Source organism: Collimonas sp. OK412 (genome assembly GCF_900112135.1).
In the GTDB taxonomy this organism is placed as follows: domain Bacteria; phylum Pseudomonadota; class Gammaproteobacteria; order Burkholderiales; family Burkholderiaceae_D; genus Collimonas; species Collimonas rhizosphaerae.
Map to the genome: position 1 here is coordinate 113962 of NZ_FOLC01000001.1, position 57671 is coordinate 171632.

Sequence of the window (57671 nt, forward strand, 5' to 3'; positions counted from 1 at the left end):
GAGATGTAGTGCGCGGCATGGCGCGCGAGCGATGCGCCGGTTCGATATTTACCGGAAATTTTCAGCAATAAAAAAGCCGACCCAGGGGTCGGCTTTTTTTAAGCAACCAATGATTACTTGGAAGCAGCAGGTGCGGCAGCAGCTTTAGCAGCGTCAGCAGCAGCGTCAACAGCTGTGTGAGCAGCATCAGCAGCAGCGGAACCAGCGGCAGCAGCAGCGGAACCAGCAGCAGTTGCAGCGTCAGCAGCAGCCGAACCAGCGGCAGTTGCAGCAGCAGCAGCGTCGGATGCAGCGGATGCAGCAGCGTCAGCAGCAGGAGCAGCGACGGATGCAGCAGGAGCAGCGTCAGCAGCAGGAGCTTCGTCTTTTTTGCCGCAAGCAGCCAGAGTCAGAGCCAACAGGGATGCGATCAACAGTGTTTTTTTCATGAATGTTCCTTCAGTAGTAATCAAAAATTTTGCGATGAATAATTACCGGTAATTATCGCTCTACAGGATGTTTTCGCAGTGCTTTGCCGGGACTGCGCATCGCGATGCAACAAAAACTTTCCAGCTCAGAATTATAGCTGGAATTTGTTAAATATGACATTAACGGTTTGCTATTTGGTAAGAATTTGTATCAATGCAACAGCGCTGTCGCGTGTCCAGGTAAACGTTGCCAGCTAGTCGGTGACAGGTATCTGCTGTACTTATTCAATTTGTCGCTGAATGCGCATTTGCCGTCGCTGCATGACTAGTCGCGGCAAATGTGAATGGATATCCGCTTTTGGCAGCTTATTTGTTAAATAGTGTGAATTGCAGATAATGTTTATGGCGACCGGATTAAATATTAACTCCGGTATTTGTTTTATTATTAATGGCATTAAAACAAAGTTATATTTATTCTATAACTAAGTTTCAGATGTGGTTTCTCGCAGTTTCTCGCAGTTCCTTATTCGCGGCTGCTTATTTAAAGCAGCCGCGATAACATTCCGCTGCACCGCCATGGCGGGAAAGGCATCCGGCGCGGCCGGCCTGAAGCGCGTCCCCGCAATCAGCCGAGGGTAATCCAGCCATCTTCGTACCAGGTGTAGAGCGCCTCCAGCACATCAGTGGAAACCTTGGCGGCGGCTTCGCTATCGAGCCGGCGCTGGTCTGCCAGCAGCGTCAGCGATGTTTTGTCGGCACGGCCCGCAGCGAATGATTCGCCGTTGATGAATACATGCTTGCCGCGATACAGCATCTGGGTCTTGCGCGACAGCGCGACGCCACGCTTGTTCAACGCAGCGGTAAAGCGCGCCAGGGTCAGCGGCCGCGCCGGCGATTCGAAAAACACATTGGCCTTGGGTTCGGACAAATACTCGCCGACGAAAATTGCAATGTCATCTTCGGTGAAGCGCACCTTGTTGAGTTCGTCCGAGATTTGCGCCAGCATGGCGCTGCCGATTTCCGCCGGATGCTTGCTGGCCTGCAGGTCCGGGTCGGCATAGCGTCCCGGCAGGTCGATCGAGTCCGCCATGAACTGCAGGAAGGCTTCGCCCAGTTCCTGGAACGGCGGGGCGCGGAAACCGATCGAATACGTCATGCACTCGCCGATCGCGGTGCCGTCGTGGGCGTATTGCGGCGGCAGGTACAGCATGTCGCCCGGTTCCAGGATGAATTCCTGCTCGGGCGTGAAGTTCTTGAGTATCTTCAGCGCACTGCCTTCCACCAGGGTCAGGTCCTGGGTGGCGCCGATTTTCCAGCGCCGCTGGCCGTGGGCCTGCAACAAAAACACATCGTAGGAGTCAAAGTGCGGACCGACGCCGCCATTGTCGGTCGCATAGCTGATCATCAGGTCGTCCAGCCGCGCATCGGGAATGAAGCGGAACTGGCGCAGCAGGGTGTCGGCGCCGTCGTCGTGCAGGTTGACGCCTTGCACCAGCAGGGTCCAGTCCTTCTGCGCCGTGTCCGGCAGCTCCAGGGCCGGGCCGTTGCTGACTTGCCATTGCTGCTTGAAGTGGGTCACCAGGCGTGATTCGACGTCGTCCCGCTGCGCCAGTTCAAACAAGGCGTCGGGCGTCAGCAAGGGGATGAAACCAGGCAAGGCCTGGCGGATCAGCAGGGGTTTCTTGTGCCAGTAATCGCGTAAAAATTGCGCGGGCGACAGGCCGCCCAGGAGTGTTGAATTTTTCATGCGGTCATTATATCGGGTTGGATGCCGTAAAATCAGGTCGGGGATCGGGATTCGACGTGCGTTCAAGCCGCCTGGACGGAACCATCGCGTAATTTTTTGCTATCCCGGCGAGGCAGGGCCGTTCCGGCGGGTATAATCCGAACGCATGTTAAATGAAAGGAATGATCATGAAGATTGCCAAAAATACGGTAGTGACTGTACGCTACAAATTGTCAGATGCCCAAGGCAATCTGATCGAAGAAAGCAGCGAACCGATGGTGTACTTGCACGGCGGTTACGAAAACACGCTGCCGAAAATCGAAGAAGCACTGGATGGCAAGGAAGTCGGCTATCAAACCGAGCTGCAGGTTGAGCCGGACGATGCGTTCGGCGAATACGATTCGAACCTGGTCAAGATAGAGCCGCGCAACCGCCTGCCGACGCCGCTGGAAGTCGGCATGCAGTTTGAGGGCACGCCGGACAACGAGGATGAAGAAGAGCAGGCATTGATTTTCACGGTGACCGACATTGCCGACGACAAGGTGGTGCTCGACGGTAATCATCCGCTGGCCGGGATTGCCCTGCGTTTCGACCTGAGCGTGACCGAAGTCCGCGCCGCCTCGGAAGAAGAAATCGCCCATCAGCATGTGCACGGCGCTCACGGCCATGACCATGACGATCATGACGACGATGGCGCAGACGATCATTTCCGCAGCCATCCTATCCACTAAAGCATCGGTGATTCGTGTCGTCGCAGCCGCGACGGCGCATCAGGAAAAAAGCCGCAGACATGTTCTGCGGCTTTTTTTTGTTTCCAGGCGCTTGCCCGCGCTACGGTTAACGGCGCGACAGCACAGGCTGGTCCGCCGGCTTGCCGAGTTCGAACAGTTTCGGGTTGGCCGGGTCGACCATCACTTTCAGCCAGCCGGCGGGAATTTCCAGGTCGCCCAGGTTGCGTTGCCAGACGATGTTCGCCGGATTCTGCGAACTGGTTCCATGCGGCCCGTGGATCACCAGCACCTTGCCCTCGAAATGCGCGGCGTGCGAGCTGATGCGCTGGCGGATTTCGGCAAAGCCGTCGCGCTTGACGTTGAAGTCGAACACGCGATGGCGCTGGGCGGCCAGCGGATCGCCGTCGCAAAACAGGACCACCGCATCCGATTTCTTTTGCGAGGCATTCAGGAAAACGCGCTGCAGCCACTCCCGGTTGGCGATCTGCCTGTCCTCGAATTCGCTGTTGCGGCCGCCTTCCGCCAGGTAGTGGTTGTTGGCGGCGGGCAGGTTGATGGTGGCGAACACCACGTTGCCGATTTCCCAGCGCGCGTTCTCCACATAGCTGCGGAATTTCGGCGAAGTAGATTGCCGGATCAACGGGATCTTGCTGTCGCCAAAAGAAAATTCATCGGAAAAAAACAGGTCGCGGATCCGGCCCAGGCGCTCTATCGCAGCCGAGCGGTCGGCTGCGGTCCTGCATGTCACCCAGTCGCTGGCAGACAGCGACACGATCAAGCCGTTTTTTGCGCTGTTCAGCAAAGCCTTGCGCTGGCCATACAGCTTGTCGGTGCACGGTTCGCTGCTGGCCTTGATGCCGTTGGCCACCACAAACGCCAGGTTGTCGGCGTCGGTTTCGCTGATGGCGCTGCGCAGCGCCGTTTCATCCGCGCTGCTGCGAAACACATGCGCGATCACGCCGAAACTGAAGCTGGTGGTTTCCGCCAGCGCAGCGCTGCAGCTGGCCGTCAGCGCCAGCAGCAGCGCCAGCCGAAGCGGCAACCTGCGGCGTGTGTGCGGGCGGCCGGCGGCGCTCATCAGTTTTTCTGCCCAGCGACGAGATGCTTCAACCGGTACAGCTGTTCCAGCGCTTCGCGCGGGGTCAGGGCGTCGGGGTCGATGCTGTCCAGGGCGATCATCAGTTCGCTGTCCAGCGCTGCGTCGTCCCCGGCTTCATCAGCGTCCATGCTGGCGGCTTGCGCAAACAGGTCGAACTGCGGCGTCGACTGCACCGATTGCGATTCCAGCAAAGCCAGGTGCTTGCGGGCGGCGCGGATCACCGGCGCCGGCACGCCTGCCAGCTGCGCTACCTGCAGGCCGTAGCTCTGGGATGCCGGCCCAGCCTGTACCGCATGCAGGAACACGATGCTGTCCTTGTGCTCCACCGCCGACAAATGCACATTGGCCGCCGACGGATGCAGGTCCGGCAGCTGGGTCAGTTCGAAATAGTGGGTGGCGAACAAGGTGAAGCTGCGGGTGGCTTCGATCAGGTGGCGCGCGATCGCCCATGCCAGCGCCAGGCCGTCGAAGGTCGAGGTGCCGCGGCCCACTTCATCCATCAGCACCAGCGAGTTTTCGCTGGCGCCGTTGAGGATGGCTGCCGATTCAGTCATTTCCACCATGAAGGTGGAGCGGCCGCCGGCCAGGTCGTCGGCGGCGCCGATGCGGGTGAAGATGCGGTCGATCGGGCCCAGCACGGCGCTGTCGGCCGGCACGTAGCTGCCGACATAGGCGAGCAGGGTGATCAGCGCCACCTGGCGCATGAAGGTCGATTTACCGCCCATGTTGGGGCCGGTGATCAGCAGCAGCTTGCGTTCGGTCGACAGCTGGCAGTCGTTGGCAATGAAGCGTTCAATCTGCTTTTCGACCACAGGATGGCGTCCTTGCACGATCTGGATCGCCGGTTCGGCCACCAGCCGCGGCACGCACCAGCCGTTGCGCGCGGCGTGGTCGGCCAGGGCCACCAGGGTATCGAGCTGGGCCAGGGCATGGGCGATGCTTTGCAAGGTGCCGATATGCGGCGCCAGGTCTTGCAGGATCTGTTCGTATAGCGCCTTTTCGCGGATCAGCGCGCGTTCCTGTGCCGACAGAGCCTTGTCTTCAAAGGCTTTCAGTTCCGGCGTGATGTAGCGCTCGGCATTCTTCAGGGTCTGGCGCCGGCGGTAGTCGTCCGGCACCTTGGTGGTCTGGCCGTGGGTGACCTCGATGTAAAACCCGTGCACCTTGTTGTATTCGACGCGCAGGTTAGCGATGCCGGTGCGCGCCCGTTCGCGCGTTTCCAGGTCGACCAGGTACTGGCCTGCGTTTTCCGACAGTCCGCGCAGCTCGTCCAGTTCGGCGTCGAAGCCGGCGGCGATGACGCCGCCGTCGCGCACCATGGTCGATGGTTCGGCCGCGATCGCGGTCTGCAGCAGCTGCAGGCAGTCGACCGGGGTTTCCAGCGCGATTTGCAGTTCCTGCAGCAGCGGCACCTGATTTTCGCTGCCGCACATGGCGATGTCGGCGCGCAGCGCGTCGAGTTGCAGCAAGCCGTCGCGCAAGCCGGCCAGGTCGCGCGGCCGCGCCGACAGCAGGGCGATGCGGGCGGTGATGCGTTCGATGTCCGGCACCGCGCTCAGCGTGCTCGAAATGGCGCTGCCGGCATCGGCGGCAATCAGGGCGCCGATCGCCGCGTGGCGGCCACGGGCCACAGCCTGGTCGCGCTTGGCATGGTGCAACCAGTGGCGCAGCAGGCGCGAACCCATCGCCGTGCGGCAGTGGTCCAGCAGCGAAAACAGGGTGGGCGCGCCGGAGGAGGCATCCTGGCCGCGTATGGTTTCGGTCAGTTCCAGGTTGCGCCGGGTGGCGGCGTCAAGGCCGATGAATTCGTTTTCGGTTTCAACCGTGAGCGTGCGTACATGCTGCAAGCCCTTGCCCTGGGTCGACTGCGCATAACGCAGCAGGGCGCCGGCAGCGCCGATGGCAGCGCTCAAGCCTTCTGCGCCGAAGCCGCCCAGGCTGCTGACGGCGAGCTGGTCGAGCAGGGATTTCTGGCCGTTGGCGATATCGAAATGCCATTCCGGCACGGTGGTGGCTTTGTCGACCACTGCGCCGCCCAACATGGTTTCCACCATGTCGGCAGCCAGGATCTCGGCCGGTGCGATGCGCTCCAGTTCCTGCTTCAGCAGGGTATCCAGCGTCGCCGGTTCGCACGCGAATTCCATCATCTTCAGCGCGCCGCTGGCCATCGACAGCCAGGCCAGGCCGACCTTGACCGCCTTGCGCTGCTGGGTGACATACAGCGCCAGCAAAGGCTGGTCCGATTTTTCCGGCAGCAGGTTGGAGTCGGTCAGGGTGCCGGGGGTGATCACGCGCAGCACTTTGCGGTCGACCGGACCTTTGCTGGTGGCGGGGTCGCCGATCTGTTCGCACAGCGCCACCGATTCGCCCAGCTTGATCAGCTTGGCCAGGTACTGGTCGGCGGAGTGGAACGGTACGCCGCACATCTTGATCGGCGCGTTGTTGTAGGTGCCGCGGGCTGTCAGCGTGATACCTAGCAGGCGCGCCGCTTTTTCCGCATCGTCGAAAAACAGTTCGTAAAAATCCCCCATCCGGTAAAACACGAGCGTGTCCGGATAGTCGGCCTTGATGCCGAGGTACTGCTGCATGCCGGGTGAAACTTTTTGTGCCGCTGCCGTCATCGGGCGGCCCGTTGCTGGAAATTTGATTGCATTAAATGGGTTCTTTCTCAGGCGCTGGAGCGCGCCTGATTGCTAATATTCGGGAATAGGCGATATTGTAAGCCGAACAAGGCCGAGCCGCCATTTCTTTGCAGCCGGCGATGCCTGTTGCACAAGCATCGCCAGGCCCTTTTTATCGCGGCGGCGCGCTGTCCTGGTAAAACATTTCGCGCATCAGGAACTGCTGCAGTTCGGCGGTATCTTTCAGCCTGGCGCTAAGCGTGATGACGCGCCCCAGCCGTTGCGAACGCCACGGAATATCGGTGCTGGTCTTCTTGCGGATCATCTCGATCATTTTATTGACGATCGCCATTTCGATGCTCTCGTCGCTGCCGCGCTCGACCGGGATATTCTGCTGCGCGCTCCGGCTGACATTCGCGTTCCAGCCGCGGAAAATCAGGCTGGCCCGGAACGGGGTCTTGTCGCGCACTTCGAAAATACCGCCCGACTTGTCCTTGTCCATGCCCATCCAGCCCCGTTGCGCCTGGATGTTGGCGCGCGCGATATCGTTCGGCGATTGCGGCGCGTCTTCCGCGGTCTCGCCGGCCTCGGCGCGTTCCTGGGCCAGGGCCGCTTCGCGCCGCTGGCGCGCGGCCTGGATGTGCGTAGAAAAATCTTCCTCCACCGATTGCTGGTACTTGGGCGCATCGGGCGGCGGCGGTATGGCCGGTTCCGGCGCAGTTGCGACAACCGGCTTGCGCACCTGTTCCTGTTTGGGCGCGCTCTTGCGCGGCTTGGGTGCGGATTTCGGCTTGGCCGGAGTGGCCTGCGTTTTCGGCGGCGGCACGCTGCTGGGCGCCGCCGCCTCGCTGATCAGCAGCAATCCCATGTTGCCGGGCGACGGCGACGCCACCGGCATCTCGACCGCCAGCTTGGTCAGCAAAAACCAGATGCCGAGAATGTGGACCAGGACCGAAACCAGCACGCCGACGATCTTGGAAATGCGCCATTGGCCGGCTCGCTGCTGGTCTGCCTGCGACAGTTCGCCTGGATTCACACTCCCTTCCTTCATCGGTTCAGCCTTGTGTCGTCAACGTGATTGCAAATTGAATGGCGGCTCCTCGGGAAGCTGCGCCATTCGCCGGCAGGAGCCCGGAGCCAAAGGTCGTCATGTTACCGTAACCAGCTTAAAACGCCATTGCCGGCAGCACGTCCGGAAGCCAGGCAGGCGCTTAGCAGGTAGCCGCCGGTGGGGGCTTCCCAGTCGAGCATTTCGCCGGCGCAGAATACGCCCGGCAGGGCCTTCAGCATGAGCTGCGGATCCATGCCTTCGAAGGTTACCCCGCCGGCGCTGCTGATGGCTTCATCGATCGGGCGGGCGGCCAGCAGCGTCAGCGGCAGCGCCTTGATCGCTTGCGCCAGCAGCAAGGGCTGGCCGAAATCGGCGGCCGGCACCAGTTCCCGCAGCAGGCTGGTCTTGACGCCTTTCAAGCCCAGGCGGCTTTGCAGGTGGCTGGACCAGGAACGCGCGCCGCGCGGCCGCGCCACCTCATCCGTCACGCGCTGCAAGGACCAGTCCGGCAGCAGGTCGAGGTAGACCAGGGTGCTGCCGCTGGCGGCGATGCGGTCGCGCAGGCCGGCTGACAGCGCATAGATCAGGCTGCCTTCGACGCCGTCGGCGGTGATCACGAATTCCCCTTGCTTGCGCTGCGCCGGCTGGTCGCCGTCGGTCGTGGTTATCGCTACCGATTTCAGGTGGTGGCCGGCAAAGTGCTCGCGGAAATATGCGCTCCAGCTTGCCTCGAAACCGCAGTTCGCCGGCAGCAGCGGGGCGAGCGGAACCTCGCGCTGCGCCAGCAGCGGCACCCATCTGGCGTCGGACCCCAGGCGTGCCCAGCTGCCGCCGCCCAAGGCCAGCACCACGGCGTCGGCCTGCATCGCAAGCGGCCCTTGCGGGGTGTCGAAAGACAATGCGCCGGCCTCGTTCCAGCCCAGCCAGCGATGGCGCATGTGGAAGCCGACGCCGGCCTGGCGCAGGCGGTGCAGCCAGGCGCGCAGCAGCGGCGCGGCCTTCATGTCGGTCGGGAACACGCGGCCGGAGGAACCGATGAAGGTGTCTATGCCAAGCGCGTGCACCCATGCGCGCAGCGCGTCCGGACTGAACTGCTCCAGCAGCGGTGCGATTTGCGGGCGGCGGGCGCCGTAGCGCGTCAGGAAATCGTCGTAGGGCTCGGAATGGGTGAGGTTCATGCCGCCTTTGCCGGCCAGCAGGAATTTGCGGCCTACCGACGGCATGGCGTCGTACACATGGACTTGCAAGCCGCCGGCCGCCAGCACCTCGGCCGCCATCAGGCCGGCGGGGCCGCCGCCGATAACGGCGACTGTTTTTTGCAATCCGGAATTATTCAACGATGTCATCAGTCGGGAGAAGCCAATCCTGCAGTGTGATCCAAGGGAGCGTGGTTCAAGGAATATCTAACGGGAAGAGTTGCAGGAACTGCCATAAAAATCTGCCAGAGGAAGCGGTCTGCAACTTTACCATATTGCAGCAACGGCCACGGGCCGCATGCGGGCTCCGCGGTACTGGTGACATGGAAACAAAAGAGGCTGGTTTGCACCAGCCTCTTTTACAGAGAGTTACATTTTTCTTGCTAGATAAACGCTAGGACACAAATGCGTATACCGCTTAACGTTTCAGCTGGCTGATGTCGCGCACCGCGCCGCGGTCGGCCGAAGTCGCCATGGCGGCGTAGGCTTGCAAGGCCTGCGACACATAACGCTGGCGGTTGACCGGTTTCCAGGCATCCTTGCCTTTGGCTTCCATCGCAGAGCGCCGCTGCGCCAGTTCGCTGTCGCTGATTTTCAAGTGCATGCGGCGTTCCGGGATGTCGATTTCTATGATGTCGCCTTCCTCCACCAGGCCGATGGCGCCGCCTTCCGCCGCTTCCGGCGAGGCATGGCCGATCACCAGGCCGGACGAACCACCGGAGAAGCGGCCGTCGGTGAACAGCGCGCAGGATTTGCCCAGTCCCTTGGACTTGATATACGACGTCGGATACAGCATTTCCTGCATGCCGGGGCCGCCTTTCGGTCCTTCGTAGCGGATGATGACGACGTCGCCGGCATGCACCGTGTCGCCCAGGATCGCTTCCACGGCGTCGTCCTGGCTTTCAAAGACGCGCGCCCGGCCGCTGAACTTGAGGATGCTTTCATCGACGCCGGCGGTTTTCACGATGCAGCCGTTTTCCGCCAGGTTGCCGTACAGGACTGCCAGGCCGCCGTCCTGCGAATAGGCATGGGCCTTGTCGCGGATGCAGCCGTTGCTGCGGTCGGTGTCGAGGCTGGCGAAGCGCTTTTCCTGGGAAAACGCGACCTGGGTCGGCACGCCGCCGGGAGCCGCGCTGAACAGCTTGTGTACCGCGGCGTCCTGGGTCTGGGTGATGTCGTTGCTGGCGATGGCGTCGGCCAGCGTCTTGGCGTGGATGGTCGGACGGCTGGTGTCGAGCAGGCCGGCGCGCGCCAGCTCGCCCAGGATGCTGACGATGCCGCCGGCGCGGTGGACGTCTTCGATATGGTATTTGTCGGTCATCGGCGCCACCTTGCACAGGCAAGGAACGTGGCGCGAGATGCGGTCGATGTCGGCCATCTTGAAATCGACTTCGGCTTCCTGCGCCGCGGCCAGCAAGTGCAGCACGGTGTTGGTCGAACCGCCCATGGCGACATCCAGCGTCATGGCGTTCTCGAACGAAGCCTTGCTGGCGATGGTGCGCGGCAGGACCGAATAATCGTCTTGCTCGTAATGGCGTTTGGCCAGTTCCACTATCAGGCGGCCGGCGCGCAGGAACAGCTCCTTGCGGTCGGCGTGGGTAGCGAGGATGGTGCCGTTGCCGGGCAGCGCCAGGCCCAGCGCTTCGGTCAGGCAGTTCATCGAGTTGGCGGTGAACATGCCGGAACAGGAGCCGCAGGTAGGGCAGGCCGAGCGTTCGATTTCAGCGATGTCGGCATCGCTGACGGAGGCGTCGCCGGCCTTGATCATGGCGTCGACCAGGTCGATCTTGAAGATTTTCTGGTCGATGACGGCTACGCCTGGCAGTTTTTCAACCACTTTGCCGGCTTCCATCGGGCCGCCGGAAACGAACACCACAGGGATATTCAGGCGCATCGCCGCCATCAGCATGCCGGGCGTGATCTTGTCGCAATTGGAGATGCACACCATGGCGTCGGCGCAGTGGGCGTTGACCATGTACTCCACCGAATCGGCGATCAGTTCGCGCGAAGGCAGCGAATACAGCATGCCGCCGTGGCCCATGGCGATGCCGTCGTCGACCGCGATCGTATTGAATTCCTTGGCGACGCCGCCGGCCGCTTCGATTTCGCGCGCGACCATCTGGCCCAGGTCCTTGAGGTGGACGTGGCCGGGCACGAACTGGGTAAACGAGTTGACCACGGCAATGATCGGCTTGTCGAAATCGCCGTCTTTCATGCCTGTGGCGCGCCACAGGGCGCGGGCGCCGGCCATGTTGCGGCCGTGGGTAGTAGTGCGGGAACGGTATTGCGGCATGATTTGCATCTCCAGGATTGATGGCTTAAGGCTGACGTTAGATTGCCTTGCCCATAACGCGATGTCAAATATATGATTTGTGGCTTATTAATATCTATTGCATATATATGGGATTTGGCGTCTTTGAGGATGCCGGGCTGCGTGCTTTCTTGCTGATTTGTATTTAATTTCTTTACATTGTTAAAATTTTAGTAAATTATTCTAATTAATCGTGATTCAAGGATGTTTGTTGCAATAATTTTCCACGCGGGCGACCCTACAATGGCTACAGGTAATCTCGCCGTACAGTCCAGCATGGAGCGCTTCTTATGTCTTCCGATCATTCTTCAGCTTCCCCGGCAACCCATGTCGATACGCAGCTGGTGCATTGCGGCCGCGAGCCGGCGCGTTTTGCCGGCATGGTGAATACGCCGGTGTTCCGCGGTTCGACCATCATCGCCAACAACCTGGAAGACTGGGAAGCCGCACGCCAGATCGACAATCCGATGTCCAACTACGGCCGCTTCGGCACGCCGACCACGCGCTCCTTCGAGCAGGCGATCGTGACGCTGGAAGGCGGCCACAACTGCCTGGTGTTCCCGTCCGGCCTGTCGGCCTGCACCCACAGCATCATGGCTTTCGTCAAAAGCGGCGACCATGTCCTGATGACCGACAGCGTGTATGGTCCGACCCGCACCTTCGCTGACCGCGTCTTGCGCCGCATGGGTGTTGAAGTAGAGTATTTCGATCCGCTGATCGGCGGCGAAATCCGTACGTTGCTGCGGCCGAACACCAGCGTGGTGTTTGTCGAATCGCCCGGGTCGTGGACCTTCGAGGTCCAGGACATCCCCGCCATCGCAGAAGAGGCGCACAAGGTCGGCGCTTACGTCTTGCTCGACAATACCTGGGCCACGCCGCTGTTTTTCAAGCCGTTCGAACATGGCGTCGACGTCTCGATCCACGCCGCCACCAAATACATCGTCGGCCATTCCGACGCCTTGCTGGGCGTCGCCAGCGCCAATGAACGGGCCTGGTGCATCCTCAAGCACGGCGCCCACGATTTCGGCCAGACTGCCGGCCCGGACGATATCTACCTGGCTTTGCGCGGCATGCGCAGCATGTCGGTGCGCCTGCGCCAGCATTCGGAGAGCGGCATCCAGCTGGCGGAATACCTGCAGACCCAGCCGCTGGTGGAGCGCGTATTGCATCCGGCGCTGCCGTCGGATCCCGGCCACAAGCTGTGGCAGCGCGATTTCCTCGGCGCCAGCGGCCTGTTCACGATTGCCTTGAAAGAAGTCGGCCGGCCTGCGCTGTCGAAATTCTTCGATGGCTTGCAATTGTTCGGGATCGGCTTGTCGTGGGGCGGTTTTGAAAGCCTGGCTTTGCCGCTGGACAAACCGCCGACCCGCGTGGCGTCGGCAACCACCTACCCGAATCCGCTGGTGCGGATCCACGTCGGGCTGGAAAACATCGACGACCTGATCGCCGACATGGGCCAGGCGTTCAAGCGCATGGAGCAGGCGCTGTAGGGAGCCGGCCGGATCAGTCTAGCCCGGCATAGTCAAGCGGCAGCGCGGTAGTGTGCTTGATCTGTTCCATGGCGAAGCTGGCGTTGACGTCGAACAGCGCGTTCGACTGCGTCAGCTTCTGGTACACCGCGTCGTAGGCGGCGATATTCGGCACCACCACCCGCAGCAGGTAATCGATGTTGCCGCTCATGCGGTAGAACTCGACCACTTCGGGAATCAGTTTTACGGTATTGCTGAATTGCGCATACCAGCCGGCGTTATGCTGGTTGGTCTTGATCGATACGAATACCGTCACGCCGACATTGAGCTTGTTGGCGTCCAGCAGCGCCACCCGGCGCAACACCACGCCATCCTCTTCCAGTTTCTGTATGCGGCGCCAGCAAGGCGTCGACGACAGGTTGACCTTCTCGGCGATTTCCGCCACCGGCGTGCTGGCGTCTTCTTGCAGGATGGCCAGAATCTGTTTATCTATTTTATCCATGGTCGGTATGGTTCACAATGAGTGCTTGCGCAGTTGGCAGAAGCAGTTTAGCGCCACTTGCGCGGACGCAGTGGATTTCGAGTGTTTTGCCTATGTCCTCGATTGACTTTGCAGCCTGGGAAGCAGATATTAATGGCGCAACATCTATAAATACAAGAGGGAGACACAATTGCGCATTTCATTAGCAAAACCATTCCGCCTGCGCCCCATGGCCCGTGCACTGACATTGGCGACCCATACCGCTGCCGTATTGGGCGCCGGGTTCGTCATCTGCGCGCCGGCCGGCGCCGCGAATTTTTCACAGATGGTGTTTTTCGGCGACTCGCTGACCGACACCGGCTATTTCACCGGAGTGGGCAAGCAGCCGTCGTTCACCACCAACCCGGATCCCGTCTGGGCGCAGCTCCTGGCGCATAAATACGGCACCACCGCCAATCCGGCGGCGGTGCTGACGCCGAGCGGCGTGCAGGCGGCCGGCGGCACCGACTACGCAGTCGGCGGCGCGCGCGTGACCAGCCAGAACGGCTGGCCCGACGCCGCCACGGCGCCTTTGGTGCCGACTGTCGCCAGCCAGGTCCAGGCTTACCTGGCGGCCAATCCGCACCTCGACAGCAAGGGGCTGTACGCAGCCTGGGCCGGCGCCAACGATGTGTTCGGCTACACCCAGACCAATATCGCCGGCCTGCTCAATCCGGCGACGCAGACCGCCACCGCGGTGCAAACCATCCAGCAAGTCACCGGCGAAGCCGGCAACGTGGTCAGCCTGGTCAGGCAATTGCAGCAGGCCGGCGCCGGCACCGTGATCGTGATCAACCTGCCCGATATCGGCCGTACTCCGCAGGGCTCGTCGATTCCGGCGCTGGCCACCTTGTGGACCGCGGCTTCGACCAGCTTCAACGCCAGCCTGAACAGCGGCTTGGGCGGCCTGGGCGGCAACATCGTCGCGCTCAACGCCTTCGGCCTGCTGCGCGAAGCGGTCGCCAATCCTGGCTTGTACGGTTTTACCAACGTCACCACACCGGCCTGCACCACCAGTTCTTCGTCGACCTGCACCACCTCGACCCTGGTTGCGCCGAACGCCGACAAGACCTATCTGTTCGCCGACGGCGTCCATCCGACCGGAGCAGGGCATGCGATCCTGGCGCAGTATGTCGAATCGGTGCTGCAGGCTCCCAGCCAGATCGGCATGCTGGCAGAAGCGCCGCTGGCCGGCGCCCAGGCTTTCACCCGCGTGATCGACGACCGCCAGCGGCTGACGCCGCGCGCGGGACAGGTCGAAGCCTATGCCGCGTATGACAATACCCACCAGAGCCTGGACCACAACGGCAACAATCCTGGCCTGGACGGCTCGTCCAATAGCGTGTCGGTCGGCGTCGATTACGCCGTCAACCAGAACGTTACGGTCGGCGGCGCTTTCGGTTTCGCCCATAACCGGGCGAATTTCGGTAACGATAGCGGCGGCTTCAAGCTGGACCAGGCCATGCTTTCGGCCTACACCCAATACCGCGACGGCGCCTGGGCCGTCAACGCGCTGGGCATGGCCGGCTCGCTGCAGTACAAGGATGTGACCCGCAATATCGCCCTCGGTGCGGCCACCCGCAGCGAGAGCGGCAGCAGCAACGGCCACCAGTTTCTGTTGCGCATCGGCGGCCAGTACGATTTTGATCTTGGCGCGCTGGTCCTGAGCCCGGTCGGCAACCTGACCTGGCAGCAGGTCAATGTCGGCGGCTACACCGAAAACGGCAACGACAGCACCGCCATGAACTTCCAGTCGCAGCGGCGCAATTCGCTGGTGTCCAGCCTCGGCGCGCAGGTCAGCAGCAAGCTGACGCTGGGGCAATATGCGGTGCAGCCGTTCGCCAAGCTGGCATGGGAAAAGGAGTTTAAAGACAGCGAGCGCGATGTGCGCGCCAATGTGGTCGGCATGGCCGGCAGCTTCGGTTTGCCCGCATACCAGGGGCCATCCAACAGCGCACGGCTGGATCTCGGCGCCAGCATTGCGCTGGCTGCGGATTTCAGCGCGTTTGCCAGCTACAGCGGCCAGTTCGCCGGCGGCAACAAGACCAACTCGTTCCAGGTCGGCTTGAAGAAGGCGTTTTAACCAGCTGTTGACATCCAGGTTAGAGCTTGACGGCCGCCAGCGTGTGAAAACACCGGCGGCCTTTTTCCTGGGCGGCGTTATTCCGGCGCTTTCGGCGCAGGCTTGACCGGCAGCGCCGGCTTGTCGCCCAGGCCCACCGCGGGCAAGCCGGTGTCGAGGCCGAGGTAATGTTCGATCAGGCCGAAGAAACGATCATAGAACTGCCCGGCCGGAATCGTTTCGCTGGCGACCTTGACCAGCGAATCGGAAGTGCTGCCGATCGGCATCGACACTGAACCCAGCACGCTCAGGCCGACGCTGGCCGAGTTGTTGGTTTTCTTGAGCGCATAGCGGTCCTGGGTGGCGCTGACAAACAGCGTGCTGTTTTTGCCTTGCTTGTCGTTGGCGGCGCACACCACATGGAATTCGATTTCGACGTGGACGTCGCTCTCCGGCTGGAAGTGCTTGTGGCCGTCGACCAGGTCATCCTTGGCCTGCTTGATGATGTAGCCCTGGCTCAGCAAGGTGCGGCGCGCCGCTTCGCAGGTATCCGCACTGGATTTGGCGAAGTCGTGGGAAAAAGTGCTGGTTTCGCTGAATTCCTCGCCCTGGTAAACCTTGGGCTTGGCGGTGGAGCAGGCGGCGAGGGCGCCGGCCAGCGCGACCAGCAGCGCGGCGCGCGAAAAACTGTACATCCTGGGCATGAACGAAAACTCCTTGAATCGGCTAATTGATAGCGGCGATGGCATTTTAGTCTATCGCACGCTCGATGATCAGCCGATTCGACAGAAGTCAGGGTATTTCGTTGCAATCCCGGTTCAGGCGGCTCTAGGGCCGCGCACCACAGCGTACTTCCCGGAATAATCGGAAAGCCATTGTTCCGCCAGCTCCCGGTTGTCATGCTGCCACGGGTGGAAATCGCGGCGCAGGTAGGCCAGCAGCGGGCCGGTGCTGAGCCAGACCAGGCCGTAGCGGCCAAAGAAGAAGCGGGCGGCGTCCAGCCAGGTGCCGGGCTTGAACAGCACGCGGTCGTGCCAGAGGTTGTTGATCGTTTGCCCGGTCGCCATCAAGGTTAAATGCAGCATGGCAAAAGCGTAACCGCTCATCCGCGCCCGGTAGTCGCCGCCCAGCGTGTGGAACAGGTCGAAAGCGACTGCCTTGTGCTCGGTTTCTTCCACCGAATGCCAGCGCCACAGGGTTTGCAAGGACGGTTCCGCGCCGTCCAGCAGCTGCGGATGGCGTAGCGTCAGGTCGGCCATCGCCGCGGTGTAGTGCTCCAGGGCTACGGTAATCGCCAGCCTGCGCATGGCAGGAACCTTGTGCTGGCGTCCCAGTGCGATCAGGTTGCCGGACCAATGCTGCCAATGGTTGTGCAATCCTTGTTTTTCCAGCTCGGCGTTGTACAAATCGTGCACGCGGCGGTGGGTGGCTTCCTGTCCCACAAAATCCTGGATGGTGGCGCGCAGCGCGCTGTTCTCAGGAGAATCCGGCAGTGCTTGGGCGGCGTCGCGCACGGAATCGATGAATTCCTGCTCGCCGACCGGAAAACTCATCGACAAGGCGTTGAAGTATTGGGTACGGAACGGTTTGCCTGCCAGCCAGTGGCGCGGGAAGCCTTGCGACAAGTCGACCAGCAGTTTTCTTACCATCAGTGGCGTGGAGGTGTTCACGGGCCTGCCTTTGTAGATTTGCGATAGAACCACTATACTGAGCTTTATTCAGTTTTTAAACTCGCAACTTGCTCAGTTTTTGACAGGCACGGACATGGCCAAGCGTAATCCAGGATCTCACTCTGAAATCATGCGGAAATTGCCCACCCAGGAGCGGGCGCAACGCACCATAGAGACCATTTTTGAAACCACTGCTCAGATTCTGGAAAGCGAGGGTCCGGCAGGGCTGACCACCAACAAGGTGGCGGAAAAGGCCGGTTTCTCGATCGGCACCCTATACCAGTATTTCCCCAGCAAGGAAGCGATACTGACAGCCCTGATTGCGCGCGAGCGGCGGCGCGTGATGGATGAGCTGGACGCATTGATGGAAAGCGCCGAGAACCAGGTTGGCCAGCTCGATCCGAAAACTTTCCTGCGCCAGTTCATCCGCATCAATATCGAGGGCCTGGGCAGCGGCCGCAGCGCCAAGCGCGCCATGGTCCGTTTCGCCTGGCAGCACGATCACCACGAAGACATCACACAGGCCTTGCGCGAGACGGCGGAACGGATCGCCATCAGCATGCAGCGGATCCACCATCCCAAGCTGCGGCCGCCGACGCCGGCCATGATGTTCGTGGTGACCCGCGCCGTCATCGGCGCCATCCGCAGCGCTTCGCTGGAAAAGTCGCCGCTGCTCGGCAGCGTCGAATTCGAAGACGAGCTGGTGCGGCTGGCCTGGGGCATGCTGTCGGAGCAAGACGATGCCTGACAATTCGCCAGATTCGAAGAGGGCGGAGCAAATGCTTATAATGCGTGAGTGCTGTCGTTCCGCCAGCCAAAAACCGATCTAGAAAAACGCGCATGAAATACCCGGCATTGCTGTCCTTTCAAGAAGTCCTTCCCCGGCTCAACCAGTTCGACGCTGTCATCGATGTCCGCAGCCAGTCGGAATTTGCCGAAGACCATATTCCCGGCGCCATCAATTGCCCGGTGCTGGACGATGCGCAGCGGGCGCAGGTCGGCACCATGTACAAGCAGGTCAGCAGTTTCGAGGCGAAAAAACTGGGCGCGGTGCTGGTCGCGCGCAATATCGCTTTCCATATCGAAACCCTGTTCCTGGACCAGCCGCGCGAATGGACGCCCTTGGTTTACTGCTGGCGCGGCGGCAATCGCAGCGGCGCCATGGCGCACATCATGGCGAAAATCGGCTGGCCGGTGGCGCAGCTGGACGGCGGCTACCAGTCGTATCGCAGGCATGTCAACGCCAGCCTGGCCGAACTGCCGCTGGGCTTGTGCTTCAGGGTGATCTGCGGCCCTACCGGCAGCGGCAAGAGCCGCCTGCTGCAAGTGCTGGCGCAACAGGGTGCGCAGGTGCTGGACCTGGAACAGATGGCGGCGCATCGCGGCTCGGTGCTGGGTAACCTGCCGAGCGAGCTGCAGCCCTCGCAAAAAACCTTCGAGAGCCGGCTGTGGGACATGCTGCAAGGTTGCGATCCGCAGCGTCCGGTATTCGTCGAATCCGAGAGCAGGAAAGTCGGCAACCTGCGGGTGCCGGAGGTGCTGATGGCATCCATGCGCAATTCGCCATGTTATGCGGTTGCGCTGTCGCGTCCGGACCGGGTGCGGCTGCTGCTGGAAGATTACGTGCATTTCATCGCCGACCCCGCCTTGCTCAATACCCAGCTGGCTTGCCTGGCTTATGTCCATGGCCGCGAGAAGGTCGCTTACTGGCAGCAGCTGAGCTTGTCGGGACGCATCGAGGAGCTGGTCGATGAATTGCTCCTGAAGCACTACGATCCGGCTTACGCGCAGTCGATCAGGAGGAATTTCGACCAGTTTTCCGAGGCGCAGGTGATTGACCTGCCGGATATTTCGGACGCTGCCTTCGTTCGCGTGGCGCAACAGCTGCATCAAGAGAAATAAGCGCCGATGGCGCGTATACTTCATTCCTATCTTTGACTGACTTCATCTCAGGACGCGTATGCCAGATCCCGCTGAATCCAATATCCGACTGACTTCCTTTTCGCATGGCGGCGGCTGCGGCTGCAAGATCGCGCCGGGCGTGCTGGCGGAAATCCTCAAAGGCTCGAGCGGATTCCCGGTGCCGAAAGAATTGATGGTGGGGATTGAAACCGCCGACGACGCCGCTGTCTATAAGCTCAACGACGAGCAGGCGCTGATCGCGACCACCGATTTTTTCATGCCGATCGTCGACGATCCTTACGACTTCGGCCGCATCGCCGCCACCAATGCGATTTCGGACGTGTACGCCATGGGCGGCACGCCGATCATGGCGCTGGCCCTGGTCGGCATGCCTATCGACAAGCTGCCGCTGGAAGTGATCGCCAGCATATTGAAAGGCGGCGAGTCGATTTGCGCCGAAGCAGGCATCCCGATCGCCGGCGGCCATACCATCGATTCGGTCGAGCCGATCTACGGCCTGGTGGTGCTGGGCCTGGTCCATCCGTCCAAGGTCAAGCGCAACGCCGGCGCCAAGGCGGGAGACAAACTCATCCTGGGCAAGCCGATCGGCGTCGGCATCCTGTCGGCAGCCTTGAAAAAGGGCGCGCTGGATGCCGCCGGTTATGCCGCGCTGATCAGCAATACGACCAAGCTGAACAAGCCTGGCCGGCTGCTGTCGGAACTGGCCGGGGTTAACGCCCTGACCGACGTCACAGGCTTCGGCTTGCTGGGTCACATGCTGGAACTGGCGCGCGGCGCCAAGCTGTCCGCGCGGCTGGCAATGGGATTGATTCCTTTGCTGCCGCAGGTGCAGCAGCTGGCGGAGCAGGGATATGTCACCGGCGCTTCCGGCCGCAACTGGAACGGCTACGCCAAGGACGTGACGCTGGCCGACGGCATCACGCCGGTGCAGCGCAGCCTGCTGACAGACCCGCAAACCTCGGGCGGCTTGCTGGTTTCCTGCGATCCCGCGGCGGTGGAGCAAGTGCTGGAGCTGTTCCGGCGCGAAGGGTTTGCCGAGGCTGCGGTCATCGGTGAAATGACCGCGGGCGGCGGCGTCGAAGTTGTGGCCTGACTAGGCCCTGTTCTTGAAAAACAAGGTGTCGCCCAGCCAGACGGCGATCATCGTCGCGCCCATCAACGGGAAGATGATGCCGAGCAGCGCCATATAGCCTTTCCAGCGCCTGATCGAGGGTGGCGGCTGCAGCACGCGCTTCGGCGCCCCGATCGAATGTTGCGGACGGCGCTTCCACCACATGATGAATCCGGTCGCGGCCATTCCCAGCAGCGCCATTGAAATGGCGGCGCAGATCAGCTGGTTGGCCAGGCCGAAATACTCTCCCATATGCAAGGCAACGCCGAGCGAGACCAGCTTGGAGACCGGGTTGTACTCGGAAAAACGCATGTCCTTCATGATCTTTCCGCTGTACTGGTCGATATGCAGCGTACGCTGCTGGTCAAGGTCGGAGCGGACAAATTCGCCAGCGCCAGGTGCATACGATGCGGTGAATACGCCGGAGCTCTTGCCCGGCAAGGCCAGCTGGTAGGTCTGCATGCCGTTGCGTGCCGCGATCGCCACCACCTGGTCGATCGCCAGGCGCTGCCGCGGCTGCTGCTTCGGCATATTCTGCGACGTCGGCACCGTGGTGGCGCCGACCGCCCACGGGACGCTGGCCAGAGGCAGGTCCTGCATTTTCATGCCGGGCATGTCCGGCATCGAAGCATGCGCGTCTGTCGGCATGTCCGCATGATGGACTTGGGTTTGCTTCGCTGCTACCTTTGGCGCCGTCTTTGCCGGCGCAGAATCCGCCCAGGTAACCACCGCCTGGAAATTCTTGCCCCAGAAACTGGACCACGGCAAGCCGCTCATGATGAAGAACACAGCGCCTATCGACACCCAGATGCCGGCTACCAGGTGCAGTTCACGCCAGACCGCACGGCCGCGCAGGCTAAGGCGCGGCAGCAGGGTGCCCCATGCCGAAAACCGTTTGCGCGGCCACCACAGGGCGATGCCGGTGCCGACCATCACCAGGGTCCAGCAGGCCGCCAGTTCCATCAGCCAGCCCCCCCATTTGCCGAGCAGCAGGTCACGATGGATTTGCCGCACCTGTTTCATCAGCCGGTGTTCGACGCTGAGCGTGCCCTGCACCTGGCCCGTGTACGGATTGACATAGACGCTGCTGCTGTCGCCGGATGCAAGGCGGAATACCGCTTCGGTGCTGCGCTCCGGATCCTGGCTGACGGCGATCGAACTCGCCTTGGCGTCAGGCGGCAACGCGCCGGCGGCGATGCCGAGCAGCTTGTCGTAGCCCAGCCTGGCCTGGGTGCCGGCGGGCACGAACAGCTTGTCGCCATAGAGCGCGCTTTCTATCTGCGGCTTGAAGACATAGATGGTGCCGGTGATGGCCAGCACGATCAGGAAGGGCATCACGAACAGGCCGGCATAAAAATGCCAGCGCCACAGGATGCGGTAATTGCGCGACGAGATCGAACTGGTTTCGTCCGGTGCTTGTTGCTGATTTTTCTGCTGGAAAACTGTCTGCATGATTGTTCCTTGCTAAAAGCGTGGGCCGGGTTGCGCCAGGTCAAAGGCTGACCTTGGCTTCCAGGTAGAAAGTCCGGCCTGGATAGGGGTAGTAGACGTAGTAGCGCTTGTCGGTCAGGTTGTCGATGCCGATTCCCAGCTCCGTGTTCCTGGTCGGCTTGAAGGTCAGCTTGGTGTCGAACACCAGGAAAGAACTGGTGCCGCCGAAGGTGGCGGGATTGGTGTCTGTATTGGTCAGCGTGTTGTACTGCCGGCCCGAATAACGTCCTGCCAGCATCACGGTGGCCTGGTCATTGACGCGGTAACTGCCGACCAGGTTGCTGCGCCACAGCGGGATGCGGTAGAAATTCTTGCCGACGGTGGCCGGGTTCTTGCTGTTTTCCAGGATGATCGACCTGGTGTAGCCGACGCTGGCGCTCAGGTCCAGTCCGCGCAGGAACACGTCTTCACCCGAATAGCTGAGCTCGATCCCGCGCGAACGCACGCGGTCGATGTTCTGGATATTGGTGACGTTGGGGAATACCGTGGTGTTGGTCTGGCTGAACAGAGTGTTTTTCACATCGTCTTCAAACAGGGACATGCGCAGCATGCCGTTGAAATGCGACCACTCGGCGCTCAGCTCTTTCGCCAGGTCGTTTTCAGGTTTCAGGTTCGGATCGTTGTTGACCAGCGTCGAGCCGGTCAGGCTGCCCTGGAACAGTTCGCTGACGGTCGGGAAGCGGTAGGCGCGGCCGGTGGAAAAGCGCAGTGTCAGGTCGGACGTAGCCTGGTAAGACAGCGCCGCCTTCGGTGACCAGTAAGACAGGCTGCGACTGTCGTAGCGCTGGGCGGCGGTGCTGGTGGCGCGTGCGCCGTCATAGGCGCGCCAGTCCTCATAACGCAGGCCGTAGGTCAGTTTCCACAACTGGCTCAATTGCCAGGCATCCTGCGCGAACAGGGCCTGGGTTTCGGTCTTGCCGGCGAAGGCGTTGTTGAAGCTGCCGCCGTTGTTGCCGCGCCAGTTGTCCAGGTTGTACGTCGTGTTTTCCAGGAAATAATTATCGTAGTGATAGCCGAAGGTCGGCCAATGGCTGCCGGCGGCGACGCTTGCCGGCTTGTAGTCGGCCGCCAGGTCCAGGGTTTTCCAGCCCGAACCGTCGCCATAGGTGGCGACACCGCCCAGGTTGCTCGCGAGGCCGCTGCCGGCGGAGCGCGAGATGCTCTTCGAGACGTCGAAATACGAAGCGATCGCCGAATAGTTCCAGCCGCTGGCATGGCGGGTTTTCAGCGTCAGGCCGTACAGCTGGTTTTCGCTTTCGCTGGCTGCCGGCGCAAAGAACGAGGCCGGCAGGTTGTACTGGTAGCCGCCGATATTGACCAGTCCCGAATACACCGGTTTGCCGTTAGCGTCGCGCAGGAAGGTCTGGGTGCTGTTGCTCACCTGCTGGCGCCAGTAGCCGAAGGTGAAGCCGGCTTGCAGGGTCGGCGTGATGTCGTAGGCAGCCTTGAACTTGAACTGGTCCTGCACCGCGCGTTCGGCGCCTTCGGCATTGACGCCGAAGATGGTGGCGGGCGCGCCGTTCGGATCGGTATATTGGTAGGCGCCCGTGACCGGCACCGCGGCAGCGGTCGCCGGCTGGCTGGAGCGCGGCTGGCTGGCGTATACGAAGGGCTGGCCGGCGTTGCTGAGATGGTCTATGCCGAGCAGGAAGGACAGGTCGCCGACCTTGTTGCCGATCGCGGCGGTGCTCTTGTTGCCGTCGAAACGGCCGTCGACGCCGAACAGGCTGAACTGCTGGCTGAATACCTGGGCCTTGAACATCGCTTCCAGTTTGGTCGGCATCTTGGTAGTGATGGCGACCGTCGCGCCCATCGAATTGCCGGGATACAGCGCTGAAAAGGGGCCGTAGACCACGTCCACCTGGGCGATGTCTTCCGGGAAAACCATCGACCAGCGCGGCGGGAAGCTGTGGGTATTGCCGAGGAAATTGCTGAGCAGCAGGCCGTCGGCGTACACCAGGCCGCGCGCGGTTTGCGAAGTGCCGTTGCCGCGCACCGAAATGGTGGCGTTCTCGTCGCCGATAAAACGCTTGCGCATTGCCATGTTCGGCATGTATTTCAAGGCGTCTTCGGTATTGACGACGTTCAGGTTTTGCAATTGCGCGGCGGTGATCCGTTCGCTGCTGGCGGGCAGGTTGGGATCGAGCACCCGCTTTTCCCTGGCGCCGGTGACGAATACTTCCGGCACTGCATGGCTATCTTCTTCTGCCGCCCAGGCGCCTGGCGACAGCATGGGCAGGGCAAGCATGAGGACGAACGACTGCGGCAGCAACGCCGCCGACAAGGTGGACAACTGAGTGGACGGCTGGTGTGGCAAGCGCGGCCGCGGACAGTCGCGGCGCGATGAAGCACTCTTGGTTTGCGTGAGCAAAGCGAGCATAAATTCCCCTGGGCTTGAAACGAGATTCGTCCCCGGATTGCGCAGGCAAGCGGGGATAGGCGGTACTGCCGGTGAAATCAGGAAAGGAGCAGGGGCGGGTCGAGCGGGTGAGTCTGGCCGCGGAATGGGCGTGGAGGGATGTAGTCGTAGGGCGGGAAGCTGGCGTGCGCGAAAGGCGCCACGGTCGCTTGCAGCAAATCGAAAGATGCCGGCGGCGGCGGGCTGTCGGCCAGCAGGGTGCAATAACCGCAGGCAGTCCAGTGGCCGGCGCCGGGCGCGGACGGCTTGCCGTCGTCAGCCGGCGGAGCGCTGACCAGTCCGGCCGCGGTGCAGATCTGGTTGTCTATCTGTATCGTCCCGGCCGCCTTGAGAGACTGGGAAACCGTCGGCATGAGGATGCCCAGCCAGATGGCAAACAGGCAGGCCCAGACCACAAGTTTTTGACGGCGGATACGTAACATGGATGACTTACGAGGACGCAAGCATTGCGCAGACAGGATGAAACGGGCCAATTATATATGATGATCGCGGCGCAAACCTGTCACGCCGGACGGCATTCTTTTATCAATTCCTCATGCGGCCGCTTTGTCTTTGCCGGCTGCCAGCTGCGCCTGCTTCATTTCGCTCAGCAGGCAATGCAGCATCTCGCTCGACAGCCCATGCAGCACCAGGCGGTAGCCGGCGCCGAGGGTGGACATCGGCACCAGCGGATGCTTGTTGTTCAACAGCAGCAGGTGCTGGGGAGAGTTGAGTATGGTGGCCGCATACACCGCCATGGTTTCATCCAGCTGCAGCGAATTGGCGGCGCGCCAGAAATCGTTATCGGTCAGGAACAGCTGGTAGACCGGCGTAAAAATCTCGATGGCGGTCTGCAGGTCGATGAAGTTGAGAGCGCGCTGCGGCATGGCTGCCAGCGCCAGCGGCGGCTCGCTGATCATGCTGAAGTCGACCTCTTGCACCGCCGCCAGGGTCTTGCCTTCGGTGCGCAGCTGCTGGTTGAGCCGGATCACGAAATTGAACAGGTTCAGGTCATGTTTCAAGAACAGCTCGTCGCCCAGGTCGTCGATCGTCAACGGCGTCAGCGGCGACAGGGCGACGCTGACCGGCGCGTTGCGCTCGATGAATTCGATGATCTGCGCGCCAAGGTGGAAGTGGCGCAGTATCAGCCAGTTGGCCTCGGGCGAGACGAATCCTTTCAGACCCCACACCAGCAAGCGGTGCAGCGTTTTCGAGGCCGACCAGCGCTTCGGCAGGATCGTCTTCAAGACCTGGATCAGGATGATCATCAGCCGCGCCAGCGGCCGTACGAACGGCAGCAGGTACTGGCGCGACGGCGACGCCAGGTCGTGCAGCCAGGCGCTCTTGACCGGATCCGGCAGCGGCGTGCTGCCATCCAGGTAGAGCGCCAGCCAGGGATTGGGATCGCGCGGATCGTGCGCGCGCTGCAGGAAATCGTCGCTTTGCATGGTTTGGGCCCGGTAATTAATCTTGTATGTGTTCCAGCTGCATCAGGTATAGCTGTGCGGTACGCTTGGCGGTGGCGTAGATGGCCTCGGCCGCCTGCGGATCCAGGGCCAGGGTGATCTCCACCGCGGTCAGCCAGCGCGCCAGGTGGTGTTCGTCGTTGGCGCCGTGGTATTCCAGGAAACGGAATGCCTGCGGCGGCAACGCGACCTGCTGGCGCAGCAAGGGCAGCAGCGCCGGCACGATCCGTTGTCCGGTGCCTTCGATAATGTAGATGGCGCCCAGCAGCCCGACCGGGTTGGAGGTAGAGGCCAACGCGTGCAGGTAGCTGTTGAGCGCTTCGCCGCCGGGATTGCGCTTGAGCGCTGCGAGCGGCAGTTCGCCGCCGGCGGCCTGGTAGTCCTGGTACAGGATCTGGAAATCGTTCTGCTCTTCGCCGGCATGGGTGGTGATCAACTGGCCGAGCGCGGCAAATTCGCCGTTGAGCGAGGCCACGGCTTCGCGCATCCACAAACTGCCTTCCTTCACTTGCGGGGTCCACTGCGCGGTCCAGTTGCGGTAGGCGGCGACGTCGAAACGGCCGCTGACCAGGCGATGGATCACGGGGGTGCGCCAGGCTTGCGAACGGTAGTCTTGCCACAGGCTGGCCAGGCGCGTCAGCAGAGGCTGCAACGGCAGCGGCGCGGCCTCGGGCTGATGCGGGGCGGCGATCGCCGGCATGGCGACGCTGGCGCCGGCATTGCCGCCCGCCGCCGCGGCAGGCTGCGCGGATTCAGGCGCGTTCGCATCTTCCACCTCGAACAGCATGTAGGCGGCCGTGATGCGGCCCGATTCCGGTATGAAGCAGAAAATCTTTTCGCCGGCGCGCAGGGTCTTTTCCTGCAGGAATTCCGCCAGCATGATGAAAATCGACGCCGCGCCGGTATTGCCGCGGGTAGCCAGGTTGCTGTACCAGCGTTCAGGCGGGATGGTGAGTCCTGCCTTGGCCAGCAGCTCTTCAACCACCGGCATGAATTTGGCGGAAGAGTAGTGACACAGGAAATGGTCGACCTCTTCAGACTTGATCCATCCTGCTTCCACCAGCTTGACGTACTCATGGATGCAGACATCGAACAGGTGCGGCAGCAGGCGGATGTCCTGGCGCAGCGACAATGCGCCGGCGGCTTCAGCTTCGCCGGAAGAGGCAAAGTCCAGGAACGATTTGCTGCGGTCTTCCGTCAGGCCGAGCTGCATGCAGACCGGATAATCGCCGGAAAAGCTTTTCTGGTGCACCCACTTGAGCTTGATGCGCAAGCCGTTGCGCGGCTGCGGCTGGCGGCTGAACAGCATCGCGCCGGCGCCGTCGGACAGCATCCAGCGCAAGAAATGGGCGTCGAAATCGCTCTGGTAGCCGCGCGGCGCAAAGCGGCTGCGCTTGAACATGCGCGACGGCATTTCGGCGGCCACCGCCAGCGCCCGCTGGTGCGTGCCGAGTTCTATCGCCTGCGCGGCGAATTCTATGGCGCTGACGCCGGCCGCGCACACGCCCTGGCTGGACAGGGTTTGCATGGGCGGCGCTCCCAGTTCGCCCTGGATCATGTTGGCAAATCCTGGCATCAGGGCATCGCCGCCGGATGATCCCACGCTCAGCAAGGAAACCTGGTCCAGCGCGGTGTCGGTCTGCCGCAGGCAGTCGCGGATGGCGCCGGCCGCCAGCTGGGCGTGGCTCTGCTCCGTATTGCCATCGGCGTCGATGGCGTAGTGCCGCGTCCGTATGCCGTTCTCGGCCAGGATGCGCTGCTTGATGCGGCCCGAGATGCGGTTGATCGGAGCGATATAGCGATCCATGTCGTCGTTGCCGACGGGCGCGCCCGGCAGGTGGAATCCTGCGGCGGCGAGATACACGCGATTGAACTCAGTTGGCATTCTTCTTCCCTGGCTGCATAAGGCTGCGGCTGGCACGGTGCGGCCACAGCAGACTCAAAATGAAAGTACGGAACATGTAAGGCAGTAACGGTCCTGCATTCAGTTGCGGATGCACCAGGTGGCGGTAGCGCTGGTGCAGGGCGGGCAATTGCGTCCAGTGCGCACGCGGATGGCGATGGTGCGCCGTATGCAGGCCGATATTGAACAGCAGCGGATTGACCGGGCCCTCGAAATTGCGGGCGAAGTCGGTCGGGGAATGGCCGTCCGTATGGGCATGCTGCAGGTAATTGGTGGCCAGCAGCCAATGCAAGCCATGCAGCTGCGGCAGCAGCACCAGCAGCAGGAATTTGTGCCAGTCGAGCCAGGCCAGCAGCATCCACAGCAAGGCCACCGCGAGGTATTGGCGCAGGAAATAGCGGGATACGCCGGCGTGGCGACGGCGCATGCGCAGCAGCCAGCGCCATATCAGGGGATACAGGACAAGTGCCGCCTGCACCGGGTGCAGCAGGTAACCGAGCAGATGGTTGGTGTCGCCGCCGAAACGATAGGTGCGCGCTACATCCAGCGGGCCGTGGCGGTAGCGGTGATGGTTGCCGTTGTGCGCCGGATAGAATACGAAAGTGGGGTGCCCTTGCAGCAGCGTGATCCAGAAATCGGTGAGGCGGTTGAGTTGGCGCCCGTTCCAGATGCGCAAATGGGCGTGGTTGTGGTGGATCACGCCTGTGCCCAAGGTCAGGAACAGCAGCAAGCCGTATAGCAGCGCGTTCAGCAGCGACAGTTCCGGATGGCGCCAAAGATAGGCGGCCAGCAGCGGCAGGGCAATCAGATACGCCAGGCTTTGCCAGTCGCGGCGGTTACGCAGCATTCTGCTTCTCGTCCGGTTTCGCGCCGCGGGCAATCCTGGTTTCCGCCGCATCGGGCGCCAGTTCGGTGGCAAACAGCCGGTCCATGAACGGGAACATGAAGCCGTAATTGCCGCGGTAGCAGGCGTGGTGCAAATGATGGCGGCGGGCGCCGTTGAGCCACCAGCGGTCGCGGTCGGCGTCAGGCAGGTAATCGTAGTTGGAATGGCCGATGTTGTTGAACACGATGCTGAACACCGGCACGAAGGCCAGCGAATAGATGCTGAAATCGTGCAGCAGCATGGGCAGCAGCAGTACATTGCCCAGCATCATGGCTTCCAGCGGCGTGAAGCTGTAGCAAGTCCATGGCGTGGTGACGACGGAACGGTGATGCGGCAGGTGGAAACGCTTCAGCCACGACACATGCAGCAGCCTGTGGCTGAGGTAAAAATGCACTTCATTCCACACCACCATGAACAGGATTTCCAGCGCGATCTGCCAGCCCGGCGCTTGCACGGCCAGCCGGGCCCAGCCGAGCTGCAGCAAGCCCCAGGGGAACACCATGCCGGTGCCGAACAAGAATATGGTGACGGCGGATTCGCCCAGTTCGCGCCGCAGCTGCTGCGGCGCCAGCGGCCGCGGATCGAGCACCCGGCCATAACCGAAGGCGGGCAGGATGCGGCGGCTGAGCAGCCAGTTGAGGCCGCCGAAAACAAAATACAGGCAGGCAAAAAATACGATGCCGACGCCCATGATGGTGTACCACTGACAGGTCAGGATGAAGTCGCGCATGAGAATGGATAGCAGGCTTTAGGAGCCGGTTCTTTTGATGATTGTCGCGAACGCATGTTGTCTCGACGCAACCCTGAATTTTGCGATGATAGCATGTTGCTAACGATACGCAGAGGGTGCGGGAACAATAAATATCACGGTCGGCCCGCTGACCGGGCAAGGCCGGAATCAGTCCAAAAGCGGCGCAACCGGCCTGGTCTTACATGTCGACCGGCTCGGGCCTGGCTTCCAGTTGCTGCAGCGATGCGATCAGGTCGACAAAGCGCTGGCCCTGGACCGTGACGTGCTGGCGCAGCAGGTCGGCCGCCAGCTCGCTGTCGCCGGCGATGATGGCTTGCACCACGCCGTCGTGCTCCTGGTAGGACACTTTCAAGCGGTCGCGCACCCGCAGTTGCAGCCGCCGGTAAGGCCGCAGCCGGCGCTGCAGCGATTGCGCCTGGGCTGCCAGGAAGGCGTTATGGCTGCCTTCGTAGATGGCGCCGTGGAACGCTTCGTTCATGTAGAAATAGGTGTCGGGATCCTGGGCGTCGCGCGCTTCCATGCATGCCTGGTGCGCCGCCAGCAGGCTGGCCTGTTCGTCGCCGGACATGCGGCGCGCCGCCAGGCGTCCGCACATCGCCTCCAGTTCCGCCATCACTTCAAACATTTCCACCAGCTGGCGCGGGCCGATTTCGGCGACCACCGTGCCGCGCCGCGGCCGCGTCACCACGATGCCCATCGAGGCCAGCTGGATCAATGCCTCTCGCACCGGCGTGCGGGACACGCCGAACTTGATTGCCAGGTCGGTTTCATCAAGATGCTGGCCTGGACGAAACTCGCCAACCGCGATCATCTCTTCGATGGTTTCGCGCAGCGATTCCGAGCGATTTTTTGTCGTGAGCATAATTGGGCCGTTTCTGGGAATATATGTATCCGAGATTTGATTGTAAGGCGTATTTATTCGTTGACATAAAAATGTTTTATGGAATACTGTGTATACAAGGAAATGAAAAAAGAATACATAGCATCTATCTTCAGCAATAACCGCATGAAAAGTAGCTAAAACTGTATCGATGGTTTTTCCAACAGAGGGAGGGGATATGTCTTTAATCAGCAGGAGGACGGTGCTGGGCGCGCTCGCGAGCACACCGTTCTGGTCGATGTCGTCAGTCTGGGCGCAATCGGGCGCCTTGAAAATTTCCCACCAGTTCCCCGGCGGCACCATCAGCGAAGGCGACTTCCGCGACCGCCTGACCCGCATGTTCGCCGCTGAAGTCGGCAAGCGCACCAACGGCAGCCTGAAATTTGAAATCTATCCCGGTTCTTCGTTGATGAAGACCAATTCCCAATTCTCTGCATTGCGCAAAGGCGCCCTGGATTTTTCCCTGGTGCCGCTCAACTACGCCGGCGGCGAAGTGCCGGAAGTGAATATCGGCTTGATGCCTGGCCTGGTGACTTCGTATGAACAAGGCGCGGCCTGGAAGAATTCGGAAGTCGGCAAGGAACTGTCGCGCATCCTGCTGGAAAAGGGCGTCATCATCGTCAGCTGGATCTGGCAAGCCGGCGGCGTCGCATCGCGCGGCAAGCCGATCGTCGATCCTGCCGACGCCAAGGGCCTGAAGGTGCGCGGCGGTTCGCGCGAGATGGACCTGATCCTGAAAGAAGCCGGCGCCGCCGTGGTGACCCTGCCTTCCAATGAAATCTATGCGGCAATGCAGACCGGCGCCATGGATGCTGCGATGACGTCGTCGACTTCGCTGATTTCCTTCCGCCTGGAAGAAGTCTCCAAGAGCCTGACCAGCGGCCGCGACAAAGCCTATTGGTACATGCTGGAGCCGTTGATGATTTCCAAGGCGACTTTCGATCGCCTGACCAAGGAACAGCAGGCGGCGGTGATGGCGGTCGGCGCCGAGATGGAACAGTTCGCCACCAGCGCGGCGCGGCTCGACGATTCCGGCGTCGCCGCGGTATACCAGCGGGCTGGCGCCAAGGTAGTCGACTTGAATGCGGCCACGGTCAAGAAGTGGCAAGACATTGCGCGCAACACGGCGTGGAAGGACTACGCCGCCAGGAACGACAATTGCGCCAAGCTGCTGAAACTGGCTGAGAAACTCCTATGAGCCACGGCTTCGATACGAAGCCGAATGCCGGACCCGCCTTGCCTGCCATCCCGGACAATCCGGTGGTGGCGGTCTTGGCCGGGGTCCTGGAACGCTTCCATAAACTCGCCCTGTATCTTTCCATGGCGGCGCTGACGCTGACCTCGCTGATCATGACGTATTCGGTGGTGGCGCGCTATTTCTTCCATGTCCCCACCGACTGGCAGGACGACGCCACGGTGTTCATGCTGGTCGGCGTGATCTTCCTGTGCGCGGGTTATGCCCAGTCGTACCGCGGCCATATCGGCATCGAAGCCTTGTCCTCGATACTGCCGGCCGGCGTCAATGCGGTGCGCCTGCTGCTGGTCGACCTGGTCTCTTTCCTGTTCTGTGCTTTCTTCTCCTGGAAATCGTGGGCGCTGTTCCATGAAGCCTGGTCGGAAGGCCAGACTACCTCGTCCACTTTTGCGCCGCCATTGTGGATTCCCTATTCGCTGATGGCGCTTGGCATGACGGCGCTCACCTTGCAGCTGCTGGTGCAAGTGCTGGCGCGCCTGACCGACCGCCCCACATCCGTTAACACTGTCACGGGAGAGTAATGAGTCCGCTTGCCTTAGGTGCCTTGTATGGCATCGTCACGATTGTCGTGATGTGTTCCGGCATGCCGATAGCGTTTGCGCTCGGTGTGGTCGCGACCAGTTTCATGTATTTCTTCATGCCCGCGTCGTCGCTCGATACGGTCACGCAAAACGTCTATGAGGAAATCGCCTCGGTCACCTTGCTGTCGATTCCGCTGTTCATCCTGAAAGGGGCTGCGATCGGAAAATCGCCCGCCGGGCGCGACCTGTATTCGGCGATCCATGCCTGGCTGAGCAAGGTGCCGGGCGGCCTCGGCATCGCCAACGTGTTTGCCTGCGCCTTGTTCGCGGCGATGGCCGGTTCTTCGCCTGCGACCTGCTCGGCGATCGGTTCCGCCGGCATCCCGGAAATGCGCCGCCGCGGGTATTCGCCCGGCTTCGCGGCCGGCATCATCGCCGCCGGCGGCACGCTGGGCATCCTGCTGCCGCCTTCCATCACCATGATCTTGTACGCAGTGGCGTCGGAACAATCACTGGGCCGGCTGTTCCTGGCCGGCGTCGGTCCCGGCGTATTGCTGGTGATCCTGTTTGCGGGTTATGCCGTGTACCGGGCGCGCAAGGAGTATCGCCTTGCGCACCAGATCTATAGCGAAGGCGGCGCCAAGTCGGCCTACCTGGACGACGAGCATTTCACTTTCGCCCAGAAGGTCGAGATGCTGCCGCGCGTGCTGCCGTTCCTGATCTTGCTGATCGGCGTCATGATTGCCTTGTACGGCGGCTTCGCCACGCCGTCCGAAACCGCCGGCCTGGGCGCCTTGCTGGCGATCGTGCTGATCGCGGTGGTATACCGCATGTGGCGCCCGCGCGACCTGATGCCGTTCCTGAATTCGACCATCAAGGAATCCTGCATGCTGCTGCTGATCATCGGCATGTCCTTGCTGTATTCGTACGTCATGAGCTACCTCCACATCAGCCAGTCGGCGGCGCAATGGGTAGTCGCGCTGCATCTGTCGAAATGGCTGCTGCTGGCGGTGATCCTGCTGATGGTGATCGTGCTTGGCTTCTTCCTGCCGCCGGTATCCATCATCCTGATGACCGCGCCCATCATCTTGCCGCCGCTGCGCGAAGCAGGCTTCGACCTGATCTGGTTCGGCGTGGTGATGACGGTGGTGATGGAAATGGGGCTGATCCATCCGCCGGTAGGCTTGAACCTGTTTGTCATCAAGAACATCGCGCCCGACATTCCGCTATCGGATGTGATCAAGGGCACGCTGCCGTTCCTGCTGCTGATGTTCCTGGCGATCATCCTGCTGTGCCTGTTTCCAGGCATCGTCACCGGCTTGCCTGATTTGCTGATGGGAGCCCGATAATGGAAAGCCGGCGCTGGGACTTGCGGAACACCAATCGCGAACAGCGCCTGCAGCGCGCCGCCGGCATCCTTGGCAGCGCCTGCAAAGGCAAGGTGGTGGACGCGGGACGGATTGCCGACCTGCTGTACAGCGTGCTGGAATCCGGCGACCGCGTTTGCCTGGAAGGCAACAACCAGAAGCAGGCCGATTTCCTGGCCAAGGCGCTGGCCAGGCTCGATCCTGCCCGTGTCAGCGGCTTGCACATGCTGCTGTCGGTGCTGGCCTTGCCCGAGCACCTGGACGTATTTGAAAGCGGCGTCGCCGAGCGCCTGGATTTTTCATTTTCCGGACCGCAGTCGGTGCGCCTGGCGCGGCTGGTGGCGGCCGGCAAGCTCAATATCGGCGCCATCCATACTTACCTGGAATTGTTCGGCCGCTACTTTGTCGACCTCACGCCGCGGGTGGCGCTGGTGGCGGCGCAGGCGGCGGACCGCCACGGCAACCTCTACACCGGGCCGAATACCGAAGACACGCCGGCGATTGTCGAAGCTACCGCTTTCAGCGGCGGCATCGTGATCGCCCAGGTCAACGAGATAGTCGATACGCTGCCGCGCGTCGACATCCCGGCCGACTGGGTAGGTTTTGTGGTGCAGGCGCCGACGCCGCACTACATCGAACCGCTGTTTACCCGCGACCCGGCGCAGATTTCCGAAATCCAGGTCTTGATGGCGATGATGGCGATCAAGGGCATCTACGCAGAATATGAAGTGCAGCGCCTGAACCACGGCATCGGCTTCGACACCGCGGCCATCGAACTGATCCTGCCGACCTACGCCGCTTCGCTGGGCCTGAAAGGCAAGATCTGCCGGCACTGGGCGCTCAATCCGCATCCGGCGCTGATCCCGGCGATCGAAGCAGGTTTTGTCGAATCGATCCATTCCTTCGGCTCCGAACTCGGCATGGAAGACTACATCCGGGCCCGCCCGGATGTGTTTTTCGTCGGCGGCGACGGCTCCATGCGCAGCAACCGCGCCTTCAGCCAGGTGGCTGGCCACTATGCCTGCGACATGTTCATCGGCTCCACCCTGCAGATCGATTTGCAGGGCAATTCATCGACCGCGACCGCCGGCCGCATCGCCGGTTTCGGCGGCGCGCCCAACATGGGCGCCGATGCGCGCGGACGGCGCCACGCCAGCCCGGCCTGGCTGAAAGCCGGGCGCCAGGCGCGCGACGGCAAGAACCTGATCCCGCGCGGGCAAAAGCTGGTGGTGCAGATCGTTGAAACGTTCCGCGAGCACATGCAGCCGGCCTTCGTCGAACGCCTGGACGCCTGGGAACTGGCGGAACAGGCCGACATGGCGATTCCGCCGGTGATGATCTACGGCGAAGACGTCAGCCATATCCTGACCGAAGAAGGGCTGGCCAACCTGCTGCTGTGCCGTACCGACGAGGAACGCGAGCAGGCGGTGCGCGGCGTCGCCGGCTACACGCCGGTCGGCTTGGGGCGCGACAAGCGCATGGTGGAGAACCTGCGCGACCGCGGCATCATCCAGCGGCCCGAGGATCTCGGCATCGACAAGCGGCTGGCCACGCGCGACCTGCTGGCGGCGAAAAGCATGAAAGACCTGGTGCGGGCTTCAGGCGGTTTGTACGATCCGCCGAAACGCTTCAGAAACTGGTAGCAGCGGTTAGAAGGGCAAGGAGCAGTTGATGGAAACCTTGAATTTTCGTTTTGAACATGGCCAGCGCCGTTTGCCGCCGCTGGCCCAGCTGTCCGGCGTGGTCAGCTCGGGCAACCTGGAAGTACTGGTCGAAACGGCGGCGCTGAACGGCGCCTGCACGATTGAAATCAAGACTGCCGCGCGCGGTTTCGGCGCCATCTGGGAAGCCGTGCTGGGCGATTTCCAGCAGCGCTGGCAGCTGGCCGACGCCCATATCGCCATCAACGACATGGGCGCCACGCCGGCGGTAGTCAGCCTGCGCCTGGACCAGGCATTGCAAGCCATGACCGGGAGCGCGCCATGAACAGTTACCTGGAAGCGAATGCCCGCGAACGCCTGGCCGCGGTGCTGGACGCCGGCAGCTTTTACGAATTCCTGCCGCCGGCGCTGAAGATTGTCAGCCCGCACCTGGCGCAGCTGGATGCGCCGGTATCGTTTGACGACGGCGTGGCGATCGGCCAGGGACGGCTGTTCGGCGAAACCGTATTCGTGGCCGCGCAAGAGGGCGGTTTCATGGGCGGCGCGGTGGGCGAGGTGCACGGCGCCAAGCTCACCGGCCTGCTGCTGCGCGCGGTGCGCGAGCGGCCGTTTGCGGTGGTGCTGTTGCTGGAAAGCGGCGGCGTGCGCTTGCATGAAGCCAATGCCGGCCTGATCGCGGTATCGGAAGTGATGCGCGCCTTGCTTGAGGTGCGCGCCGCCGGCATTCCCGTGATCGTGCTGGTCGGCGGCTCCAACGGCTGTTTCGGCGGCATGGGCATCGTCGCCCGCTGCGCCAATGCGATCGCGATGTCGGAAGAAGGCCGGCTGGCGATGTCGGGGCCGGAAGTGATTGAAACCGCCAACGGTGTCGAAGAATTCGATTCGCGCGACCGGGCGCTGGTATGGCGCACCACCGGCGGCAAGCATCGCTACCTGCTGGGCGATTGCCAGGTGCTGGTGGCCGACGACGGCGCCGCGTTCCGCCAGGCTGCCTTCGGCTTGGCGCAGGAGTGCCATGCCGACGCCGGCGGCATCGGCTTGACGCTGGCGGCGCTGGAGGCAGAGCAGCAGCTGCTGCAAGACCGAATCGACAGTTTTGGCGACGCGACCGACCCGCTCGATATCTGGACCCGGATCGGCGTCGCCGACGCTGCCGGGCTGCCGATGCTGGAAGCCGACGCATTTGTCGCCGCCACCGCCAAGCTGCGGCTGGGAGCGTGAGGATGAGCATGGACTGGAAAACCCTGGCAGCGACCTTGTTCCCGGACGGCCATACGGTGGTCGAACAAGATGATTTTCTGACTGGCACGGCGCAGCTTGACGGCGACGCCGTGACGGTGATCGGCACCACTGGCCACGCGGCGATCGGCGTCGAAATCGCGCTGCTGCAGGCGCAGGCGATCCTGGCCACGGTGCGCCAGCATCCGCAGCGTTCCATCGTCATCCTGATCGATACCCAGGGCCAGCGCCTGCGGCATCGCGATGAAATGCTCGGCATCAACAGCTACATGGCGCATCTGGCCAAGTGCATCGACCTGGCGCGGCGCCGCCGGCACAAGATAGTCGGCCTGGTATACGACCAGGCCTTGTCCGGCGGTTTCATCACCAGCGGCCTGATGGCTGACGGCTGCTATGCCTTGCCGGAAGCAACCATCCGCGTCATGGGGCTGGCGGCGATGGCGCGCATTACCAAGGTGCCGGAGGCGAGGCTGACGGAGCTGGCCAAGAGCAATCCGGTATTTGCGCCGGGAGCCGTCAATTACCTGCAGATGGGCGGCGTCGAAGCCATCTGGCAGGCCGACCTGGCGCAGCAGCTGGTACAAGCGTTGCACCAATCAAGCCCGCAAGACCGACGCAGCGCAGCCGGCCTGCAGCGCGGCGGCCGCAGCCTGGCCTGGACCGTAACGCAGGCAGTGATCGATCATGCCGGCCCGCCATAGCCTGGTCTGGCTGAGCGCCGACGGCTGGCAGCGCGCAGCGCAGGCGGCGCCGGCGGATTATCGGGCCGTGCTGGCGCGCTGGCAGTCGCGCGACTGGCCGGCCGTCCTGCGCCGCCGCCAGCCGGATACCCCGGAAGATCAATTGTGCCTGGGCCTGGCGCTGCCGCCCGACGCCAATGGCGACAAGGGCAGGATCCCGTTCCAGGCGCAGTTTGGCGATGTCGGGCGGATTACCGATCCGCTGGCATTGCGGGCCGCCTTGCCGCATGCGCCGCCAGCCTGGAGCCGGGCGCTGCATGCTTTTGCCGGCGATTGCCTGCACAGCGGCATCGCGATGCGCATCTATGGTTCGTGGGCCTGGCAGATACTGACCCAGCAGAATTACCTGACCCGGACTTCCGACATCGACCTGCTGTTTACGCCGGGCAGCACGGAAGAATTCAGGCGCGGCATCGCCTTGCTGGCGCAGTACGCGGCGCGCTTGCCGCTGGACGGCGAAGTGGTTTTTGCGGACGGCCAGGCAGTCGCCTGGAAAGAATGCTGGCAGGCGCTGCAGGCCGGCAACGGACAGCAGGTGCTGGTCAAGACGCGCAGCGCGGTCAGGCTGGCGCCGATGGCTGACCTGGTGTCGACGCTGGAAAATGCATGATGCTGAGCAGCCGCACCGCCGAGACGCGCCTGCCTGCATCGCCGCAGTTGCGCCGCCAGGATGGCGCGCAGGAGCAAGGCGCACGCCAGCAGCGCATGTTTTGCCTGGCGGCCGGGCGGCTGGCCTTGCGCAGCCTGTACCGCGAATTGCAGCTGTATCCCAAGCCGGGCCTGGTGTCGCTGCTGGACAGCGGCAGCCACGACGACATGGACGCCGCTACCTTCATGCGCAGCCTGTTCGCGCTGCGCCACTATTTCATCCGGATTACCCAAGCCGGCATGGCCGGCAAGGAGTTCGCGGCGCTCAAGCAATTGGGCCTGGAGGCCGAACAAGCCATGTTGCGCGCCACCGGCGGCGTCAATACCCACCGCGGCGCGATCTTTTGCCTCGGCCTGCTGTGCGCCGCCGCCGGCTATTGCCATGGCCGGCGCATGCCGTTGTCGGCGGCTGCGGTCCGCGCCACGCTGCTGATACAGTGGGGCGACGCCCTGGGCCGCCACATGCATGAGCGGACCGGCGTTTCGCACGGCCGCCAGGTGGCCCAACAATACGCGGTAAGCGGCGCCAGCGAAGAAGCCGCGCTGGGATTCCCGTCGCTGTTCGAGATCGCCTTGCCGCGCTTCCTGCAAACGCTGGGCGCCGCGCGCGGCTACGACGCCGCTGCCGTTGACACCTTATTTACGCTGATGGCGGGCATCAGCGACACCAACCTCTATCATCGGGGCGGCCTGGCCGGCGCCGCCAAGGTCAAAAGCAGCGCCCGCCAGTTCCTGGATGCAGGCGGCTGTGCAACAGACGACTGGCGCGAACGCGCAATTAGTTGCCATAAGGTATTTATTCAGGATAAGCTGTCGCCTGGTGGCGCAGCCGATTTATTGGCGGCGACTTATTTTCTGCATGGACTTAGCTACTTGCGGTGATGGCGAGATAGCCGATCGGCCCTGCTGCTATTGCCTTTATACGCACATCAATTAATCCGTCATCATTTCTGGAGTACAAATGAAGAAGTTGTCTTTGGCTGTCAGCATCAGCCTGTTTGGCTTGTTTGGTATTGGTAGCGCTAACGCAGAACCGGGCGTCACCTCGAATACCATCGTCATCGGCCAGTCGGCCGGCTTTACCGGCACCGCCGCCGAAGAAGTCAAGCAGGCGACCGCGGGCGCGCAGCTGTATTTCGATATCGTCAACAAGCAAGGCGGTGTGTTCGGCCGCAAGATCGTGCTGGAATCGCTGGACGATGGTTTCGAGCCGAAGCGCACGGTTGAAAACACCCGCAAGCTGCTCAATGAAAAGAATGCCTTTGCCCTGTTCCTGTATCGCGGCACGCCCACTACCGAATCGATCCTGGGCGCCATCAACGACGCCAAAGTGCCTTTGATCGCGCCGGTCAGCGGCGCCACCTCGCTGCATGAGCCTATGCAGCGCTACCTGTTCAATGTACGCTCTAAATATCGCGATGAAGTAGGGACGGCCATCGAACAATTGTCGGGCATGGGCTTGCAACGTTACGCGGTGCTGGTATCCAACGATTCGTTCGGCAACGACGCCTTGGAAGGCTTGAAGCAGGCGATCAAGAAATACAAGCTGCCGGAACCGGTGATCGCCAATTACGAACGCAATACGGTGGCGGTGGAAGGCGCGGTGAAAAAGATTTTCGACGCCAAGCCGCAAGCCGTGCTGCTGATTTGCACCGCCAAGCCATGCGCCGCTTTCATCAAGGAATATCGCCTGGCCGGCGGCCAGCAGCAGTTGATTGCGCTGTCGAATGTCAGTTCGCAAGTGTTCCTGCAAGGCTTGGGCAAGGATGCGCGCGGCCTCGGCATGACCCAGGTGTTTCCGAATCCGAGAAGTTCGAGCACGCAGATTTCCAAGGAATTCATGACCGCGCTCAAGACCCGCAGCGAATTGTCCGATTCCTATCCGACGCTGGAAGGATTCATTTCCGCCAAGGTACTGGTGGAAGGACTGCGCCGCGCCGGCAACAAGCCGACCCGCGAAAGCCTGGTGAGCAGTCTGGAAAGCATGGGCGGCTACGACCTCGGCGGCATGTTGCTTAAATACGGCCCTGGCAGCCGCGACGGCCTCAGCTTCATTGAACTGACGGTGATCGGCAAGGATGGTTACGTACTGCGCTAGGCAAGTTCGGCAAGTCAAGCCGGGTGCGGGCCGGACATGAGCCTGCGCCTGGCGATCCTGTGTCCAGGCCAGGGCGGGCAGCATGCCGGCATGTTCGACTTGCCGCGCACCGATCCGGCCACTGCAGCGGCGCTGCAGCAATGGCTGCCGGAAGCTGCGCCGGGAATGCCGCTGGAGCAGGTGCTGGCTGACGACGCGCTGTTGTTTTCAAACCGGCTGGCGCAGCCCCTGATCGTGGCGGCGACGGCCGCGGCCTGGTCGGCGTTGCTACCCTTGCTGCCGGCGCCGGCGCTGGTGGCCGGATACAGCATAGGCGAGCTCACGGCGTATCATGTCGCCGGCGCGATTTCGGCGCCGCAGGCGATCCGGCTGGCGGCATCGCGCGCGCAGCTGATGGATGCCTGCCTGCAGGCAGCAGCGCCGCAAGTCTTGTGCGCGGTGAGCGGGCTGGCTGTCCGCACGCTGAACGCCATGCTGGCGCCAAGGAATTTATATCTCGCGATTGAAACAGACGCCGACAGCTGCATCGTCGGCGGCCTGGCCCGTGACATGGATCTTGCGGCAAGCGAGATTGAACGCCTGGGTGGAAAAATCCGCCTGCTGCCGGTGACGGTGGCTTCCCATACCCCTTTGATGGACGGCGCGGTCGAGCCGTTTTTGCAGCAGCTGCGCCAGCGGTTTCCCACCGACCCGCAAGTGCCGGTGTTGTCGGGATTAAGCGGGCAGGCGGTGGTGAAAAAAGAACAGGCGGTTAGCGTGCTCTCCCGGCAGCTGGCGCAGACCATACGCTGGAGCGATTGCATGGACGCCTGCGCCGAACAGGGCATCACGGCGGCGCTGGAGCTGGGGCCGGGGGCTGCGCTATCGCGCATGCTGCAAGCCAGGCATCCGCAGATTGCCTGCCGCTCGATAAGCGAGTTCCGCTCGCTGCGCGGCGTAGCCGGCTGGCTGCAGCGCTTGTGACGCGGGTTGCCGTCAGATTTTCTCGGCTTCCGGCATCAGCCGCAAGATGCTTCTCTCGTAAGCCAGCTAGCCGGCCTGGGCCAGCTCGACCAGGGGCGCGGCGGCGATAGCCGATGAACCGATTGTTCATGCTAAATTAGCGCACCGCTACCACATCGACCTGAAGGATTTTAATGCGCCGACTGCTGATCGTCCTGTTCTACCTGCCGTTCCTGGCGCATGCCGCTGCGGACCCTGCGCTTGCCGGCGTGTGGCGCGGCAAGCTGGGCAATGCAGAGATTGCCGCCTGCTTCAACAAGGCTGACGGCGGCGAAGCGAGCGGCAGCTATTATTACGCGCGCTACAAGAAACCGATCCAGCTGAAAATGGAAGCAGGGCAGGCAGGCTGGAAAGAAGGCGACGGCACCGGCGCATGGACGCTGGAGCCACCCGCAGGCGATAAATTGCTGGGCAGCTGGCGCAATCCGAAAGGCGGCAAGCCGCAAGCGCTGGCGTTGACGCGTGTCAGCTGGAACGGCGAGGGAAATGCTTGCGGCAGCGACGCCTATAACCTGGAGCTGGAAGTTTTCCCGGCGCTGCAGGTTGGCAAGGTGCAGGAATTCGAGGGCAAGAAATACCGCAGCCTGCGGATTGCAGATGTCGTCACGCTTGAATTGCTGGAGCCAGGCGACCGGCTGGCCGGCCTCAACCGGACGCTGCGCGCCGAGCTGCCCGGCAAGCCCGAAGACATCGCCGATTATTTTGCCACGCGCCGCCGGTTTCTCGGCGACATGGGCCTGGCGGCAGAAGATGAAACGCGGACTGAACCGGTGTTCTGGTCAGCGCGCTGGATCACCATCAATTTTTACCGCTGGGCCGCGGGATACGGCCGCAACGGCATCACGCTCGACTACCGTACCTGGGACCTGCAGAGCGGCGAGGAGGTCAACCTGTGGCAGTGGTTCATCGCCAAAGCGCCGGGCGACCGCAATGCCAATCCCTTGCCGGACAAACTGAAAAAAGTCCTGTTCAAGGGCCTGAAGCTGGAGAAGGAATGCCGGGACGGCTACAAAGGCGAAGGAGATTATCGCGTGTCGCTCAAGAACGACGGCGTGCAATTCTGGGAAGAGGCTTACGGCACCGGTTGCGAGCAAGACTTCCTGGTCCCTTATGCACAACTCGGCCCGTACCTGACGCCGCAAGGAAAGGCAGCCTTGCGCGACAAGCTGGGCCGCTGATCACGCATGTCCTGCCTGGGGCGCTGTGCTCGTTCCAGGCAGTGAGCGCATCAGGATCTCCACCGCATGCTCGCGCTGGTCATCTGCCAAAGCAATCGCGCTATCTTCCTGCGCCACGCCGTCTACCTTGAAATGCGCGACGGCGTCCTCGGCAGCGGTCTGCGTTACCACTATCCTGTACATGGTGTCTCGGTATCGATAATCCATGCTATAGGTATCCCAGTCGTGCGGCAGGCATGGGGCGACGTGCAGCTTGCCGCCTTCCAGCCTCAAGCCCAGCAGCGATTCCACGATCAGGCGGTACATCCACCCGGCCGACCCGGTGTACCAGGTCCAGCCGCCGCGGCCGACGTGCGGCGCTCCGGCGTAGACGTCGGCCGCCACCACATAGGGCTCGACCTTGTAGATGGCGATCTTTTCAGCAGTCTTGCCGTGGTTGAGCGGATTGATCATGCGCATCAGTTCCCACGCGCGCTGCCGGTCGCCCAGCTTGGCGAACGCCATCACGGTCCAGATGGCGGCGTGCGTATACTGCCCGCCATTCTCGCGCACGCCGGGAACATAGCCGCGGATATAACCCGGGTCCTGGTCGGATTTGTCGAACGGCGGATCCAGCAGCTGGATGATGCCGTCTTTGCGCCGTACCAGGCGCTGGTCGACTGCCTGCATCGCGGCCTGCACCCGTTGCGGATCGCCGGCGCCGGACAGTACCGCCCAGCTTTGCGAAATCGAATCGATCTGGCATTCGACATTCTGGGCGGAGCCCAGCGGCGTGCCGTCGTCGAAATAAGCGCGCCGATACCAGCCGCCGTCCCAGCCGTTCTTGGCGATGTTTTCCTGCAGCCGGCCGGCTTCGGCATGGCAACGGTCGGCGAATGCCTGATCCTGCTGGCCGAGCGCGACCTCGGCAAAACCGGCCAGCACGTCGTACAGGAAAAAGCTGAGCCAGACGCTTTCGCCTTTGCCTTTGTCGCCGACCTTGTCCATGCCGTCGTTCCAGTCGCATGATCCCATCAGCGACAAGCCATGCACGCCGAATCTCAAGCCCCTCTCGATGGCGCGCACGCAATGCTGGTACAAGGTTGCGACCTGGCTCGAATGGCCTGGCAGGTCGTAGTAGGAATCCTCCTCCGGATTGACCGCGCGGCCTTCCAGGAAATGTACGCTCTCGTCCAGCACGCTGCGGTCGCCGGTGCTGCTGACGTAACGATGGACTGCCAGCGGCAGCCACAGGAAGTCGTCGGAGCAATGGGTGCGCACGCCGCGGTCGCTGGGCGGGTGCCACCAGTGCTGGACGTCGCCTTCGATGAACTGGTGGGCGGCGCACAGCAGCAGATGGGCGCGCAGCAGCTGTGGCTGGCAGTGCACCAGCGCCATGGCGTCCTGCAGCTGGTCGCGGAAGCCGAAGGCGCCGCCGGACTGGTAGTAACCGCTGCGCGCCCACAGGCGGCAAGCGATGACCTGGTACATCAGCCAGCCGTTGGCGAGCAGGTTCAGCTCGCGGTCCGGCGTTTTTACCTGGACTGCTCCCAGCGTATGTTCCCAGAATGCATGTACCGCCTGCAGCGCTTCATGCGCCGCAGCGCCGCCGCGATAGCGTTGCACCAGGCTGCTGGCATTGGTCTGGCGGGTATCGGCCATGCCAAGGATGAAGACGATTTCGCGCTGCTGGCCCTGGTTCAGTTCGAACTGCACCTGGATTGCGGCGCATGGATCGAAACCGGCGCCGACCTTGCCGGACAGGCGCAGCCGTTCCATTGCCGCGGGTTTTTGCAGCGATCCGTTGCGGCCTATGAATTCATTGCGGTCGCCGCTGACGCTGCGGTTGCTGGCGTCGACATCGAAGAACGCGGCGCGCTCGGTGAATTCGGTATTGTAGGGATTGCGTGCAAACAAGGCGCCGGTGGCCGGATCGGTTTCAGTGACGATGTGCATGGACGATTTAGGGCGCAGGTCGCCCAGCACCCATTCGACGTAGCCGGTGGCGGAAAGCTTGCGCATGGCGTCGGACTCGTTGCGTACCCGCAGTACCGAATACTTGACCGAGGCATCGACCGCGACATAGACGGTCAGTTCGGAAACAATACCGTCCTCGATATGTTCGAACACGCTGTAGCCGAAACCGTGCCGGGTCACGTAGTCGCCGCTGCCGCGGCGGGGCAGCGGCGTGGGGGACCAGTAATGTCCGCTTTCTTCGTCGCGCAGGTAGAACACTTCGCCGCCGCCATCGCTGACTGGATCGTTGGCCCACGGCGTGAGCCGGAATTCATGGGCGTTTTCGCCCCAGCTGTAAGCTTGTCCGCTTTCCGAAATCACGCTGCCGAATTCCGGGTTGGCGATGATGTTGACCCAGGGCGCCGGCGTCAGCCGGGTGCTGGAAGTGGTGATGACATACTCGCGGCCGTCAGCCGTGAAGCCGCCGATGCCGTTCGCCAGGTCCAGTTCGCGCCGCGGCAGCCGGATTTCCGGCGGCATTGCGGGCAGCGTTTGTTTCAGCGCCGGTATCAGGCGCGGCAGCCGGATTTCCATCAGGTCGCGGCGGTTGATCTGCTCGGCCAGCGTGCCGCGGCTGTCGCTCAGGATGACCCGCGCCACCGACTGGAACAAGACCCGGTCTTCATCCGAGATCTGGTCGACCAGGCGCACAAAAATGCCACCCGGGCGATCGATTTCATGGGCGCCGGTAACCGATGAAATCAGCCCCAATATCTGCTCTTGCAGCAATTGCCGGTAACCGGCGTGGTCTTCGTTCCAGATCACCAGGTCGACCGCCAGTCCTTTCGAACGCCAGTAAGCATGGGCCTGCACCAGCTGCCGCACCAGTTCGATGTTGTCCTGGCTCTTGAGGCGCACCAGCACGATGGGCAAGTCGCCGGAAATGGCGTAGCCCCACAAGCCGGACTGTCCGCGATGGTTGCGGATCAGGATGCTGGCGTCGGCGCGCAGCAGCGGATTGACATAGATCACCGAATTCGCCAGCCGGCTGTAAAGCTGGGCATCGGCTTCGCTGGCGTTGAGCTGGCGCAGCACGACCTGGCTGTGCGGCCAGGACAATTCGACGACCCGGTCCGCCAGGTGGCGATCCTGGTATTTTTCGATCAGGCCGAGGCAGATGTCGCGCGAATCGCCGATGCCGGTCACCATGTCGATGGTGGCTGTCTGTTCCGCTTCCAGCGTGATCTGGTAACGGATGGCGACAATCGGATCAAGCACCGGGCCGGCGTTGCCAGCCAGCGGGCCTTGCCGGCGCATCGCTTGCGGCGCAGCCACGGTATTGCCGCGGCCGATGAACTGCATGCGGTCGGTTTCGTAAGATACGGCGTCGATGTCGGCGCCGTGCAGCGCCATCAAGTGGAACATCCACGGCATCTTTTCATGCATGGAACGCGGCCGGCGCGTGCACAGGATAGCGCGCTGGGCCGCCACGATTTCAGTCTGAACGAACAGGTTGCTGAAGGCCGGATGGGTGGCGTCGGCGGCGGCCGGCGCCAGCACCACTTCGGCGTAGCTGGTGATATCGATGGTGCGGCGCGAGCGCGAGCGGTTGACGATGCGGGTCCGGCGCAATTCGATATCGTCTTCCTGCGACACCACGATTTCGGTGTGCATGTCGAAACTGTTGTCGCGCCGGCGGAATTCGGCGCGGCCTTCGGAGAAGATCACTTCGTAGCTGTCCGGCTGCGCCAGCGTCGGCTGGAAAGCGGTCGACCAGAAATAGCCGGGTTCGCCGCCGTTCAGTTCGCGCACATAGCAGAAGGCGCCCCAGTTGTCGCGCGTGCTGTCTTCCTGCCAGCGAGTCACGGCGAGATCGTTCCAGCGGCTGCGGCTGCCGCCGGCGCTGGTGATCATCACATGATAACGGCCGTTCGACAGCAGCTGTACTTCCGGCGTACGCGGATCTGGACGTTGCAACACCCGCATCTGCATGCCCTGGTCAGCCGCGGCGGTGCGGATGTCGGCCAGTTCGGTGGTGTTGGAATAGGTTGCGCTGGCTTTCGGCACGCGCTCGTGCAGCAGCGACATGGTGGCCTGGAACAGCGGGTCCGATTCGAAGCGTTTTTGCATGGGCCGGTCCAGCAGCAGGTAAGCCAGCGACAGGAAACCCATGCCCTGGTGATGCGCCATGAAAGAGCGGATGACCACGCTGGCTTGTCCGCGCGGCAGGCGCGACGGCGTGTAGTCGATCGCTTCGAAGAAGCCGTATTCGCCCTCGAAACCTTCGGCCGACAGCTGCTGCAGGTTGCGGCATGCTTCTTCCGGCGCCACCATCAGCGCCATCATCGATGCGTAGGGAGCGATCACCAGGTCGTCGCCGAGCCCGCGTTTGAAACCCAGGCCCGGCACGCCGAATGCGCGGTACTGGTAGTTGAGGCTGGCGTCGAAAGTATGGTAGCCCGATTCCGAAATGCCCCATGGCACGCCGCGCTGCATGCCGTATTCGATTTGCCGCCTTACCGCCGACTGGTAAGTCTGGCCGAGCAGGGTGTTTTCAAAATTCGGCATGACCAGCAAGGGCATCAGGTATTCGAACATCGATCCGCTCCACGACAGCAGGATCGGGTCGCCGCCGGCGATGGTGAGCTGGCGTCCCAGCGCGAACCAGCTTTCCTGCGGCAGCTGGCCCTGGGCGATGCCGACGAAGGTGGCGAGCCTTGCTTCGGATGCCAGCAAGTCGTAGAAGCTGACGTCGCGCCGGCGCTCGCTGACGTTATAGCCGATGGCCAGCAGATGGGTGGCGGGATCGTACAGGAAACCGTATTCCATGCGGGCGAACTCGCCGGCCTGGGTCACCAGCTGCTCGATCAGCAGCGTGCGTTCGGCGGCGTGCCGGCTGCCCTCCGCCACCAGCTGGCCGAGGGGGGGCGGGACCTGGTCCTGGCGCGGATCGTCGTCGCCGGCAACGGCCGGTTCCAGCAGCGGCGCCAGGTCGGCATGGATCCGCGCCAGCTGGCGCAGGGTCGGAATCCGGTCGAGCTGCGGAAATGCGGTGATCCATGTCGCCGGCGCCAGCGAGGATATCCACGGCGCCAGGATAACCAGTTCGTTCAGGGCTTCGCGGCACTGGCTGGCCAGCGCTCGTGCCCAGACATTGAGCTGGGTGTCGGGAACGGTGTCGAGGCCGGCCACAAAGCCGGCGGCGCAATGGCTAAGGCCCTGCAGGCAATCGTGCGCCACGGTCAAGGTGGCTGGCGCCGATTCGCAGGCGTCCTGCAAGTCTTTCTCGAATTGGACCAGTTTGACCAGTGGTCCGCCGCCGGCGGTGGCGCGCAGGATTTCATAGGTGTCGCGGATGCCCGAGAATATCTTGGGGTTGAATATCGGCGCATCGAGCAGCCCGTTCAAGCCTGGCCGCAGGGTCATCAGATGGCCGGCAAGGTTGCCGCTGTCGACGGTCGAGACGTAAATCGGCTGCAGCGGCTTCAGGTATTGGGTGTCGTACCAATTATAGAAATGGCCCTGGTAACGTTCCAGCGAAGCCAGGGTCTGGAAAGTGTTTTGAGTGCGTTCCAGCAGCTGGCCCGAAGGGATGTAGCCGAAATCATAGGCGCTCAGGTTGGCCAGCAGCGACAAGCCGATGTTGGTGGGAGAAGTGCGGCGCGCCACCACGGCGACCGGGTGTTCCTGCACATTGTCGAGCGGCAGCCAGTTGTCCTCGGGGCCGACATAGGTTTCAAAAAACAGCCACATCTTGCGCGACAGCGATTTCAGGAACCGGGTCTGCTCGCCCGACAGCTGCACCGCGCGGCGCGCAATCGGCTGGCTGATCCAGCAGGCGACGAGGGGCGACAGCCACCACAGCAGCAGGACGGCGCCCGCCGCCTGCAGGGCGGACGGATTCCTTGCCAGCAGCCAGATTGCTGTCGCCAGCGCAATCGCCGGCGCGATCCACATCGACCGGTAGTAGGACAGCAAGCTGTTGCTGGCCAGGCGGCCGGCCTCGCTGGAAGGCTGCCATTCCAGCAGCTTGCGGTGCGAGACCAGGATCCGCCATTGCGTGCGGATGATGGCGTCGAGGTTGAGCGCGGCTTCATACGGCAGGAAAACCAGGGTCAGCGTGGCATGGGCGAAATGCTGCAGGGTTGCATGCAGCGATGCCGAAAGGTGTTGCCGCAGCAGCACATCGTCCGGCTTGCGCAGCAGGCTCAGGATGCTGGCGCAGAGCGAGGGAATCAGCACGATGCCGAGCGCGGCGCCGGTCCAGAACCAGGCTGAAGGCAGGCCAATCCAGCCGGCCAGCAGCAAGGCCGTCAGCGCGAACGGGACGATGCTGCGGCGCAGGTTGTCGAACAGCTTCCAGCGCGACAGGGCGGACAGCGGATTGCGGTGATGGCCGATCTTGCCGCTGGCGGCATCGCGTGCGCCCGGCACCCGCGGCAGCAGCCAGGACGCGATCTGCCAGTCGCCGCGTATCCAGCGGTGGCGGCGGCCGGCGTCGGCGCTATAGCGCGACGGATATTGTTCGTACAGCTGGACGTCGCTGAGCAGGCCGGCGCGTGCGTAGCAGCCTTCCAGCAGGTCGTGGCTGAGCACGCGGTTTTCCGGCATGCGGTCCTTCAAGGTCTGTTCGAAGGCGTCGACATCGTAGATGCCTTTGCCGACGAAAGAGCCTTCGCCGAAGATGTCCTGGTAGACGTCGGACACGGCGCGGGTGTAAGGATCGATGCCGGTTTCTCCGCCGCACAGCAGTTCATAGCGGGAGGCGCCGGCGCTGGGCAGGCTGACCGCTATGCGCGGCTGCAGGATGCCGTAGCCTTCCACCACGCGCTGGCGGCTGGCGTCGTACAGCGCGCGGTTCAGCGGATGCGCCATGGTGGCCACGAACTGGCGGGCGGCGTCGCGCGGCAGTTCGGTATCGGTGTCGAGCGTGATCACGTACCTGACATTGCGGAGGCCTCCGGTATCGCCGACGATCAGCGAGAAAGTGCCGGCGCCGGCGCCGCGCAGGAAAGCATTGAGGTCGGCCAGCTTGCCGCGCTTGCGTTCGTAGCCCATCCAGGTTTTTTCCTGCGGGTTCCAGCGGCGCGGACGGTGCAGCAGCAGGAAGTTGTCGCCGTGGTCCTGGCGGTATTTCTTGTTCAGTTCCTGGATATTGTGTTCGATATGCTGCAGCAGGACGTCGTCCCCGGGCAGGACTTCTGTATCGGCGTCGGCGAAATCTGTCAGCAGGCAAAAGCGCAGGTTGGGATCGCGGTTGGCGAGAAAGCGCACCTCCAGGGCTTCCGTCAGGCTGTCGATGTTCTGCCTGTTCGACAGTATCGTGGGCACCGCCACCAGAGCCCGCGATGTGGCCGGAACGCCATCCGAAAAATCCATGCGCGGCAGCGGGTGCGGCAGGGCGACCAGCGTAACCAGCCAGTTGACCATGGCTTGCGCCAGCTGGCTGCTGGCGACCAGCGCCAGCACCGCGACCAGGGCCAGCAGCCATTGGCTGGCGCCGCCGGCATAGGCCTTGAAGGCGATGCCGGCGCTGACGGCCAGGGTGATCAGCAATATGCTGGCCAGGTAGGTGCTCAGGGGCGCGGCCTTGCCTGCGCGGCGCAGCGCTTCCAGTTTCGGCAGCTTGAACGCTACTGCCCGTTCCAGCTGCGGCAGGCCCTGGCCGATCAGGTAGTAGCCGACATGGGCGCTGCGCTGGTCGGCGCCGTTTTGCGGCGCTTGCGTGCCGGCGAGGCGGATTGCATGTTCGGCTATTTCAAATTCCGGCAAGCTGCTGTGCCGGGCGATTCTTTCTATCACGTGCCGATAGTGGTCGCGGGTAGAGAAATCCATGCGGGCATAGACGTCGGCCGGATCCTTGCGCAAGGCATGCTCGACCACGCTCATGGTTTCGACGAATTCGCGCCAGTCCATGGCGCTCAGGAAGCGCAGGCTGCCGATGCTGTTGCTGATCGATACCTGGTCGGCAGCCTGCTGCTGCGTCTCCAGCTGGACCAGCTGCTCGATGGCCTGGCCGGATTCCGCCAGGCGCTGCGATAGCCAGGTCATGGGCAGCGTCAGGGCCGGACTTTGCCCTTGCAGGCGACGCACCAGTTCGGCCACGAATGAACTATCCATGGGCGGATCGGAGCGCGCCATGTCGGCTACCAGCAAGATCAGGTTGCTGGGGTCGTTTTCGGCGCTTTCCACCATGGCGTCGGCCCAGGAATCGGCCAGGTTGCGGTTGAAGCTGGTGAGCGCCAGGCGGGCGGCGACGCGGCGCAGGTTTTCGATCAGCGCCAGGCGCAGCATGATCGGAATCGCCCACAGTTCGCCCAGTTTCAGGGGCGTGACTTGCTGGTAGGCGGCGACAAAGCGGCTCAGGCTTTCGGGATCGACGCGGCCGTCGCCATGGGAAATGGTTTCCAGCGCGATGTCATAGACCCGCGGCCGGCCGGCCGAGCTGCCGCGCAGCAGGCGCGGCAATTCCCTGCTGTAGTTCTTCGGCAGGTGGCGCTTGGCGGTGCGGATCTGTTCTTCGATCAGGTAGAAATTGTCGAGCAGCCATTCCGCCGCCGGCGTCACCTGGCGTCCGGCCCGGATTGCCTCGGTCAGCAGGCTGCAGGCATCGATGATGACATTTTCATTGTCGGCCAGGCGCGACAGCAGCTGGTCGCGCCCGCGTGCGCTGCTGAGCTTGTGGGCGTTGGCCAGCACCCGGCCATGCTGTTCCATCTGCAAGGCGCTGAACAGTTCCGCGCGCAGCGGCAACTCGTCGCTCGCCGGACCATTGCGCAGGCTGCCAGGCAGCAGGGCGTTTTTGATGTCGAGCAAATTGTCGCGTAGCGCTTTGCGCAGGGATTCGTTATCTGATTTCAATTCTGACGTTTCTATTTATGCAATGAATCAGGAAGGAACCGGATCGCATGGCGTGGAAGGGTCAGAGATCTGATTCTGGCCCGGCCGGACCTCCTTGCTGGGAGAGGCGGCAGGGGACGGTAGAGATTGAGGCAGCAAGGGTGCAGACTGATACTCCGCGGACTGATTTCCTGCGGACCTCCTGCGTGATGCAGCTTGATAGAAGCTTGATACAAGCTCAATACAAGCTCAATACAAGCTCAATACAAGCTCAATACAAGCTCAATACAAGCTCAATACAGCTTAACAGTTTCCCCGGATAATTTTTGAATATCAATCTGCTACTGGCCTGGCCGCCGCGGATGAGGCTGCGGGACCGGATCAGGCTACGTGAAGCGGCGGATAAATTCTGTGCGCTGCCGCACATAATGGAAATCGGGAGCGCCTTGGCCATTGTGCGCCGGCCGCCAGCTATTTGCCGGTTACGTGTGCTGGCGCACAGATTCGCCGGCCGGATCGGCTTATCGTCCAGACAGGTCCTGGCTGCATAACCGCAAGACCCGCGACCAAGTGCACGCGACGAATATGGTGCTTCCCGTAAATGGAGACTGAGATGAAAATGAAAGCAATTGCATCCGCCATCATGGCGGTATCCCTGGCTACGGGAGGATTTGCTTCCGCCCAGAATTACGGCGACCGCAATGACCGCCCGCAACGCAACGACCAAGGCGATCGCCGCGACGGCCAGGGGCGGCAGCAGGATCATCGCGACGATAGGGGCCGCGGCCAGCAAAACCGCGATCAGCGCGGCGACTGGCATGGCGACCGGCAGCAGGGTGAGCGCCAGGGCGAGCGAGGCGCCGGCCCTAACCACGAGTTCTACCGGGGCCAGCGACTGCCGCCCGAATACCGCAACCGCCAGTATGTGGTCGATGACTGGCGCGGCCATCACCTGAATGCGCCGCCGCGCGGCTACCACTGGGTGCAGACCGGCGGTGACTACGTATTGGTGGCGATTTCCACCGGCATCATCTTGCAGCTCCTGCTGAACAACTGACCGGACTGCGTTTGCTGCTCCCCATCCCGTGATGCAAAACGACAAAGCCCTCCCGTACGGATGAACGGGAGGGCTTTATTTATTGTGGCGCCTCTGGTTTAATTCCCCAAGGTCCAGAACATCGTCAATACGGCGAGCGCCATGACCCCGGTGCAGGCCCAGCCCAATATCTTCAGCCTGGCGCCGATCACGAACTGCCCCATGATTCTGGGATGGGCCGCCATCAGCATCATGACAGCCATGATGGGCACCGAAATGACGCCGTTGATCACGGCGCTCCAGTACAGGGCCTTGATCGGATCTATGGGAGTAAAGCAGAGCACCACCCCGATAGCGGTCGAGACGGCGATGATGCCGTAGAATTTCTTGGCCAGCAAAGGTTTTATCTCCAATCCGTTCTTCCAATGGAAAGCGCCCGCCATGGCGTAAGCGGCTGAGCCTGCCAGCACCGGCACCGCCAGCATGCCGGTGCCGATGATGCCGGCGCTGAACAGCCAGAAGGCGAATTCGCCGGCGATCGGGCGCAAGGCCGACGCCGCTTGCGCCGAGGTCTGGATATCGGTAACGCCGTGCAGCCCAAGCGTCACCGCCGTGGTCAGCATGATGAAGTAGGCGACGATATTGGAAAAGCCCATGCCGATCGTGGTGTCGACCGTGATCCTCCGGAAATTGGCGCGGGCCTGGTCCGGCGCGTCCCGCAGCGGCCGGGCTCCGGGCTGCGCCTTCTGTTCCTCGACTTCCTGCGACGCCTGCCAGAAGAACAGGTAAGGGCTGATGGTGGTGCCGAATACCGCGACGATCGTGGTGATATAGGCCGGCTTCCAGGACAGTTGGGGCCAGATGGTTCTGGCGGCGGCGCCAGCCCAGGGCGTATGCACCACGAATGCCGTGCCGACGTAAGCGAGCAAGGCCAGCGTCAGCCATTTCAAGATACGTACATAACGGTCGTAGGGAATGAAAATCTGCAGCAGCAGCGACAGCATGCCGAATCCCAATGCATACAGGTGGGCCGGGCCGCCGGCCAGCAGTTTCAGGGCTTCCCCCATGGCGGCGACGTCCGCCGCGATATTGATGGTGTTGGCGACCAGCAGCAGGCCGACGATGCCGTACAGCAGCCAGCGCGGATAATGGCGGCGGATGTTGGTAGCCAGGCCGTGGCCGCTGACTCGGCCGATCTTGGCGCTGATGACCTGGATGCCGACCATCAGCGGATAGGTCAGGCACAGTGTCCACAGCAGGTTCAGGCCGAACTGCGCGCCCGCTTGCGAATAAGTGGCGATGCCGCTGGGATCGTCATCCGCGGCACCGGTGATCAGTCCTGGCCCGAGTTCGCTCAGCCATGTTTTTTTTGCGTCCGGATTTGTCATTGAAGAACCGTCTCCATGTCAGCAAACCAGTTTCCTGACAGCCTAGTGTCCAATCCCGGCCATGGTCTGTGCGCCAGCGCACAGACCATGGCAAGGTGTTGGCGAACTTGCAAAAAAATACTTCTTGCATCAAAGCTAAAGCTGGCGCTATGTGTGTCAGCGCACCGATTTTTTCTGGCCGGCGCCATACATTGGATACATGCATTGGACGCATCGGCAAGCCTGACTTCAATCCGGACACGCTGGTGCGGCGCGGCCATGCGGAATACGACGCCACGGATGGTTTCAGGGCCATGATCAAGGCCAACCTGGTTGGCGAACGGGTGGCGCGCCGATAACGTTTCACTACTGCTACTTTGAGGAGATTATCTTGCTTGAATCAAATTTGAAGGCCGTCAACGATGACGTGAAAAAACTGATCAAGGATGCGCAAGCCTTGTTCCTGGCAGCGGCTGACTTGACCGGCGACAAAGCGGATGAAATGCGCAATCGCGGCATGCGTCTGCTCGACAAGGCCGTGGTCACCGCGCAGGAAGCGCAAGCCAGCGCCCGCGTCGCCGGCCGGGAAATGGCGGATTCTGCCGAGAGCTACGTCAAGGATAATCCTTGGGGGGCATTGACCACAGCCGCCGGAGTGGGATTTCTGGTCGGCGTGATCCTGACCAAGAGATAGTCCGGCAGCGCCGTAAAACAGGATCGCTGTCTCGCTGCCGCGGGACGACAGCGTGGCGCATATTGCGCCACGCCTTGTTTATTGCAGCAGGTTATTTCAAAGGCGTCCGGTCAACAGCATGACGATCAGGATGACCACGATCAGGCCGGTGATGCCGCTCGGACCGTAGCCCCAGCTGCGGCTGTGCGGCCAGCTGGGCAAAGCGCCGATGACAATGAGGATCAGGATGACGAGTAAGATGGTGCTCATGCTTGGCTCCTAAAGAAGTTGACAGACTGGTTGGCAAGCAAGAGCGTGCGGCTTGCAACAGGAACTTGGCGCCGGAATTATTTCCCGCCAGGAGTGGAACCAAGATAATCCGGAAAGATCACAAGGTCTGTGCGCTGGCGTACAAAAACGATTGCCTGACTGCCGGCCGCCAAGGCGTGCTGTAGACGTTGACAGTAGCTGCGTCGGCCAAAATGCGGTCTGATCGAAAGCGCCGCGTTTATTGTGCCAAAATACAAAATCCGCAGATGCCGGCCCGGTTGCCTGTTCAGCCGTTTGAGCCGTTTAATATACCGTCCGGAGATTGCAATGCCTACCGAAACAATTGGTGAATATGAAATCGAATATTCCGGAATCCAGCTGCCCGACAGCGAAGACTGGGGCGCCAGCCTGGCGATCTATGGTCCGTCCTGCAATCCTATGCATAGAAACGATATCTTCCCGTCGCAGCGAGTGGCGGTCGATACGGTATTCCATACCGAGCAGGAGGCCGAGGCAGAAGCCCGCGTGTTCGCCATTTCGATGATAGAAAAAGGCAGGAAAAAAGAAACCTGAAAACAGGTTGATGTGAAAAATTCAGCGATACAGATTATTCAGCGAGGAGAGGCACGATGCAGCTAGGGATGATTGGCTTGGGGCGCATGGGCGCCAACATGGTAAGGCGCCTGACCAAGGGCGACCATCAATGCGTGGTGTATGACCTGCACCAGGATGCGGTGCAGGCGCTCCTGCATCCGGGCGCCACCGGCGCCTCTTCGCTGCAAGACCTGGTCGGCAAGCTGAGCAAGCCGCGCGTGGTGTGGCTGATGCTGCCGGCTGCCGTGGTCGACGAAAACCTGGCCTTGCTGGCGCCTTTGCTGGAGGCCGGCGATATCGTGATCGATGGCGGCAATTCTTATTACCATGACGATATCCGGCGCGGCGCCGAACTCAAGGCGCGCGGCATCCATTACGTCGATGTCGGCACCAGCGGCGGCGTGGCTGGCTACGATCGCGGTTATTGCCTGATGATAGGCGGCGACAAGGAAGCGGTGCAGCACCTGTCGCCGATCTTCGCCACGCTGGCGCCCGGCGCCGGCGTCGCCAGCCCGACACCCGGCCGCAAGCAATCCGGCAGCAGCGCCGAGCAAGGCTACCTGCATTGCGGTCCGCAAGGGGCCGGGCACTTCGTCAAGATGGTGCACAACGGTATCGAATACGGCATCATGGGCGCTTACGCCGAGGGCTTGAACATCCTGCGCAACGCCAATGTCGGCAAGCGCAATCACGAAGCGGATGCGGAAACCACGCCGCTGCGCAATCCGGAGCACTACCAGTACGAACTGGACCTGCCCGAGATCACCGAACTGTGGCGGCGCGGCAGCGTGATCGGCTCATGGCTGCTCGACCTTACCGCCGGCGCGCTGCAGCAGGATCCCGGACTGGATAACTACGCCGGCCGCGTCTCCGATTCCGGCGAAGGACGCTGGACGATCAATGCCGCTGTCGATGAAGCGGTGCCTGTGCCGATCCTGAGCGCCGCGCTGTTCACGCGTTTCAGTTCGCGCGGCGAAGGCGATTTCGCCGACAAGGTATTGTCGGCGATGCGCCAGGGATTCGGCGGGCACCTGGAAAAACCTGCCCAGCAACAGCAGCGGGAGGATTGATGGCGGCAATGCACAGGATTACTTACCATTGCCCAGGAAATTCAAGATGAAAATAAGTCCCCTGGCCGGCAAGCCGGCCCCGTTATCGCTGCTGGTGGATGTACCGAAACTGGTCACCGCCTACTACACGAATGTTCCCGATCCGACGGTGCCCGAGCAGCGCGTGGCGTTCGGCACCTCGGGCCATCGCGGTTCTTCGTTCGACAACAGCTTCAACGAAGCCCATGTGCTGGCCATCACCCAGGCCATTTGCGCCTACCGCAGCAAGCAAGGCATCACCGGCCCGCTGTTCCTCGGCATCGATACCCATGCATTGTCGGTCCCGGCCGGCGCCAGCGCGCTGGAGGTGCTGGCCGCCAACGGTGTTGAGGTGATGCTGGCGGAGAACGACGAATACACGCCGACGCCGGCGGTGTCGCACGCCATCCTGCGCTACAACAAGGGCCGCAGCAGCGGCTTTGCCGACGGCGTCGTGGTCACGCCGTCGCACAACCCGCCGCAAGACGGCGGCTTCAAGTACAACCCGCCCAACGGCGGCGCGGCCGATACCGACGTCACCGGCTGGATCGAGGCGGCCGCCAATGAATTCCTGAAAAGCGGCGGCGTCAAAAGAATGCCGGTGGCAAAAGCGCTGCAGTTGCCCACCACCCATCGCTACGACTATCTCACTACTTACGTCAACGAGCTCGACCAGGTGATCGACATGGCCGCGATCCGCAGCGCCGGCATTCATCTCGGCGCCGATCCGCTGGGCGGCGCCGGGGTCCATTACTGGCAACGGATCGGCGAGCGCTACAAGCTGAACCTGAGCGTGGTCAGCGACGAAGTCGATCCGACTTTCCGTTTCATGACCGTGGATTGGGACGGCCGCATCCGCATGGATCCGTCGTCGTCTTACGCGATGCAGCGGCTGCTGGGAATGAGGGATCGTTACGACATTGCCTGCGCTTGCGATACCGACCATGACCGCCACGGCATCGTCACCAAAAGCGCCGGCCTGCTGCCGGCCAACCACTATCTTGCGGTCGCCATCGACTATCTGTTCCAGCATCGTCCGCTATGGTCCACGGCGCCGCGGGTCGGCAAGACCATCGTCAGCAGCCAGCTCATAGACCGCGTCTGCGCCAGGCTGGGCCGCGAGCTGTATGAAGTGCCGGCCGGCTTCAAATGGTTCGCCGCCGGCTTGAATGACGGCTCGCTCGGCTTCGGCGGCGAAGAGAGCGCGGGCGCCTCTTTCCTGCGCCTGGATGGTTCGGCCTGGACCACGGACAAGGACGGCCTGGCGCCGGCCCTGCTGGCGGCGGAGATCACGGCGCGCATCGGCAGGGATCCGGGCGAGATCTACCGCAAGCTGGCCGCCGAGCTGGGCGATCCGGTCAGCACCCGGGTCGAAGCCAAGGCCACGCCGGCGCAGAAAAAGATGCTGTCGGCCTTGTCGCCGCAACAAGTGCAGTGCGATGAACTGGCCGGCGAGAAAATCCAGCGCATCCTCAGCAAGGCGCCGGGCAACCAGGCTTCGATAGGCGGACTGAAGGTGGTCACTGAAGGCGGCTGGTTCGCCGCGCGGCCGTCCGGCACGGAAGATATCTACAAGATCTACGCCGAGAGTTTCCACGGCGAAGACCACCTGCAGCGCATCGTGCAAGAGGCGCAGGCGATCGTCGATGCGACCCTGGCAGGCAGCCCGCAAGCATCGCCGACGGCAGTGACATGATACGCAAAGCGCTGACAGAGACGGCCGAACTGGACCTGCTGCAGCGCGAATCATTCAGTTATTTCATGCATGAAACCAACCCTGAAAACGGGTTGGTGGTCGACAAGACAGCGCCCGGCTGGCCCGCCAGCATTGCCGCCGTCGGCCTGGCGCTGGCGGCTTATCCGGTAGCGGTGGAGCGCGGTTTCATCGGCCGGGCGGCAGCGCGCAAGCGGGTGCTGCAGACCTTGCGCTTCTTTTGGGATAGCCCGCAAGGGCCGGAACCGGATGCGACCGGCTACAAGGGTTTTTATTATCACTTCCTGCATATGCAAACCGGCCGCCGGGCCTGGCAATGCGAACTGTCCACCATCGACACCACTTTTTTCCTGGCCGGGGCGCTGGCTGCGGGCGGCTATTTTGACGACGCGGCGAATGCCGATGAAGGCGAGATCCGGCGCCTGGCCGATGCACTGTATTTGCGCGTCGACTGGCAATGGGCGCTAGCCGGCGGCGGCGCGGTGTCGATGGGCTGGAAGCCGGAATCGGGTTTCTTGCCGAATCGCTGGGACGGTTATGACGAAGCGCTGCTGCTGTATATCCTCGGGCTTGGTTCGCCGTCGCATCCGCTGCCCGCCGACAGCTATTGCGACTGGGCTTCCGCTTACCGGTGGCAGCATAGCTACGGCATCGATTATTTCTATGCCGGCTCATTGTTCACCCACCAGCTGTCGCATATCTGGGTCGACTTCCGCGGCATCCAGGATGGCGCCATGCGGGCAAAAGGCATCGATTATTTCGAGAACAGCCGC

At 62.3% G+C, this 57671-nt stretch carries 47 protein-coding genes (2 of these 47 only partly in view); 26 read left to right on the forward strand and 21 right to left on the reverse strand.

Annotation, left to right across the window (positions count from 1 at the left end; genetic code table 11):
• Positions 1-9: the 3' end of an MBL fold metallo-hydrolase gene (locus tag BM062_RS00500; RefSeq protein ID WP_092392008.1), read on the forward strand. Its footprint begins 768 nt before the window's first position; only the last 9 of its 777 coding nucleotides appear in the window; its start codon lies off the left edge, out of view; it ends in the stop codon at positions 7-9.
• A 104-nt stretch (positions 10-113) separates the two neighbouring features.
• Here the strand turns inward: BM062_RS00500 and BM062_RS00505 are convergent, their stop codons facing one another.
• Entirely contained in the window at positions 114-428 is a 315-nt protein-coding gene (locus BM062_RS00505) for a hypothetical protein (RefSeq protein ID WP_041741578.1), read from the reverse strand.
• Between the two features lie 604 nt (positions 429-1032).
• A complete protein-coding gene (locus tag BM062_RS00510) occupies positions 1033-2154 on the reverse strand; it encodes a cupin domain-containing protein (protein WP_092392010.1) in 1122 nt (373 codons plus the stop codon).
• 167 nt (positions 2155-2321) lie between these two features.
• Here BM062_RS00510 and BM062_RS00515 point away from each other — a divergent pair, with 167 nt between their 5' ends.
• A complete protein-coding gene (locus tag BM062_RS00515; protein ID WP_061542287.1) occupies positions 2322-2864 on the forward strand; it encodes an FKBP-type peptidyl-prolyl cis-trans isomerase in 543 nt (180 codons plus the stop codon).
• Between the two features lie 106 nt (positions 2865-2970).
• On the opposite strand, the gene BM062_RS00520 is transcribed toward BM062_RS00515, so the two are convergent.
• The 5 genes from BM062_RS00520 to ilvD all read right to left on the reverse strand — a co-directional run bounded on the left by BM062_RS00520 (position 2971) and on the right by ilvD (position 11124).
• On the reverse strand, positions 2971-3942 hold the full coding sequence (locus BM062_RS00520) for a hypothetical protein (protein WP_092392012.1): 972 nt from the start codon (positions 3940-3942) through the stop codon (positions 2971-2973).
• On the reverse strand, positions 3942-6584 hold the full coding sequence (gene mutS / locus BM062_RS00525; RefSeq protein ID WP_092392014.1) for a DNA mismatch repair protein MutS: 2643 nt from the start codon (positions 6582-6584) through the stop codon (positions 3942-3944). Before mutS ends, BM062_RS00520 begins: the two co-directional genes overlap by 1 nt.
• A 172-nt stretch (positions 6585-6756) precedes the next feature.
• Positions 6757-7620 (reverse strand): cell envelope integrity TolA family protein, encoded by an 864-nt coding sequence (locus BM062_RS00530; protein ID WP_092392016.1) that lies wholly within the window; start codon positions 7618-7620, stop codon positions 6757-6759.
• 116 nt (positions 7621-7736) lie between these two features.
• Complete coding sequence (locus BM062_RS00535) at positions 7737-8981, reverse strand: TIGR03862 family flavoprotein (protein ID WP_092392017.1); 1245 nt, start codon at positions 8979-8981, stop codon at positions 7737-7739.
• A 268-nt stretch (positions 8982-9249) separates the two neighbouring features.
• The gene (ilvD, locus tag BM062_RS00540; RefSeq protein WP_092392688.1) at positions 9250-11124 is read right to left on the reverse strand and encodes a dihydroxy-acid dehydratase; all 1875 of its coding nucleotides are present in this window, start codon (positions 11122-11124) and stop codon (positions 9250-9252) included.
• Positions 11125-11432: 308 nt separating this feature from the next.
• Here ilvD and metC point away from each other — a divergent pair, with 308 nt between their 5' ends.
• The gene (metC, locus tag BM062_RS00545; RefSeq protein WP_092392019.1) at positions 11433-12632 is read left to right on the forward strand and encodes a cystathionine beta-lyase; all 1200 of its coding nucleotides are present in this window, start codon (positions 11433-11435) and stop codon (positions 12630-12632) included.
• A 13-nt stretch (positions 12633-12645) separates the two neighbouring features.
• On the opposite strand, the gene BM062_RS00550 is transcribed toward metC, so the two are convergent.
• Positions 12646-13113 (reverse strand): Lrp/AsnC family transcriptional regulator, encoded by a 468-nt coding sequence (locus tag BM062_RS00550; RefSeq protein WP_092392021.1) that lies wholly within the window; start codon positions 13111-13113, stop codon positions 12646-12648.
• A gap of 169 nt (positions 13114-13282) precedes the next feature.
• On the opposite strand from BM062_RS00550, the gene BM062_RS00555 reads away from it, so the two are divergent.
• Positions 13283-15214: an autotransporter outer membrane beta-barrel domain-containing protein gene (locus BM062_RS00555; RefSeq protein WP_139219955.1), complete on the forward strand. Its 1932-nt coding sequence runs from the start codon at positions 13283-13285 to the stop codon at positions 15212-15214.
• A gap of 77 nt (positions 15215-15291) precedes the next feature.
• On the opposite strand, the gene BM062_RS00560 is transcribed toward BM062_RS00555, so the two are convergent.
• Together BM062_RS00560 and BM062_RS00565 are read right to left on the reverse strand one after the other, a co-directional pair.
• A complete protein-coding gene (locus BM062_RS00560; protein WP_092392025.1) occupies positions 15292-15897 on the reverse strand; it encodes a DUF2242 domain-containing protein in 606 nt (201 codons plus the stop codon).
• Between the two features lie 114 nt (positions 15898-16011).
• A complete protein-coding gene (locus BM062_RS00565; RefSeq protein WP_371326532.1) occupies positions 16012-16863 on the reverse strand; it encodes a metal-dependent hydrolase in 852 nt (283 codons plus the stop codon).
• Between the two features lie 130 nt (positions 16864-16993).
• On the opposite strand from BM062_RS00565, the gene BM062_RS00570 reads away from it, so the two are divergent.
• From BM062_RS00570 to selD, 3 genes are all read left to right on the forward strand, one after another.
• Entirely contained in the window at positions 16994-17611 is a 618-nt protein-coding gene (locus BM062_RS00570) for a TetR/AcrR family transcriptional regulator (protein ID WP_254784843.1), read from the forward strand.
• 92 nt (positions 17612-17703) lie between these two features.
• Positions 17704-18765: a tRNA 2-selenouridine(34) synthase MnmH gene (gene mnmH / locus BM062_RS00575; RefSeq protein WP_092392030.1), complete on the forward strand. Its 1062-nt coding sequence runs from the start codon at positions 17704-17706 to the stop codon at positions 18763-18765.
• A 58-nt stretch (positions 18766-18823) separates the two neighbouring features.
• On the forward strand, positions 18824-19879 hold the full coding sequence (gene selD, locus BM062_RS00580; RefSeq protein WP_092392032.1) for a selenide, water dikinase SelD: 1056 nt from the start codon (positions 18824-18826) through the stop codon (positions 19877-19879).
• On the opposite strand, the gene BM062_RS00585 is transcribed toward selD, so the two are convergent.
• From BM062_RS00585 to BM062_RS00620, 8 genes are all read right to left on the reverse strand, one after another.
• Entirely contained in the window at positions 19880-21349 is a 1470-nt protein-coding gene (locus BM062_RS00585; RefSeq protein ID WP_092392034.1) for a PepSY-associated TM helix domain-containing protein, read from the reverse strand.
• Positions 21350-21389: 40 nt separating this feature from the next.
• Positions 21390-23768 carry a TonB-dependent receptor gene (locus tag BM062_RS00590; RefSeq protein WP_092392036.1) on the reverse strand — a complete coding sequence of 793 codons (2379 nt, stop codon included), beginning with the start codon at positions 23766-23768 and terminating at the stop codon, positions 21390-21392.
• A gap of 77 nt (positions 23769-23845) precedes the next feature.
• The gene (locus BM062_RS00595) at positions 23846-24229 is read right to left on the reverse strand and encodes a DUF2946 domain-containing protein (protein WP_092392038.1); all 384 of its coding nucleotides are present in this window, start codon (positions 24227-24229) and stop codon (positions 23846-23848) included.
• Positions 24230-24340: 111 nt separating this feature from the next.
• Complete coding sequence (locus BM062_RS00600; protein WP_092392040.1) at positions 24341-25234, reverse strand: DUF6999 family protein; 894 nt, start codon at positions 25232-25234, stop codon at positions 24341-24343.
• A 16-nt stretch (positions 25235-25250) separates the two neighbouring features.
• Positions 25251-27137 (reverse strand): StlD/DarB family beta-ketosynthase, encoded by a 1887-nt coding sequence (locus BM062_RS00605; RefSeq protein ID WP_092392042.1) that lies wholly within the window; start codon positions 27135-27137, stop codon positions 25251-25253.
• Entirely contained in the window at positions 27127-28002 is an 876-nt protein-coding gene (locus BM062_RS00610) for a fatty acid desaturase (protein ID WP_254784844.1), read from the reverse strand. Before BM062_RS00610 ends, BM062_RS00605 begins: the two co-directional genes overlap by 11 nt.
• Positions 27992-28771: a sterol desaturase family protein gene (locus tag BM062_RS00615; protein ID WP_254784845.1), complete on the reverse strand. Its 780-nt coding sequence runs from the start codon at positions 28769-28771 to the stop codon at positions 27992-27994. The genes BM062_RS00610 and BM062_RS00615 overlap by 11 nt, the downstream gene beginning before the upstream one ends.
• 199 nt (positions 28772-28970) lie before the next feature.
• Positions 28971-29654, reverse strand: coding sequence for a GntR family transcriptional regulator (locus BM062_RS00620; protein ID WP_092392046.1), 684 nt, complete (start codon positions 29652-29654; stop codon positions 28971-28973).
• Between the two features lie 196 nt (positions 29655-29850).
• Between BM062_RS00620 and dctP the strand changes: the two genes are divergently transcribed.
• The 12 genes from dctP to BM062_RS00680 all read left to right on the forward strand — a co-directional run bounded on the left by dctP (position 29851) and on the right by BM062_RS00680 (position 41381).
• Complete coding sequence (dctP, locus tag BM062_RS00625; protein WP_092392048.1) at positions 29851-30870, forward strand: TRAP transporter substrate-binding protein DctP; 1020 nt, start codon at positions 29851-29853, stop codon at positions 30868-30870.
• Entirely contained in the window at positions 30867-31448 is a 582-nt protein-coding gene (locus tag BM062_RS00630; protein ID WP_092392050.1) for a TRAP transporter small permease, read from the forward strand. Before dctP ends, BM062_RS00630 begins: the two co-directional genes overlap by 4 nt.
• Positions 31448-32797: a TRAP transporter large permease gene (locus BM062_RS00635; protein ID WP_092392052.1), complete on the forward strand. Its 1350-nt coding sequence runs from the start codon at positions 31448-31450 to the stop codon at positions 32795-32797. Before BM062_RS00630 ends, BM062_RS00635 begins: the two co-directional genes overlap by 1 nt.
• Positions 32797-34458, forward strand: a complete 1662-nt coding sequence (gene mdcA, locus BM062_RS00640; RefSeq protein WP_092392054.1) for a malonate decarboxylase subunit alpha — start codon at positions 32797-32799, stop codon at positions 34456-34458. The genes BM062_RS00635 and mdcA overlap by 1 nt, the downstream gene beginning before the upstream one ends.
• A gap of 28 nt (positions 34459-34486) precedes the next feature.
• Positions 34487-34801 carry a malonate decarboxylase acyl carrier protein gene (mdcC, locus tag BM062_RS00645; protein WP_092392056.1) on the forward strand — a complete coding sequence of 105 codons (315 nt, stop codon included), beginning with the start codon at positions 34487-34489 and terminating at the stop codon, positions 34799-34801.
• The gene (locus BM062_RS00650; protein ID WP_092392057.1) at positions 34798-35697 is read left to right on the forward strand and encodes a biotin-independent malonate decarboxylase subunit beta; all 900 of its coding nucleotides are present in this window, start codon (positions 34798-34800) and stop codon (positions 35695-35697) included. The genes mdcC and BM062_RS00650 overlap by 4 nt, the downstream gene beginning before the upstream one ends.
• A gap of 8 nt (positions 35698-35705) precedes the next feature.
• Positions 35706-36416, forward strand: coding sequence for a biotin-independent malonate decarboxylase subunit gamma (gene mdcE / locus BM062_RS00655; protein ID WP_092392692.1), 711 nt, complete (start codon positions 35706-35708; stop codon positions 36414-36416).
• Positions 36400-37065, forward strand: coding sequence for a malonate decarboxylase holo-[acyl-carrier-protein] synthase (mdcG, locus tag BM062_RS00660; protein WP_092392059.1), 666 nt, complete (start codon positions 36400-36402; stop codon positions 37063-37065). Before mdcE ends, mdcG begins: the two co-directional genes overlap by 17 nt.
• Positions 37062-37985, forward strand: a complete 924-nt coding sequence (gene mdcB / locus BM062_RS00665) for a triphosphoribosyl-dephospho-CoA synthase MdcB (protein ID WP_092392061.1) — start codon at positions 37062-37064, stop codon at positions 37983-37985. The genes mdcG and mdcB overlap by 4 nt, the downstream gene beginning before the upstream one ends.
• A 79-nt stretch (positions 37986-38064) precedes the next feature.
• A complete protein-coding gene (locus BM062_RS00670; protein WP_092392063.1) occupies positions 38065-39201 on the forward strand; it encodes an ABC transporter substrate-binding protein in 1137 nt (378 codons plus the stop codon).
• 36 nt (positions 39202-39237) lie between these two features.
• Positions 39238-40164, forward strand: a complete 927-nt coding sequence (locus BM062_RS00675; RefSeq protein ID WP_092392064.1) for an ACP S-malonyltransferase — start codon at positions 39238-39240, stop codon at positions 40162-40164.
• Between the two features lie 173 nt (positions 40165-40337).
• Positions 40338-41381 carry a hypothetical protein gene (locus BM062_RS00680; RefSeq protein ID WP_092392066.1) on the forward strand — a complete coding sequence of 348 codons (1044 nt, stop codon included), beginning with the start codon at positions 40338-40340 and terminating at the stop codon, positions 41379-41381.
• Here BM062_RS00680 and BM062_RS00685 read toward each other — a convergent pair whose 3' ends face one another.
• A complete protein-coding gene (locus BM062_RS00685) occupies positions 41382-50177 on the reverse strand; it encodes a glycoside hydrolase family 94 protein (RefSeq protein ID WP_092392068.1) in 8796 nt (2931 codons plus the stop codon).
• Between the two features lie 592 nt (positions 50178-50769).
• Here BM062_RS00685 and BM062_RS00690 point away from each other — a divergent pair.
• Positions 50770-51213: an RcnB family protein gene (locus BM062_RS00690; protein WP_092392070.1), complete on the forward strand. Its 444-nt coding sequence runs from the start codon at positions 50770-50772 to the stop codon at positions 51211-51213.
• Between the two features lie 98 nt (positions 51214-51311).
• Here BM062_RS00690 and BM062_RS00695 read toward each other — a convergent pair whose 3' ends face one another.
• Entirely contained in the window at positions 51312-52580 is a 1269-nt protein-coding gene (locus BM062_RS00695; protein WP_092392072.1) for an NRAMP family divalent metal transporter, read from the reverse strand.
• Positions 52581-52771: 191 nt separating this feature from the next.
• Between BM062_RS00695 and BM062_RS00700 the strand changes: the two genes are divergently transcribed.
• A complete protein-coding gene (locus BM062_RS00700) occupies positions 52772-52918 on the forward strand; it encodes a hypothetical protein (protein WP_175500834.1) in 147 nt (48 codons plus the stop codon).
• Between the two features lie 32 nt (positions 52919-52950).
• Positions 52951-53253, forward strand: a complete 303-nt coding sequence (locus BM062_RS00705) for an ElaB/YgaM/YqjD family protein (RefSeq protein WP_092392074.1) — start codon at positions 52951-52953, stop codon at positions 53251-53253.
• Between the two features lie 96 nt (positions 53254-53349).
• Here BM062_RS00705 and BM062_RS00710 read toward each other — a convergent pair whose 3' ends face one another.
• Positions 53350-53502 carry a DUF3309 domain-containing protein gene (locus tag BM062_RS00710; RefSeq protein ID WP_092392076.1) on the reverse strand — a complete coding sequence of 51 codons (153 nt, stop codon included), beginning with the start codon at positions 53500-53502 and terminating at the stop codon, positions 53350-53352.
• A 327-nt stretch (positions 53503-53829) separates the two neighbouring features.
• Between BM062_RS00710 and BM062_RS00715 the strand changes: the two genes are divergently transcribed.
• The 4 genes in view from BM062_RS00715 to BM062_RS00730 are tightly spaced (at most 56 nt apart) and all read left to right on the forward strand, a layout consistent with a single transcriptional unit that may run on beyond the window.
• On the forward strand, positions 53830-54075 hold the full coding sequence (locus BM062_RS00715; protein ID WP_092392078.1) for a hypothetical protein: 246 nt from the start codon (positions 53830-53832) through the stop codon (positions 54073-54075).
• 56 nt (positions 54076-54131) lie between these two features.
• Positions 54132-55166, forward strand: a complete 1035-nt coding sequence (gnd, locus tag BM062_RS00720; RefSeq protein ID WP_092392080.1) for a phosphogluconate dehydrogenase (NAD(+)-dependent, decarboxylating) — start codon at positions 54132-54134, stop codon at positions 55164-55166.
• Between the two features lie 46 nt (positions 55167-55212).
• A complete protein-coding gene (gene pgm, locus BM062_RS00725; protein ID WP_092392082.1) occupies positions 55213-56880 on the forward strand; it encodes a phosphoglucomutase (alpha-D-glucose-1,6-bisphosphate-dependent) in 1668 nt (555 codons plus the stop codon).
• Positions 56877-57671: the 5' portion of a glucoamylase family protein gene (locus BM062_RS00730; protein ID WP_092392084.1), read on the forward strand. 516 nt of this gene lie beyond the right edge of the window; 795 of the gene's 1311 nt are visible here — the first part of the coding sequence; its start codon is at positions 56877-56879; its stop codon lies off the right edge, out of view. The genes pgm and BM062_RS00730 overlap by 4 nt, the downstream gene beginning before the upstream one ends.

Bases quoted from the DNA above. Each gene is read 5' to 3' on its own strand.
- BM062_RS00505 (WP_041741578.1), bottom strand. From the start codon at position 428: ATGAAAAAAACACTGTTGATCGCATCCCTGTTGGCTCTGACTCTGGCT.
- BM062_RS00510 (WP_092392010.1), bottom strand. From the start codon at position 2,154: ATGAAAAATTCAACACTCCTGGGCGGCCTGTCGCCCGCGCAATTTTTA.
- BM062_RS00515 (WP_061542287.1), top strand. From the start codon at position 2,322: ATGAAGATTGCCAAAAATACGGTAGTGACTGTACGCTACAAATTGTCA.
- BM062_RS00520 (WP_092392012.1), bottom strand. From the start codon at position 3,942: ATGAGCGCCGCCGGCCGCCCGCACACACGCCGCAGGTTGCCGCTTCGG.
- mutS (WP_092392014.1), bottom strand. From the start codon at position 6,584: ATGACGGCAGCGGCACAAAAAGTTTCACCCGGCATGCAGCAGTACCTC.
- BM062_RS00535 (WP_092392017.1), bottom strand. From the start codon at position 8,981: ATGACATCGTTGAATAATTCCGGATTGCAAAAAACAGTCGCCGTTATC.
- ilvD (WP_092392688.1), bottom strand. From the start codon at position 11,124: ATGCCGCAATACCGTTCCCGCACTACTACCCACGGCCGCAACATGGCC.
- metC (WP_092392019.1), top strand. From the start codon at position 11,433: ATGTCTTCCGATCATTCTTCAGCTTCCCCGGCAACCCATGTCGATACG.
- BM062_RS00550 (WP_092392021.1), bottom strand. From the start codon at position 13,113: ATGGATAAAATAGATAAACAGATTCTGGCCATCCTGCAAGAAGACGCC.
- BM062_RS00560 (WP_092392025.1), bottom strand. From the start codon at position 15,897: ATGCCCAGGATGTACAGTTTTTCGCGCGCCGCGCTGCTGGTCGCGCTG.
- BM062_RS00570 (WP_254784843.1), top strand. From the start codon at position 16,994: ATGCGGAAATTGCCCACCCAGGAGCGGGCGCAACGCACCATAGAGACC.
- mnmH (WP_092392030.1), top strand. From the start codon at position 17,704: ATGAAATACCCGGCATTGCTGTCCTTTCAAGAAGTCCTTCCCCGGCTC.
- selD (WP_092392032.1), top strand. From the start codon at position 18,824: ATGCCAGATCCCGCTGAATCCAATATCCGACTGACTTCCTTTTCGCAT.
- BM062_RS00585 (WP_092392034.1), bottom strand. From the start codon at position 21,349: ATGCAGACAGTTTTCCAGCAGAAAAATCAGCAACAAGCACCGGACGAA.
- BM062_RS00590 (WP_092392036.1), bottom strand. From the start codon at position 23,768: ATGCTCGCTTTGCTCACGCAAACCAAGAGTGCTTCATCGCGCCGCGAC.
- BM062_RS00595 (WP_092392038.1), bottom strand. From the start codon at position 24,229: ATGTTACGTATCCGCCGTCAAAAACTTGTGGTCTGGGCCTGCCTGTTT.
- BM062_RS00600 (WP_092392040.1), bottom strand. From the start codon at position 25,234: ATGCAAAGCGACGATTTCCTGCAGCGCGCGCACGATCCGCGCGATCCC.
- BM062_RS00605 (WP_092392042.1), bottom strand. From the start codon at position 27,137: ATGCCAACTGAGTTCAATCGCGTGTATCTCGCCGCCGCAGGATTCCAC.
- BM062_RS00610 (WP_254784844.1), bottom strand. From the start codon at position 28,002: ATGCTGCGTAACCGCCGCGACTGGCAAAGCCTGGCGTATCTGATTGCC.
- BM062_RS00615 (WP_254784845.1), bottom strand. From the start codon at position 28,771: ATGCGCGACTTCATCCTGACCTGTCAGTGGTACACCATCATGGGCGTC.
- BM062_RS00620 (WP_092392046.1), bottom strand. From the start codon at position 29,654: ATGCTCACGACAAAAAATCGCTCGGAATCGCTGCGCGAAACCATCGAA.
- dctP (WP_092392048.1), top strand. From the start codon at position 29,851: ATGTCTTTAATCAGCAGGAGGACGGTGCTGGGCGCGCTCGCGAGCACA.
- BM062_RS00630 (WP_092392050.1), top strand. From the start codon at position 30,867: ATGAGCCACGGCTTCGATACGAAGCCGAATGCCGGACCCGCCTTGCCT.
- BM062_RS00635 (WP_092392052.1), top strand. From the start codon at position 31,448: ATGAGTCCGCTTGCCTTAGGTGCCTTGTATGGCATCGTCACGATTGTC.
- mdcA (WP_092392054.1), top strand. From the start codon at position 32,797: ATGGAAAGCCGGCGCTGGGACTTGCGGAACACCAATCGCGAACAGCGC.
- mdcC (WP_092392056.1), top strand. From the start codon at position 34,487: ATGGAAACCTTGAATTTTCGTTTTGAACATGGCCAGCGCCGTTTGCCG.
- BM062_RS00650 (WP_092392057.1), top strand. From the start codon at position 34,798: ATGAACAGTTACCTGGAAGCGAATGCCCGCGAACGCCTGGCCGCGGTG.
- mdcE (WP_092392692.1), top strand. From the start codon at position 35,706: ATGGACTGGAAAACCCTGGCAGCGACCTTGTTCCCGGACGGCCATACG.
- mdcG (WP_092392059.1), top strand. From the start codon at position 36,400: ATGCCGGCCCGCCATAGCCTGGTCTGGCTGAGCGCCGACGGCTGGCAG.
- mdcB (WP_092392061.1), top strand. From the start codon at position 37,062: ATGATGCTGAGCAGCCGCACCGCCGAGACGCGCCTGCCTGCATCGCCG.
- BM062_RS00670 (WP_092392063.1), top strand. From the start codon at position 38,065: ATGAAGAAGTTGTCTTTGGCTGTCAGCATCAGCCTGTTTGGCTTGTTT.
- BM062_RS00675 (WP_092392064.1), top strand. From the start codon at position 39,238: ATGAGCCTGCGCCTGGCGATCCTGTGTCCAGGCCAGGGCGGGCAGCAT.
- BM062_RS00680 (WP_092392066.1), top strand. From the start codon at position 40,338: ATGCGCCGACTGCTGATCGTCCTGTTCTACCTGCCGTTCCTGGCGCAT.
- BM062_RS00690 (WP_092392070.1), top strand. From the start codon at position 50,770: ATGAAAATGAAAGCAATTGCATCCGCCATCATGGCGGTATCCCTGGCT.
- BM062_RS00695 (WP_092392072.1), bottom strand. From the start codon at position 52,580: ATGACAAATCCGGACGCAAAAAAAACATGGCTGAGCGAACTCGGGCCA.
- BM062_RS00710 (WP_092392076.1), bottom strand. From the start codon at position 53,502: ATGAGCACCATCTTACTCGTCATCCTGATCCTCATTGTCATCGGCGCT.
- BM062_RS00715 (WP_092392078.1), top strand. From the start codon at position 53,830: ATGCCTACCGAAACAATTGGTGAATATGAAATCGAATATTCCGGAATC.
- gnd (WP_092392080.1), top strand. From the start codon at position 54,132: ATGCAGCTAGGGATGATTGGCTTGGGGCGCATGGGCGCCAACATGGTA.
- pgm (WP_092392082.1), top strand. From the start codon at position 55,213: ATGAAAATAAGTCCCCTGGCCGGCAAGCCGGCCCCGTTATCGCTGCTG.